Source organism: Pelistega suis, from assembly GCF_013133795.1.
Lineage (GTDB): Bacteria > Pseudomonadota > Gammaproteobacteria > Burkholderiales > Burkholderiaceae_B > Taylorella > Taylorella suis.
The window spans coordinates 1-43,118 of sequence record NZ_JABGBN010000010.1 but is presented as its reverse complement, the minus strand read 5'-3'; the positions used below and the strand labels follow the sequence as shown (position 1 = coordinate 43,118).

General features: G+C 39.9%; 38 protein-coding genes and 1 tRNA gene. 32 read left to right on the top strand and 7 right to left on the bottom strand.

The features are described from left to right. From HKX39_RS10090 to HKX39_RS09990, 21 genes are all read left to right on the top strand, one after another. Window positions 1-690, top strand: a 690-nt coding sequence (locus tag HKX39_RS10090; RefSeq protein WP_246225934.1) for an EF-Tu C-terminal domain-related protein, incomplete at its 5' end; no start/stop codon positions are given. Window positions 691-772: 82 nt separating this feature from the next. Continuing rightward, a tRNA-Trp gene (locus HKX39_RS10085) sits at window positions 773-848 on the top strand. 30 nt (window positions 849-878) lie between these two features. Continuing rightward, entirely contained in the window at window positions 879-1,262 is a 384-nt protein-coding gene (gene secE / locus HKX39_RS10080; RefSeq protein ID WP_171681201.1) for a preprotein translocase subunit SecE, read from the top strand. 9 nt (window positions 1,263-1,271) lie between these two features. Continuing rightward, window positions 1,272-1,811 (top strand): transcription termination/antitermination protein NusG, encoded by a 540-nt coding sequence (gene nusG / locus HKX39_RS10075; protein ID WP_171681200.1) that lies wholly within the window; start codon window positions 1,272-1,274, stop codon window positions 1,809-1,811. A 64-nt stretch (window positions 1,812-1,875) separates the two neighbouring features. Continuing rightward, on the top strand, window positions 1,876-2,307 hold the full coding sequence (gene rplK, locus HKX39_RS10070) for a 50S ribosomal protein L11 (protein ID WP_171681199.1): 432 nt from the start codon (window positions 1,876-1,878) through the stop codon (window positions 2,305-2,307). 2 nt (window positions 2,308-2,309) lie between these two features. Beyond that, window positions 2,310-3,008 (top strand): 50S ribosomal protein L1, encoded by a 699-nt coding sequence (gene rplA / locus HKX39_RS10065; RefSeq protein ID WP_171681198.1) that lies wholly within the window; start codon window positions 2,310-2,312, stop codon window positions 3,006-3,008. Between the two features lie 227 nt (window positions 3,009-3,235). Further along, complete coding sequence (rplJ, locus tag HKX39_RS10060) at window positions 3,236-3,736, top strand: 50S ribosomal protein L10 (protein WP_171681197.1); 501 nt, start codon at window positions 3,236-3,238, stop codon at window positions 3,734-3,736. Window positions 3,737-3,793: 57 nt separating this feature from the next. Continuing rightward, complete coding sequence (gene rplL, locus HKX39_RS10055; RefSeq protein ID WP_171681196.1) at window positions 3,794-4,165, top strand: 50S ribosomal protein L7/L12; 372 nt, start codon at window positions 3,794-3,796, stop codon at window positions 4,163-4,165. Window positions 4,166-4,361: 196 nt separating this feature from the next. Next, on the top strand, window positions 4,362-8,477 hold the full coding sequence (rpoB, locus tag HKX39_RS10050) for a DNA-directed RNA polymerase subunit beta (RefSeq protein WP_171681195.1): 4,116 nt from the start codon (window positions 4,362-4,364) through the stop codon (window positions 8,475-8,477). Then, window positions 8,477-12,739 carry a DNA-directed RNA polymerase subunit beta' gene (gene rpoC / locus HKX39_RS10045; protein WP_171681194.1) on the top strand — a complete coding sequence of 1,421 codons (4,263 nt, stop codon included), beginning with the start codon at window positions 8,477-8,479 and terminating at the stop codon, window positions 12,737-12,739. Before rpoB ends, rpoC begins: the two co-directional genes overlap by 1 nt. 197 nt (window positions 12,740-12,936) lie before the next feature. Then, complete coding sequence (locus HKX39_RS10040) at window positions 12,937-13,437, top strand: TRAP transporter small permease subunit (RefSeq protein WP_171681193.1); 501 nt, start codon at window positions 12,937-12,939, stop codon at window positions 13,435-13,437. Further along, a complete protein-coding gene (locus tag HKX39_RS10035) occupies window positions 13,427-14,755 on the top strand; it encodes a TRAP transporter large permease (protein ID WP_171681192.1) in 1,329 nt (442 codons plus the stop codon). The genes HKX39_RS10040 and HKX39_RS10035 overlap by 11 nt, the downstream gene beginning before the upstream one ends. Window positions 14,756-14,782: 27 nt before the next feature. Further along, window positions 14,783-15,883, top strand: coding sequence for a TRAP transporter substrate-binding protein DctP (gene dctP / locus HKX39_RS10030; RefSeq protein ID WP_171681191.1), 1,101 nt, complete (start codon window positions 14,783-14,785; stop codon window positions 15,881-15,883). A gap of 170 nt (window positions 15,884-16,053) precedes the next feature. Beyond that, window positions 16,054-16,620 carry a restriction endonuclease subunit S domain-containing protein gene (locus tag HKX39_RS10025; RefSeq protein ID WP_171681190.1) on the top strand — a complete coding sequence of 189 codons (567 nt, stop codon included), beginning with the start codon at window positions 16,054-16,056 and terminating at the stop codon, window positions 16,618-16,620. Further along, complete coding sequence (locus HKX39_RS10020; protein ID WP_171681189.1) at window positions 16,617-19,826, top strand: type I restriction endonuclease subunit R; 3,210 nt, start codon at window positions 16,617-16,619, stop codon at window positions 19,824-19,826. The genes HKX39_RS10025 and HKX39_RS10020 overlap by 4 nt, the downstream gene beginning before the upstream one ends. Further along, complete coding sequence (locus tag HKX39_RS10015) at window positions 19,826-20,581, top strand: DUF3800 domain-containing protein (RefSeq protein WP_171681188.1); 756 nt, start codon at window positions 19,826-19,828, stop codon at window positions 20,579-20,581. The genes HKX39_RS10020 and HKX39_RS10015 overlap by 1 nt, the downstream gene beginning before the upstream one ends. 162 nt (window positions 20,582-20,743) lie before the next feature. Continuing rightward, window positions 20,744-21,868 carry a restriction endonuclease subunit S gene (locus tag HKX39_RS10010; RefSeq protein ID WP_171681187.1) on the top strand — a complete coding sequence of 375 codons (1,125 nt, stop codon included), beginning with the start codon at window positions 20,744-20,746 and terminating at the stop codon, window positions 21,866-21,868. A 12-nt stretch (window positions 21,869-21,880) separates the two neighbouring features. After that, window positions 21,881-22,441 (top strand): protein adenylyltransferase Fic, encoded by a 561-nt coding sequence (gene fic, locus HKX39_RS10005; RefSeq protein WP_171681186.1) that lies wholly within the window; start codon window positions 21,881-21,883, stop codon window positions 22,439-22,441. Between the two features lie 9 nt (window positions 22,442-22,450). After that, window positions 22,451-24,067, top strand: a complete 1,617-nt coding sequence (locus tag HKX39_RS10000) for a type I restriction-modification system subunit M (protein WP_171681185.1) — start codon at window positions 22,451-22,453, stop codon at window positions 24,065-24,067. A 429-nt stretch (window positions 24,068-24,496) separates the two neighbouring features. After that, a complete protein-coding gene (locus HKX39_RS09995) occupies window positions 24,497-24,724 on the top strand; it encodes a hypothetical protein (protein WP_171681184.1) in 228 nt (75 codons plus the stop codon). A gap of 41 nt (window positions 24,725-24,765) precedes the next feature. Continuing rightward, window positions 24,766-25,242 carry a restriction endonuclease subunit S gene (locus tag HKX39_RS09990; RefSeq protein ID WP_171681203.1) on the top strand — a complete coding sequence of 159 codons (477 nt, stop codon included), beginning with the start codon at window positions 24,766-24,768 and terminating at the stop codon, window positions 25,240-25,242. 18 nt (window positions 25,243-25,260) lie between these two features. Here the strand turns inward: HKX39_RS09990 and HKX39_RS09985 are convergent, their stop codons facing one another. Then, the gene (locus HKX39_RS09985; RefSeq protein WP_171681183.1) at window positions 25,261-26,187 is read right to left on the bottom strand and encodes a site-specific integrase; all 927 of its coding nucleotides are present in this window, start codon (window positions 26,185-26,187) and stop codon (window positions 25,261-25,263) included. A gap of 43 nt (window positions 26,188-26,230) precedes the next feature. Then, window positions 26,231-26,713: a restriction endonuclease subunit S gene (locus HKX39_RS09980; protein ID WP_171681182.1), complete on the bottom strand. Its 483-nt coding sequence runs from the start codon at window positions 26,711-26,713 to the stop codon at window positions 26,231-26,233. A gap of 168 nt (window positions 26,714-26,881) precedes the next feature. On the opposite strand from HKX39_RS09980, the gene serA reads away from it, so the two are divergent. Beyond that, complete coding sequence (gene serA, locus HKX39_RS09975) at window positions 26,882-28,111, top strand: phosphoglycerate dehydrogenase (RefSeq protein ID WP_171681181.1); 1,230 nt, start codon at window positions 26,882-26,884, stop codon at window positions 28,109-28,111. Between the two features lie 97 nt (window positions 28,112-28,208). Here serA and HKX39_RS09970 read toward each other — a convergent pair whose 3' ends face one another. Continuing rightward, window positions 28,209-29,186 carry a TRAP transporter substrate-binding protein gene (locus HKX39_RS09970; protein ID WP_171681180.1) on the bottom strand — a complete coding sequence of 326 codons (978 nt, stop codon included), beginning with the start codon at window positions 29,184-29,186 and terminating at the stop codon, window positions 28,209-28,211. Window positions 29,187-29,368: 182 nt separating this feature from the next. Here HKX39_RS09970 and rocF point away from each other — a divergent pair, with 182 nt between their 5' ends. The 3 genes from rocF to HKX39_RS09955 are packed head-to-tail and all read left to right on the top strand — an operon-like array spanning window position 29,369 to window position 30,971. After that, on the top strand, window positions 29,369-30,283 hold the full coding sequence (gene rocF / locus HKX39_RS09965; RefSeq protein WP_171681179.1) for an arginase: 915 nt from the start codon (window positions 29,369-29,371) through the stop codon (window positions 30,281-30,283). Then, window positions 30,283-30,720: a PACE efflux transporter gene (locus HKX39_RS09960; protein WP_171681178.1), complete on the top strand. Its 438-nt coding sequence runs from the start codon at window positions 30,283-30,285 to the stop codon at window positions 30,718-30,720. The genes rocF and HKX39_RS09960 overlap by 1 nt, the downstream gene beginning before the upstream one ends. Before the next feature lie 5 nt (window positions 30,721-30,725). After that, window positions 30,726-30,971 (top strand): DUF1289 domain-containing protein, encoded by a 246-nt coding sequence (locus tag HKX39_RS09955; protein ID WP_216605091.1) that lies wholly within the window; start codon window positions 30,726-30,728, stop codon window positions 30,969-30,971. Here the strand turns inward: HKX39_RS09955 and HKX39_RS09950 are convergent. Then, window positions 30,968-32,128 carry an acyl-CoA dehydrogenase family protein gene (locus HKX39_RS09950; protein ID WP_171681177.1) on the bottom strand — a complete coding sequence of 387 codons (1,161 nt, stop codon included), beginning with the start codon at window positions 32,126-32,128 and terminating at the stop codon, window positions 30,968-30,970. The genes HKX39_RS09955 and HKX39_RS09950 overlap by 4 nt on opposite strands. A gap of 114 nt (window positions 32,129-32,242) precedes the next feature. Between HKX39_RS09950 and HKX39_RS09945 the strand changes: the two genes are divergently transcribed. From HKX39_RS09945 to HKX39_RS09935, 3 genes are read left to right on the top strand one after another with little or no spacing between them, the layout of a single operon-like run. After that, the gene (locus HKX39_RS09945; RefSeq protein WP_425500278.1) at window positions 32,243-33,070 is read left to right on the top strand and encodes an HTD2 family dehydratase; all 828 of its coding nucleotides are present in this window, start codon (window positions 32,243-32,245) and stop codon (window positions 33,068-33,070) included. Between the two features lie 11 nt (window positions 33,071-33,081). Further along, complete coding sequence (locus HKX39_RS09940; protein WP_171681175.1) at window positions 33,082-34,269, top strand: CaiB/BaiF CoA transferase family protein; 1,188 nt, start codon at window positions 33,082-33,084, stop codon at window positions 34,267-34,269. Then, window positions 34,269-35,081, top strand: coding sequence for an HpcH/HpaI aldolase/citrate lyase family protein (locus tag HKX39_RS09935; protein ID WP_171681174.1), 813 nt, complete (start codon window positions 34,269-34,271; stop codon window positions 35,079-35,081). Before HKX39_RS09940 ends, HKX39_RS09935 begins: the two co-directional genes overlap by 1 nt. On the opposite strand, the gene HKX39_RS09930 is transcribed toward HKX39_RS09935, so the two are convergent. The 3 genes from HKX39_RS09930 to HKX39_RS09920 are packed head-to-tail and all read right to left on the bottom strand — an operon-like array spanning window position 35,053 to window position 39,201. Further along, window positions 35,053-37,374, bottom strand: coding sequence for a CHASE2 domain-containing protein (locus HKX39_RS09930; RefSeq protein ID WP_171681173.1), 2,322 nt, complete (start codon window positions 37,372-37,374; stop codon window positions 35,053-35,055). The two genes, HKX39_RS09935 and HKX39_RS09930, sit on opposite strands and share 29 nt — an antisense overlap. A gap of 31 nt (window positions 37,375-37,405) precedes the next feature. Beyond that, window positions 37,406-38,500 (bottom strand): FecR family protein, encoded by a 1,095-nt coding sequence (locus tag HKX39_RS09925; protein ID WP_171681172.1) that lies wholly within the window; start codon window positions 38,498-38,500, stop codon window positions 37,406-37,408. An 8-nt stretch (window positions 38,501-38,508) separates the two neighbouring features. Further along, window positions 38,509-39,201 (bottom strand): response regulator transcription factor, encoded by a 693-nt coding sequence (locus HKX39_RS09920; RefSeq protein WP_171681171.1) that lies wholly within the window; start codon window positions 39,199-39,201, stop codon window positions 38,509-38,511. Window positions 39,202-39,610: 409 nt separating this feature from the next. Between HKX39_RS09920 and rpsL the strand changes: the two genes are divergently transcribed. The 4 genes from rpsL to HKX39_RS09900 all read left to right on the top strand — a co-directional run. After that, window positions 39,611-39,988, top strand: coding sequence for a 30S ribosomal protein S12 (gene rpsL, locus HKX39_RS09915; RefSeq protein ID WP_023950745.1), 378 nt, complete (start codon window positions 39,611-39,613; stop codon window positions 39,986-39,988). Window positions 39,989-40,159: 171 nt separating this feature from the next. Then, entirely contained in the window at window positions 40,160-40,630 is a 471-nt protein-coding gene (gene rpsG / locus HKX39_RS09910; protein WP_171681170.1) for a 30S ribosomal protein S7, read from the top strand. Window positions 40,631-40,645: 15 nt separating this feature from the next. Beyond that, window positions 40,646-42,751: an elongation factor G gene (fusA, locus tag HKX39_RS09905; protein ID WP_171681169.1), complete on the top strand. Its 2,106-nt coding sequence runs from the start codon at window positions 40,646-40,648 to the stop codon at window positions 42,749-42,751. A gap of 86 nt (window positions 42,752-42,837) precedes the next feature. After that, window positions 42,838-43,118: GTP-binding protein (locus HKX39_RS09900; RefSeq protein ID WP_246226131.1), on the top strand; the 281-nt coding region annotated here is incomplete at its 3' end.

The following is a 43,118-nucleotide window of genomic DNA, read 5'->3' as shown; positions in this document are numbered from 1 at the left end:
ACACCAATCGTTAAAGGTTCTGCTAAATTAGCGTTAGAGGGCGACGAAGGTCCTTTAGGTAAGCAAGCGATTTTAGCGTTAGCTGAAGCGTTAGACTCATACATTCCAACACCAGAGCGTGCAGTTGATGGTACATTCTTGATGCCAGTAGAGGACGTATTCTCTATTTCTGGTCGTGGTACAGTGGTAACAGGCCGTATTGAGCGTGGTATCATTAAAGTGGGTGAAGAGATTGAAATCGTAGGTATCCGCGAAACAGCAAAAACAACGTGTACAGGCGTTGAGATGTTCCGTAAGTTACTAGACGAAGGTCAAGCGGGTGATAACGTAGGTTTATTACTACGTGGTACGAAGCGTGAAGACGTAGAGCGTGGTCAAGTATTAGCGAAACCAGGTTCAATCAAGCCACACACAAACTTCTCAGCAGAGGTGTATATCCTTTCGAAAGAAGAGGGTGGTCGTCACACACCATTCTTCCAAGGTTACCGTCCACAGTTCTACTTCCGTACAACGGACGTAACAGGTACAATTACATTACCAGCGGACAAAGAGATGGTATTACCAGGCGATAACGTAGCGATGGAAGTTGAATTAATCGCTCCAATCGCGATGGAAGAAGGTCTACGTTTTGCGATTCGTGAAGGCGGTCGTACAGTAGGCGCTGGCGTTGTATCTAAAATCACAAAATAATTTAAAAATTTTTAAATTATTCTTGTAAAAAGTCGAGTAGTCGTGTAGACTACTCGGACGCTTGTAAATCAGGCGTCACGATAGGGGTATAGCTCAATTGGCAGAGCGTCGGTCTCCAAAACCGAAGGTTGTAGGTTCGATTCCTACTGCCCCTGCCACATAAAGCGGTCTTTACCGCATAAAAGAATATGTCAAACAGTAGCCAAGTCGAAACCGTTTCAAATTCAGGTGATAAAGTTAAAGTAGTTCTAGCAATTGTTATGTTGATTGCTGGAATTTTTGCTTATTCATTCTTCACTGATTATAATATCTACGCTCGTTTAGGAATGTTCGTTGCTGGACTGGTTCTGGCTGTTGCTTTATTTGCAATGAGCGAGACAGGTAAGCGTGCATTTGGTTTTGCGACAGGTTCGTACAACGAAATGAAGCGTGTTGTATGGCCTACACGTAAAGAAACCATTCAAATGACCGGCATTGTATTTGCCTTTGTATCGGTCATGGCTATTTTACTTTGGGTGATTGATAAGCTCATCACTTGGATCGTGTATGGCGTCGTTCTAGGTTGGAACTAAGGACAACTTATGAGTATGCGTTGGTATGTAGTACACGTTTTCTCTGGTATGGAGAAAAAAGTTCATAGTTCTTTATTAGAGCGTATTGAACAACAGGGTTTAAGCAATTCTTTTGGTCGTATTCTTGTACCAACAGAAGAGGTGGTAGAGAGCCGTGGAGGCACTCGCGCAGTTAGTGAACGTCGAATTTTCCCAGGTTATGTTCTGGTTGAGATGGAGTTCTCTGACGAAGCGTGGCATCTTGTAAAGAGTACGCCTCGTGTAACAGGGTTCTTGGGTGGTGGTGCGAATTCGCGCCCAACACCAATTCCTAAGCATGAAGTAGAGCGTTTGTTATCACAAATCGAGGAAGGTGGCGAGAAACCACGTCCTAAGGTACTATTTGAAGTGGGTGAGTCTCTTCGTATTAAAGAAGGTCCGTTCGCTGACTTTAATGGTGTCGTTGAAGAAGTTAACTACGAGAAAAATAAGGTTCGTGTGAACGTTATGATTTTCGGTCGTAGTACACCGGTAGAATTAGATTTTAGCCAAGTTGAAAAAACTATTTGATTTTTAACTTGATTTTTTTAACCCCGGGGAGCCAATAGGCGTATAACCCGTAAGGAGCATAAATATGGCGAAGAAAATCGTCGGCTTCATCAAGCTGCAAGTACCAGCTGGTAAAGCAAACCCATCACCACCGATTGGTCCTGCATTAGGTCAACGTGGTCTAAACATTATGGAATTCTGTAAAGCGTTCAATGCTAAAACACAAGGCATGGAACCAGGTTTACCAATTCCAGTTGTTATTACTGCTTACGCAGATAAATCATTCACATTCGTGATGAAAACCCCTCCAGCAAGTATTCTTATTAAGAAAGCTGCTGGTATTCAATCTGGTTCTGCACGTCCTCACTTAGATAAAGTAGGTAAATTAACTCGTGCACAAGCAGAAGAAATTGCAAAAACTAAATCTCCAGACTTAACTGCAGCTGACTTAGACGCAGCAGTTCGTACTATCGCTGGTAGTGCGCGTAGTATGGGTGTTACTGTTGAGGGCGTATAATCATGGCGAAATTATCTAAACGTGCTGCAGCTATTGCAGCGAAAATTGATCGCACTAAATTATACCCAGTTGCTGAAGCTTTAGCTTTAGTCAAAGAAACTGCAACAGCTAAGTTCGATGAGTCTATTGACGTTGCTGTTCAACTAGGTATCGATCCTAAGAAATCTGACCAATTAGTACGTGGTTCAGTAGTTCTACCAGCAGGTACTGGTAAATCAGTGCGTGTTGCTGTATTTGCTCAAGGTGAAAAAGCTGAACAAGCAAAAGCAGCTGGTGCAGATATCGTAGGAATGGAAGATTTAGCTGACCAAGTTAAAGCAGGTAACATCGATTTTGATATCGTTATTGCTTCTCCAGACACTATGCGTGTTGTGGGTACTTTAGGTACAGTATTAGGCCCACGTGGTTTAATGCCTAACCCAAAAGTTGGTACTGTAACTCCTGACGTAGCGACAGCTGTTAAAAATGCAAAAGCGGGTCAAGTTCAATATCGTACTGATAAAGCAGGTATCATCCACGCAACAATCGGTCGTGCATCTTTCGGTGTAGAGCAATTACAGCAAAACTTATTAGCTTTAGTTGACGCACTAAATAAAGCTCGTCCAGCTGCAGCAAAAGGCGTGTATCTACGTAAATTAGCCGTATCATCTACAATGGGTGGTGGTGCTAAAGTTGATACAGCTTCTGTAGCAACAAACTAATTCTTTAGGTGGTATAATTCGTTATACCACCTAAATAATGGACTACTTAAATATTAATTAAGTAGATGTCCAAGACCGTAGGGATCCCTGATTTAATCCATTTTGGCCCTACGCAGACGGTAGTCCTGAAAGAATATAAACAAGTTTACTTGTAAATGTCTTTTTAGGTTGCCGCGCTGGTGGGAATACAATCCTGTATTTCTTTTATTAACAGTCGGAGGTAGACCTTGAGTCTCAATATTGAAGCCAAGAAAGCTGCTGTAGAAGAGGTTAGCGCTGCTATTGCTAATGCTCAAACTATGGTTGTAGCTGAATACCGCGGTATTAGTGTTGCCAGTATGACTGAATTACGTGTTAATGCTCGTAAAGAAGGTGTTTATTTACGCGTTCTTAAAAACACATTAGCTCGTCGTGCAGTAGAAGGTACTCCTTTTGCAAACTTAGCGGATCAAATGGTTGGTCCTCTAGTATATGCTGCATCTGAAGATGCGGTAGCTGCTGCAAAAGTATTACACCAATTCGCGAAACAAGAAGATAAAATCGTCTTGAAAGCTGGTTCTTACAATGGTGAATTATTAAACGCTGCTCAAGTTACAGAGTTAGCGTCTATTCCTAGCCGTGAAGAACTATTGTCAAAACTACTATTTGTTATGCAAGCTCCATTGTCTGGCATGGCTCGTGGTTTGGCCGCTTTGGCAGAGAAAAAAGCAGGCGAAGAAGCCGCTTAATTAACGATTTTATTCAATTTAATAGATTAGATTATCAATATTTAGGAGTTTAATAGCATGGCTATTACTAAAGAAGACATTTTAGAAGCAGTTGGTTCATTAACTGTAATGGAACTAAACGACTTAGTTAAAGCATTTGAAGAGAAATTTGGTGTATCGGCTGCTGCTGTTGCCGTTGCTGCAGGTCCTGCTGCTGGTGGCGCTGCTGCTGCAGAACAAACTGAATTTACTCTAGTTCTAGCTGATGCTGGTTCTTCAAAAGTGAACGTAATTAAAGTTGTACGTGAAATCACTGGTTTAGGCTTAAAAGAAGCTAAAGACTTAGTTGATGGTGCTCCAAAACCATTGAAAGAAGGTCTAGCTAAAGCTGAAGCTGAAGAAGCTAAGAAGAAACTAGAAGAAGCTGGTGCTAAAGTAGAATTGAAATAATTCTATTTTTAGAATCACCCCCCGGAGAGAGCTTTTTAGCCCTCTTCGGGTTTTTGCGTCTTTCGAAAAAAACATTTCAATCAGCTTAAAAATCCCCTTGTTGATAAGGGTCAGAGAGTGGTTTTTTCTGAAGTCGTAAATCCCTAGAATTATGGACTGGCCATAATTCCTACAACCATCTCGAGTCGGAGTGCTCATGCCTTACTCGTATACAGAAATAAAACGTATCCGTAAAAGCTTTGCTAAACGCGAAGAAGTTCAGGATGTTCCATACCTGTTAGAGACACAGCTACATTCATATCGTGCATTTTTGCAACAAAATATAAGTGCGCAAAAACGCAAGAACGAAGGTTTGCAAGCTGCTTTTAATTCAATTTTTCCAATCGTGAGTGCGAATGGCAACGCTCGTTTAGAGTTTGTTGGCTACACTTTACGCGATCCTGTATTTGACGTGAAAGAATGTCAATTACGTGGTTTGACGTATCACTCTTCACTATACGCTAAAGTGCGTCTAGAGTTGCTTGACCGTGAGGCAAGTAAACCTACCGTTAAAGAAGTGAAAGAAGAAGAAGTCTATATGGGCGATATGCCTCTAATGACGGATACTGGTTCTTTCATTATTAATGGTACCGAACGTGTAATCGTATCGCAATTACACCGTTCTCCAGGGGTGTTCTTTGAACATGACCGTGGTAAGAACCATAGCTCAAGTAAATTATTATTCTCTGCACGCGTTATTCCTTACCGTGGTTCTTGGCTAGACTTTGAGTTCGATCCGAAGGATTTCTTATACTTCCGTATCGACCGTCGTCGTAAAATGCCAGTGACTACACTACTAAAAGCAATTGGTCTGAATAATGATCAAATTTTAGCGACATTCTTTGAAAATGATCACTTTGATCTTCGTGATGACGGTGCTGTATTGGCATTTGTACCTTCTCGTTGGAAAGGTGAGGTTGCTCGTTTTGATATTACTGATAAAAAAGGTAATGTTCTTATTGAGAAAGATAAGCGTATCAATGCAAAAAATTTACGTGATATTGCGAATGCAAAATTAGAGCAAATCTCTGTTCCTGATGAGTTCCTATTAGGTCGTGTGATTGCAAAAACGATTACTGATCCTGATACAGGTGAAGTCTTAGCACACGCTAATGCAGAAATCACAGAAGCTTTATTGATTTCATTACGCACAGCAGGTGTGAAGAAGTTCGAAACCATCTATACGCATGAGTTAGAACATGGTGCATATATTTCAGCAACCTTAGCTACTGATGATACGCCAGACCAAATGGCTGCACGTGTAGCGATTTACCGTATGATGCGTCCTGGTGAGCCTCCAACCGAAGAAGCTGTTGAAGCATTGTTCCAACGTTTATTCTACAGCGAAGAGTCTTATGATCTTTCTGCGGTTGGTCGTATGAAAGTGAATAGTCGTTTAGGTCGTGGTGCTAATACAGAAGGTCCATTGACATTAACAGACGAAGATATCCTAGATACTATTAAAGTGCTTGTTGATTTGCGCAATGGTCGTGGTGAGATTGATGATATCGACCACTTAGGTAACCGTCGTGTACGTTGTGTAGGTGAGCTTGCTGAGAATCAATTCCGTGCTGGTTTAGTGCGTGTTGAACGTGCAGTTAAGGATCGTTTAGGTCAAGCTGAATCAGAAAATCTTTTACCAAATGATTTGATTAACTCTAAACCTATTTCTGCGGCTATTAAAGAGTTCTTTGGTTCTAACCAATTATCTCAGTTCATGGATCAAACCAACCCATTGTCTGAAATTACACATAAACGTCGTGTATCAGCATTAGGTCAGGGGGGCTTGACTCGTGAACGTGCAGGTTTCGAGGTACGTGACGTACATCCAACGCATTACGGTCGTGTGTGTCCAATTGAAACACCAGAGGGTCCAAACATTGGTTTGATTAACTCTATGGCATTGTTCGCTCGCTTAAATGAGTATGGTTTCTTAGAGACACCATATCGTAAAGTAGTGGATGGTAAAGTTACACAAATTATTGAATACTTATCGGCTATCGAAGAGAGTAAATATGTGATTGCTCAGGCGAATGCGCAGTTAGATGAAGAAGGTCATTTTGTAGATGACTTAATTGCGTGTCGTGAAGCTGGTGAGACAATGTTAATGTCTCCTGAGAAAGTTCAATACATGGACGTTGCTCCTTCGCAAATCGTGTCGGTAGCGGCTTCATTGATTCCTTTCCTTGAGCATGATGACGCGAACCGTGCATTGATGGGTGCCAACATGCAACGTCAAGCGGTTCCTTGCTTACGTCCTGAAAAACCATTAGTAGGTACAGGTATTGAGCGTACTGTAGCAGTAGACTCTGGTACTGCGGTTCAAGCTACTCGTGGTGGTATCGTTGATTATGTGGATGCGGATCGTGTTGTAATCCGTGTGAACGATAGCGAAAATACATCGGGTGGTGTGGGCGTAGATATCTATAATCTAACTAAGTACACACGTTCTAACCAAAATACGAACATTAACCAACGTCCAATTGTGAATATTGGTGACCATGTTGCTCGTGGTGACGTATTAGCTGACGGTGCTTCGACTGACTTAGGTGAGTTAGCATTAGGTCAAAATATGTTAATCGCCTTTATGCCTTGGAATGGTTATAACTTTGAGGACTCGATTCTAATTTCTGAAAAAGTGGTGGCGGATGACCGCTATACATCAATTCATATCGAAGAATTGACTGTTCAGGCTCGAGAAACCAAGTTAGGTGATGAAGAAATCACTCGCGATATTTCAAATTTACCTGAAGCACAATTAAATCGTTTAGATGAGTCTGGTATCGTATATATCGGTGCAGAAGTGCGTGCTGACGACGTATTGGTGGGTAAAGTAACACCTAAAGGCGAAACGCAATTAACACCAGAAGAAAAGCTTTTACGTGCGATTTTCGGTGAGAAAGCCTCTGACGTAAAAGATACTTCTCTACGTGTACCGTCAGGTATGGTAGGTACAGTTATTGACGTACAAGTATTGACGGGTAAAGGTGTTGAGCGTGATAAACGTGCTCAGTCTATTATTGATGATGAGTTACGTCGCTACCGTCAAGACTTGAATTCGCAATTATCGATTGTTGAAGCGGATATGTTTGATCGCTTACGCAAAGTATTAATTGGTAAGAAAGCAAACGGTGGTCCAAATCAATTAGCTAAGGGTACTGTGATTACAGCAGACTACCTAGAGAAAGTAACGCCATGGCATTGGTTTGATATTCGTCTAGCGGACGAGGACGCAGCGGTTGTTCTTGAACAGGCTAAAGAGTCTATTGAGAACAAACGTCATGAGTTTGACTTAAACTTCGAAGAAAAACGTAAGAAGTTGACGCAAGGTGATGAACTCCCTCCGGGTGTTCGCAAGATGGTTAAAGTGTTTATCGCTGTTAAACGTCGCTTACAACCTGGTGATAAGATGGCAGGTCGTCATGGTAATAAGGGTGTGGTTTCTCGCATTCTACCAGTCGAAGATATGCCTCATATGGCTGACGGTACACCAGCGGACATCGTATTGAACCCATTAGGCGTACCATCACGTATGAACGTGGGTCAGGTATTAGAGGTTCATTTAGGTTGGGCTGCTAAAGGTGTAGGTCAACGTATTGCGGATATGTTGGCAGATGAGCGTAATGTTCAAATTGCTGAAGTACGTAAGTTCTTAGATACCGTGTATAACTCTACAGGTAAGAAAGAGGCTTTAGATAAATTAACGGATGAGCAAATTCTTGCCATGGCTCATAATCTGAAGAAAGGTCTTCCATTAGCAACACCAGTATTTGATGGTGCAACTGAGGAAGAAATTACGCAGATGTTAGAGTTAGCGTACCCAGCAGAAGTAAAAGAACGTTTGAATTTAACGGATTCTCGTACACAAGCTTACTTAATTGATGGTCGTACGGGTGAACCATTTGAACGTCCAGTAACGATTGGTTATATGCACTACCTCAAACTTCATCACTTAGTAGATGATAAGATGCATGCTCGTTCTACAGGTCCATACTCATTAGTAACGCAACAACCATTAGGCGGTAAAGCGCAAAACGGTGGTCAACGTTTTGGTGAGATGGAGGTGTGGGCACTTGAGGCATATGGTGCGTCTTATACACTACAAGAGATGTTAACGGTGAAATCTGACGATATTACAGGTCGTACCAAAGTCTACGAAAATATCGTAGAAGGCGATCATATGATTGATGCAGGTATGCCAGAATCATTTAATGTATTAGTCAAAGAGATTCGCTCGTTGGCATTAGATATGGAATTGGAGGGTAAAAAATAATGAACGGATTACTTAACCTCTACAAACAAATTTCTACGGATGAACAGTTTGATGCCATTAAGATTGGCATCGCGTCTCCGGATAAAATTCGCTCTTGGTCTTACGGTGAAGTCCGTAAGCCAGAGACAATTAACTATCGTACGTTCAAACCTGAACGTGATGGTTTATTCTGCGCGAAAATCTTTGGTCCAACTAAAGATTATGAGTGTTTATGCGGTAAGTATAAACGCTTGAAACATCGTGGTGTGATTTGTGAAAAATGCGGTGTTGAAGTAACGGTTACTAAAGTTCGTCGTGAACGTATGGGTCATATCGAACTGGCAAGTCCAGTAGCGCATATTTGGTTCTTAAAGAGCTTACCTTCTCGTTTAGGTATGGTTCTTGATATGACATTACGCGATATCGAGCGTGTATTGTATTTTGAAGCATGGTGCGTTATTGATCCTGGTATGACTCCGTTAAAACGTGGTCAAATCATGAGCGATGATGAGTACTTTGCTAAGACCGAAGAATATGGTGATGATTTTGTTGCATTGATGGGCGCAGAAGCGATTCGTGAATTGCTACGTACCATTGATATTGATAAAGAGGCGGAATTATTACGCTCTTCATTAGATACAACAAAGTCAGATGCTAAAGTTAAGAAAATTTCTAAGCGTCTTAAAGTTATTGAAGGTTTCCAGAAGTCCGGCTTAAAACCAGAATGGATGATTATGGAAGTACTTCCTGTGCTTCCTCCTGATTTACGTCCATTGGTTCCGCTAGACGGCGGTCGTTTTGCGACATCTGATCTTAACGATTTATATCGTCGCGTGATTAACCGTAATAACCGTCTAAAACGCTTAATCGAATTAAAAGCCCCTGAAATCATTCTTCGCAACGAAAAACGTATGTTGCAAGAGGCCGTTGATTCATTATTAGATAACGGTCGTCGTGGTAAAGCGATGACAGGACCTAATAAGCGTCAATTAAAATCACTGGCTGATATGATTAAAGGTAAGGGTGGTCGTTTCCGTCAAAACCTATTAGGTAAGCGTGTAGACTACTCTGGTCGTTCGGTAATTACAGTAGGCCCACAACTTAAACTTCATCAATGTGGTTTACCAAAATTGATGGCATTAGAGTTGTTTAAACCATTTATTTTCAATCGTTTAAAAGCCTTAGGTTTAGCATCAACATTCCGTGCTGCTAAGAAAATGGTAGAAACGCAAGAAGCAGTGGTATGGGATATTCTTGAAGAGGTTATTCGTGAACACCCTGTGATGCTTAACCGTGCGCCAACGCTACACCGTTTAGGTATTCAAGCGTTTGAGCCACAATTAATTGAAGGTAAAGCGATTCAGTTACACCCACTCGTGTGTGCGGCGTTTAACGCGGACTTTGACGGTGACCAAATGGCGGTACACGTGCCTTTATCATTAGAGGCACAAATGGAAGTGCGTACATTGATGTTGGCATCAAATAACGTATTGTTCCCAGCGTCTGGTGAACCATCTATCGTACCATCACAGGATACGGTATTGGGTCTTTACTATACAACGCGTGAACGTATCAATGGTAAAGGCGAAGGCATGTTCTTTGCTGATATCCAAGAGATGTTACGTGCGTATAACAGCGGTGAAGTAGGTTTACAAAGCCGTGTTACCGTACGTTTAAATGAATATGAAAAAGACGCTAATGGCGAATTCCAACCTGTCTTACGCCGTTTCGAAACGACAGTAGGTCGTGCGTTACTTTCAGAAATTTTACCGAAAGGTCTTCCATTTAGCGTATTGAATAAAGCGCTGAAGAAGAAAGAAATTTCGCGTTTAATTAACCAATCATTCCGTCGTTGCGGTTTACGTGACACAGTGATTTTTGCCGATAAGTTATTACAAGCAGGTTTCCGTTTGGCGACTCGTGCGGGTATCTCTATCGCTATGGGTGATATGGTTATTCCAAAAGCGAAAGATGAAATTTTAGCAGAAGCAAGTGCAGAAGTTAAAGAGATTGACAGTCAATACTCTTCTGGTCTTGTAACTAAGCAAGAGCGCTACAACAACGTAGTGGATATTTGGGGTAAAGCTGGTGATAAGGTTGCTAAAGTGATGATGGAGCAACTTTCTACAGAGCCTGTTATTAATCGTTTTGGTGAAGAAACTCGTCAAGAGTCATTTAACTCGATTTATATGATGGCGGACTCTGGTGCCCGTGGTTCGGTCGCTCAGATTCGTCAGTTAGCGGGTATGCGTGGTTTGATGGCAAAACCAGACGGTTCGATTATTGAAACGCCAATTACAGCGAACTTCCGTGAAGGTCTAAACGTACTTCAGTACTTCATTTCAACTCACGGTGCACGTAAAGGTCTTGCTGATACTGCGTTAAAAACAGCGAACTCAGGTTACTTAACACGTCGTCTAGTAGACGTGACACAAGACTTAGTGATTACAGAGCAAGATTGCGGTACACGAAATGGCTATGTGATGAAAGCGCTTGTTGAGGGTGGTGAAGTTATCGAACCATTGCGTGAGCGTGTATTAGGTCGTGTGACTGCTGCGGATATCGTTAATCCAGATACACAAGAAACTGTTATCTTTGCTAATACATTATTAGATGAGGATAAGGTTGAGCTTATCGATAAATTAGGTATCGATGAGGTGAAAATCCGCACACCGTTAACGTGTGAAACACGTCGTGGTTTATGTGCTCATTGTTATGGTCGTGATTTAGGTCGTGGTTACTTAGTGAACACAGGTGAGGCAGTCGGTGTTATCGCTGCACAATCTATCGGTGAGCCAGGTACACAGTTAACCATGCGTACTTTCCACATTGGTGGTGCGGCTTCTCGTGCATCATTGGCATCTGCTGTAGAAACAAAGTCAGCAGGCCACGTTGGTTTCACAGGGAGCATGCGTTATGTGACCAATGCAAAAGGCGAGCGTATTGCGATTTCCCGTTCAGGTGAGATTGTTGTTTATGACGATCAAAACCGTGAACGTGAGCGTCATAAGATTCCTTATGGTGCGACAGTACTTGTAGGTGATGGTAACCAAGTTAAGGCAGGTGCTCAGTTAGCGACATGGGATCCATTAACTCGTCCTATCGTTTCTGAGTACAAAGGTAAAGTTCGCTTCGAGAATATTGAAGAAGGTGTAACGGTTGCTAAACAAGTGGATGAGGTAACAGGTTTATCGACACTTGTGGTAATTACACCGAAATCACGTTCTGGTAAATCAGCACTTCGCCCACAAATCAAGCTTTTAAATGAGCAAGGTGAAGAGGTGAAAATCGTTGGTTCTGACCACTCAGTAAACATTACATTCCCTGTGGGTGCATTGATTACTGTGCGTGACGGTCAAGACGTGGATGTAGGTGAAGTACTTGCACGTATTCCTCAAGAATCACAAAAAACACGTGATATTACCGGTGGTCTTCCACGAGTGGTTGAGTTATTCGAAGCACGTTCACCAAAAGAGGCGGGTATTCTTGCAGATGTGACTGGTACGGTATCATTCGGTAAAGATACTAAAGGTAAACAGCGCTTAATCATCACAAAAGTTGATGGTACAACGCATGAATTGTTGATTCCTAAGGAAAAACAAGTACTCGTACATGACGGTCAAGTAGTGAACCAAGGTGAGCTTATCGTTGACGGTCCAGCCGACCCACATGATATCCTTCGCTTAAAAGGTATTGAAGCACTTGCACAATACATCGTGAACGAAGTACAAGACGTTTACCGTTTACAAGGCGTGAAAATTAATGACAAACACATTGAAGTGATTGTTCGTCAAATGCTACGTCGTGTAAATATCGTTGACTCTGGTGATACATCGTTTATCCCAGGTGAACAAGTTGAGCGCTCAGCTATGCTGAACGAAAATGATCTTGTTCGTGCTGAAGATAAGCGTGAAGCTACTTACGAGAATGTTCTACTAGGCATTACGAAAGCTTCTTTATCGACTGATTCGTTTATTTCTGCGGCATCGTTCCAAGAAACGACTCGCGTATTAACTGAAGCAGCGATTATGGGTAAACGTGATGACTTACGTGGACTAAAAGAAAACGTTATCGTAGGTCGTTTAATCCCAGCGGGTACAGGTCTGTCTTACCATAATGCACGTCGTGCAAAAGAAGAGGCTGAATACCAAGATCGTATGGCTCAACGTGCTCAAGAGAATCCTTTTGAGGAAACTCAAGCGGCACCAGTTTCATTAGAAAGTGCAATGGCATCGTTATTTGCTATGCCAAGCACATCTTCTGATGAGAGTGATGCAGAATAGGATAGTGAATTAAATTTTAATCACTGACCGAACAAATCCCCTAGAGAGAGTTCTCTAGGGGATTTTTTATGTCTATTTCATCAGCAAGAGTCATGATTAGCTTAGGGATTCTACTGTATCTAAGGGTAACCCCGATTGTAAGCAAGCGTACAAATAGTATATTTTTATTACGGTTTATTTCTCTTTTAATATCAATCATGCTTTTACGAACTCTTGATTCCATCAATGAAATCATCGGTAAACTGATATCGCTTTTTGCAATCGTGTTTGCTGGTGTGATTATTTACGAAGTGTTTATGCGTTATGCACTTCATCAGCCTACTCGTTGGTCTTTTGATGTGACCAAACAGCTATATGGATTTTACTTTATTATGCTAGGAGCGTATGCTCTCAAGCACCAAGCCCATGTGCGCGTAGATTTGCTTATTCAACGTTTCTCACCTGCGGTACAACGATGGGTAGAGGTTGTAGGGTATTTGGTATTCTTTTTCCCTTTTGTGTGGATTTTTTTGACACGTAGCTATGCTTTTGCTGAGCGTTCTTTTGCTCAAGGAGAGACCACCTACGGCGCAGTACAAATCCCCGTGTATCCATTAAAAATGGCGATGGTTGTCGCTGCTGCATTATTGCTTATTCAGGGCATTGTGACAGTAATTCGTTTAATTTTCCATAAGGAAGCAGAGCATCATGGCAGCTGAGTATATTGCAATATTAATGAGTGTCCTACTCTTAGTAGGTTTATTTATGGGACACCCTCTGGCCTTTGTGTTGGGAGGGACAGCTGTTATCGGTGCATTTGCTGCAGGTAAACCGATGGTGCTTGGTATTGTTGTCAATCGCATTTATGGTGATGTGATTGATAATTACACCTTAATTGCGATTCCCCTATTTATTTTGATGGCGAGGTTTTTATCTGACTCCGAAGTAACGGATAAGATGTTTGAAACCTTACGTCTTTTGATGTCACGTGTACGCGGTGGTCTTGCATTGGCGGTGGTATTTTTGTCGATTTTATTAGCAGCAACGACAGGTATCATCGGCGCATCTATTACCGTAACAGGTATGATGGCATTGCGACCTATGTTGAAGTATGGGTATTGCCCAAGACTGACGACAGGGGTGATTGCTGCTTCGGGATGTTTAGGTATTTTAATCCCTCCTTCAATCATGCTGATTTTGATGTCTAGTTATTCGCCGTTATCTATTGGTGAGTTATTTGCTGGGGCATTAATTCCAGGTGTGGCATTAGGTCTACTCTATGCAGTTTGGGTGGTTTATGTGGCATGGCGTCACCCTGAGCGTGCACCGTCAGTTGATCCAGAAGACAAAATTCCACAAGCACAATTGATTAAGATGTTGCTTATTGAGGCGGTACCTCCGATTCTTTTAATCTTAGGTATTCTAGGCTCGATGTTAGCAGGTATTGCGACAGCCACCGAAGCTTCAGCTTTAGGTTGTTTACTGTCATTACTTATCGTTATTGCTCGAGGTAAGTTTAAATTAAATATTTTCTTGAGTGCCTTATACGAAACAGGTCGTACGTCAGCGATGATTCTCTTTATTGTGGTAGGTGCCACAGCGTTTACTGGTGTATTTAATATTACGGGTGGCTTGGGTGCTGTACAAGACGTTATGCGTAGTCTAGACATGGCTCCATGGATGTTAATAACAGTAATGCTATTAATTGTCTTTATTTTGGGATGTTTCCTAGATTGGACGGGTATCGTTTTATTATCATTCCCTATCCTATTACCGATTGTGCAAGATATGGGAATTGGTTTGTTGTGGTTCGTGGTCTTGGTGGCTGTTGTATTACAAACATCTTTCCTCACGCCGCCATTTGGTTATGCGCTTTTCTATTTACGTGCCATTACGCCGCCTTCTATTGCTACTATGGAAATTGTCAAAGGGGTAATGCCTTTTATTTTCCTCATTATTTTAATGTGTGTATTAATGGCAATTTTCCCTGGTTTAGTGACATGGCTACCAGAGACTTTATATGGTAGTGTTAAATAATTCAGATTAGATTCTTAGGAGACAAAGATGAAATTAACTAAAAAACTATTAAATATTGCATTAGGGGCAGCATTAATGAGTGCATCAGCACTTGCGCAAGCTGCGCCACAAAAATGGACCATGACAAGTACATGGCCTGCCTCACTTGAGTTGATTGAAATCGACAAAAAGTGGGTGGAGATGGTGAATAAGATTGCAGGTGACGAAGTTAAGATTGAGTTCTTTGAGGGAGGGTCTTTAGTACCATCTGGCGAGGTTTTTGGTGCTGTGGAGTCAGGGACTATTCAAGCGGGTGCTGACTGGCCAGGCTATTGGGCTGGACGTAATCCAGCATTCTCACCATTGGCAACGCATACAAGCCTTTTTAATGCAGCAGATTATGTGAACTGGATTAAAGGGTGGGGTGGTGCTGATCTTTATAATGAAATCTATGGCAAATATGGCATGGTCTACCTACCTTATGGTGTAACGAATAACGAAGCGGGTTTCCATTCAAGTAAACCTATTCGTAATTTAGATGAAATCAAAGGGATGCGTTTACGTTTATCTGGTTTAGAGCAGGGTCAAGTACTTGGCAAGATTGGTGGTATTCAGGTATCTATGGCTGGTCAAGAACTTTATCAATCATTAGAGCGTGGGGTGATTGACGGCGCAGAATTCTCTACGCCAAGCGTCAATGTATCTGCAGGTATTCATCAAGTGACAAAGCATTGGGCTACACCGGGTTGGCATCAATCAGCATCTGTTTTTGGAGTGATGATTAATAAGCAAGCTTGGGATGCATTAAGTGACACAGCAAAAGAGAAGTTAAAGGTTGCTGCAGATGCGACAATGGTATGGTCGCTTGCGCATACTGAAAAGCGTGCGACCAAAGGATTAGAAACCTTCAAAAAAGCTGGTATCGAAATTCACCGTATGGATGATGAGGGCTTGAAGAAAATCCAAGAAGTGACGAATGAAGTGATGGTTGATGTAGCGTGCAGTAATCCTGATGCGGCTAAAGTGTATGCAAGTCAGCTTGAGTACTTACAAGAGTATAAAGATTGGCGTGAGACATCAGTGCCATTTAATTTAGGTCGTTCTGTAGAGGGTCCTGATTTAGCTAAGATTAAGGCTTGCGTGAAATAATTAGTTGAATTGAATTTTACGGAACGTTATTTTACATACTTTTAAAAATTACCCCCGTTATTGGAGATAATCCATAGCGGGGGTAAGTTTTTTATGTGTTGCTTGAAATAATACTTTACATTTATGTAAGCTTTATATAGAATTATTTTGTAATTTATTTAAGGCACAAAATGAACTTATTCGATGTTGTGAAATTCTATAGTGGACAGCCACAGTTTAGGGTAAAGGAAGCAGAAGTCGCTCCGCTCTATTACTTATACTCTCAAGTCAATCTTGAAGATGATTTATGTCAGTCGGATCAGCAGAATCTTTCTAAATGGGTGAGAACCTCAGATGAGATTAATAGCTTGACGTCGACAGGGGATATATTGTTTAGTCTTATTTCTGGTCAAGCGGTGAGAGTAGGTAGGCAGCATCAAGGTTTTTTTTATACACAGAACTACGTTAAATTAGTCGTAGAGCCCCAGATAGATTCTCAGTTTTTAGTGTATTTACTTAATGAACATCCTGATATTAGAAAACAATTAAAAAATAGTTTGCAGGGATCTCAAGTGCTGAAATATTCGATACAACAGCTTAGAAGCTTAGTTTTACCGAGGATACCAAACTTATCCATGCAAAAAATAATAGGTGAAATTTACTTTAAACAACAAAAACTAAGGTATTTAAAGCAGCGCTGTGCAGATGCTGAACAATTAATAATATTAGAACAATTACGCAAGGTGAGTGTGTTATGAGAGGCAATAAAAAATCAGAAGCAACGTTTGAAAAAGAACTTATTGAGTATCTATGTACTGGTGTTATTACACCTGAAAGCTTGCTTATGGAGAGTCATGGAGATTACATTGTACGTACGAAGCTTTGGCAATATGAGCCCGACATTAAGACAACAGAAGCTTTATGGGATAATTTTAAAAAGATTTTAGAAAAGCTTAATCAGAAGACCTTGGGTAGAACATTAAGTGTTGTGGAGTTTGAGCAAGTCAAACGAATTATTTCAAACCTATCAACCCCCTATGCTGCTGGTCAGTTTTTGTATGGCGTTAATGGTGTTTCTCAAATTGAAATTGATTTAGATGATGATCGTCATGTTTTTTTGACTGTTTTTGATCAAAAACAAATCGGTGCGGGTGATACAGTTTATCAAATTGTTAATCAAGTGAAGCGCCCAGCGGTTATTGCGGGGAAAGAGAATCGATGTTTTGATACAACCTTGCTTATTAATGGTTTACCTATTATTCAAATCGAAGAAAAAAAAGAAACAAGGGATATTAATGAAGCGTTAAATCAAATGCATCAATATATTGCTGAAAATCAATATAGCGATATTTATTCTACAGTGCAGATTCTGGTTGCGATTACGCCAAATAATGTAAAGTATATGGCTAATACGACAGCAGATCGATTTAATAAAGATTTTGCCTTTAATTGGCAACGCCCGCACGATAATAAACCTATCTATAAATGGCAAGAGTTTGCTGATGCGATGCTTAGTATCCCTATGGCACATCAAATGGCCACAAGTTATATGATTCTAGATGGGACAGAGAATAAGCAAGCTTTAAAAGTGATGCGTCCTTATCAAGTGTATGCCACTCAAAGGGCGATGTATAAATTAAAGTATACTGACTTTTCACATGCACTTAATAAATTAGGATATATCTGGCATACCACGGGCTCTGGTAAGACGATTACGAGCTTTAAAACTGCGTGGTTAGCAAGTCGATTACCCAATGTGGACAAGGTGGTTTTTCTGGTTGACCGTATTGCCTTAAGTACGCAGACTAATGAGAATTATCGTGCTTATGATCCTGATGGAATAAAAAAAGATGACGGTAGTGTAGAAGATACTGCTAATACAAGTGATTTAAAACGGAAATTAAATAGTAAGGGCAGTAAGATTATTATTACGTCCGTACAGAAACTGGATACGCTTGTTAAGAGAGCCTCATTTAAAGCACCTAATAAAAATATCGTATTTATTGTAGATGAGGCACATCGCTCGACAGGTAGTGATAATTTCCAAGCTATTCAGAAAGCATTTAAACATTCCGCCTGGATTGGTTACACAGGGACACCAATGTTTGATGAAACCACTAAAGGCTTACGGACAGAAGATATTTTTGGTGAGTTACTTCATGCATATACTATTCGAGAGGCAATTGCTGATCGTAATGTATTAGGTTTTAAGGTCGACTTTCAAACTACTATTAATGAACAAAGCATGAGAGAGGATTATTTACCTAAGTTCTATCGTCAAAAATATCCGAATTGGACGGATGAACAGATTGAACACAAAATTGCCAATCTGACTCAGCAAGATATGGATGACAGTGTAGAGCCTAGTTTTTATGATGAGAATCCTGAGCATGTTAGATTAGTCGTTGAGGATATCTTTAAGCATTGGAAAAACCGTTCCAATTGGGATCATAAGCGTAATTGTGCTCGATATAATGCATTACTAACGACGCATGTCGGAGGTGGTAAGGCTAGTACACCTATGGCGATGATGTACTTTCGAGAGTTTCAGCGAGTTAACCAATTGCGCGCAGCTAATGGCGAATTTACGTTAAAAGTAGCGGTAACTTTTAGTCAAAATACAAGCAATAGCGACAGTATGTTAGCTACTAATCAAGGGTTGTTTGAAGCAATACAACATCACAATGGATTGTTTAATACTACTTTTGATATGTCGGATGTTGCTGCTTATACACAAGATGTTGCCAGCCGTTTGAACCGCACAGCGCAAGATAAACAATTTTTAGATATTGTTATTGTGGTTGACCAGTTGTTGACAGGTTTTGATGCTCCAGAACTCAATACCTTATACGTTGATCGTACCTTGAAAGGCGCTGGACTTATTCAGGCATATTCACGTACAAATCGTGTGGCTGATATGCGCGAAAAACCATGGGGACGAGTTGTTAATTATCGTTGGCCGGCACATAATGAAGAATTAATGAATCAGGCACTTGCGATTTATGCCAATAAAGATTCTGCAAAACTTTCTAATGAGGAAAGGCGAGCAAATAATATTCAAAATCATATTACCGCACCTAACTACATTGAACTATTAGAACAGACTAAGGCTGTTGTTGAAGATTTACGCAATATGACCGATGATTTTTCTCGATTGCCACCTTCGGAGGCTAAAAAATGGGAAATGTTTGAACAATTGCGTGTTTATGCGACCAATATTGCCAAATTAAAACAATACTCTTCGGTAGATGAAAATGGTGATTCTGTTGGATACGACTATGACAATCCAGACAAATTGATTCACGAATTAGGTATGAGCAGCGAAGAAGAAAGTATGCTGAGCAATACCTTGACCAATGAGCTTAAGGTGCATCTAGCAAATACTAAGCATGTCACTGTCGCACAGATTGAGCTAAAAATGACGCATGTCAAAGATGTTGAAGTCAATTATGATTATCTAACTGAATTGATTAATACATTATTAGAACAAATTGAGGCAGGAGAAACTGAGAAAGCAAAAGTCACAGAGAAAGAAATTGAGAAATTTGCTAATGGTCTGGAAGATAGAGGCTTTGCGAAGCGTATTGTCAATGCGTCAAAAGCAATTATGACAGGTGAGTTCGGTATTAAAAACTTAGAAAACCAAAAGAGAGATGGTGTTTCTATTGTTGAGCAAGCAAATAAAGTTGGCCAAAAAACAGAGCTGATTAACTTCAGTTTATATTGGGGGCTTATTGATATTGTGACTACTACACAGCTACAACAGTTATTTAGTCAACATCAATTTCAGCAGAAAGACCTTGATGACAATGATCAGTTAACGAGCTTGATTAAAGAGGCTGGTAGTGTTTATACAGAGATGTCACAAAGTGAAGAAGTAAGAACTTTGCCTAAGATGAAATATCGCAATCAATTACGCAGTGCTATATATGAATTAGCGGATAAGTTTGTAAGGGAAGAGTAATGGGTCAAGAATTTAGTGATTTTATTGTTTATGTAGATGAAAGCGGAGATCATAGTCTTACATCCATAGATGCTAATTATCCCATTTTTGTATTGGCATTTTGTATTTTCTATAAGAATCATTACCGTACTAGAATAGTACCTGCAACGCAAAAATTGAAATTTGATTATTTTGGGCATGATTCAGTTATTTTACATGAAAGAGATATTAGAAAAGGGTTGGGTGCATTCAATATCCTTACTTCACAAGAGATAAAGGAAACATTCATGGGAAGATTATCCGAAATTATTGAACAAAATAATTTTATTCTTGCTACCTGTGTGATTGAAAAGCAAAAACTGGATAATAAACAGAAAGAAATTCATCCATATCATTTTTCGCTAACGCATTGCTTAGAAACGTTATACGAATTTGTAAAAGAAAAGGAGCAAGAGGATAAATTAACTTTTGTTGTAGTAGAAAGTCGGGGTAAAAAAGAAGATAAAGAATTAGAAATAGAGTTCCGACGAATTTGCGCTGGAGAGAATAAGTTTAAAAAGATACTTCCATTTAATATTAAAATTATTTCTAAACAAGAAAATTCAATAGGATTGCAAATAGCGGATTTGGTAGCTAGGCCTATAGGCAATCACATTCTATTTCCTACGACAGGAAATAGGGCATTTGAGCTACTAAAACCGAAATTATATTGTGAGGGTGGTAGAGAAAAAGTAGGTGAAGGCTTCGATCAGAAAGGATTAAAACATTTTCCTTAGCCCTAAAAAGCGAAAAGCCTCGATGAAAATCACCAAGGCTATAACGCCGACCGGGAACCCCCAATCCATTTATTTCTTTAATATAGCATATTTTTGAAGAATAGATGAGACTTTTAAAAAATTGAAATTATGTTTTGAAAATCTTTTAAGGAAAGAATAATAATGAATGAAAAAAAAATGCTTGTGCCCAAACTTCGATTTCCTGAATTTACTGATGCTTGGGAACAGCGAAAGTTGGGGGAGGTTTTTAAGTATGAACAACCCACAAAGTATATTGTAAAGAGTACAGATTATGATAATAACTATAAAACTCCTGTTTTAACAGCTGGGCAATCTTTCATTCTAGGTTACACAAACGAAACAGAAGGAATAAAAGATGCAACAGCAAAACATCCAGTCGTAATTTTTGATGACTTCACCACTTCATCGCATTACGTTGATTTTTCATTCAAAATTAAGAGTTCAGCAATGAAACTTTTGAGCGTAATAAATGAAAATTTTAATACCATATACGCTTTTTATTTATTAAAAAACATTGCTTATGTTCCTTCTAATCACGAACGGCATTGGATTTCTATTTTCTCAAATTTTGATGTAAAAATAGCATCCCTACAAGAACAACAAAAAATTGGATCCTTTTTCGCCTTATTTGAGCGTTACATCACCATTCATCAGCGTAAGTTAGAAAATTTGAAAAAATTGAAAACTGGATTGTTACAAAAAATGTTTTCAAAAAATAACCAGCAATTCCCTGATCTTCGATTTCCCGAATTTACTGACGCTTGGGAACAGCGAAAGTTGGGGGAGGTTGGAGATTTTTCAGCAGGAGGAGATGTCGATAAAGAAAAACTGACTCCTTTAGGAAAGTATCCTGTTATTGCTAATGCTTTAACTAATGATGGAATTATTGGATATTATGATTATTTTAAATTTACAGCACCAGCGGTAACTATTACTGGTCGAGGAGAAGTAGGTATAGCAAAAGCTAGATATACGAATTTTACAGCGGTAGTAAGATTGTTAGTGCTTCAACCTAAGTCTAAGTACGATATTAAGTTTTTGGAAGAGGCAATTAATTTGAAAAATATTTATGTGGAGTCTACAGGTGTCCCTCAATTAACCGTTCCACAGATAAGAATATATGAAATTACAATCCCAGTTTTAAAAGAACAACAAAAAATTGGTGACTTTTTCGCCCAGCTTGACCGTTACATCACCATTCATCAGCGTAAGTTGGAAAATCTGAAAACATTAAAAAAATCACTCTTACAACAGATGTTTGTTTAACAAGGCTTAATAATGACTTATTCCATTGAATATACAAAAGAAATTGACAGAAAGAGTAAGGAAAATGCCTATCGACTTTATGATTCTGGCGATATTCACCGCTTAGAGGTTGGAACTGTAAAAGGGTTACAAGATATTCATCGTTATTTATTTCAAGATTTATATGATTTTGCGGGAGAGGTGAGAAACTTAAATGTTTCGAAAGGAAAATTTCGTTTTGCTAATGTACTTTATTTAGAGGCAGCATTAAATACAGTTGAAAAAATTCCTGAGCCAACCTTTGAACAGATTATTGAAAAATATGTAGAAATGAATATTATTCATCCATTTTTAGAGGGAAATGGGCACTCTACTAGAATTTGGTTAGATTTAATTTTTAAGAAAAATCTTAAAAAAGTTGTGGATTGGCGTAAAGTTGATAAGAAATTGTATTTACAGGCTATGGAGCGCAGTCCAGTTAATGATTTAGAACTTCGGTTTTTATTAAAAAATGCCTTAACCAATCAGATTGATGATAGAGATATTTTTTTGAAGGGTATTGATCAATCTTATTATTACGAACAAGCAGAATAGGAAATAACAATGAGTAATGTACAAACAATCACCAGCAAACTCTGGGCTATGGCTAATGAATTACGAGGCACAATGGATGCATCAGAATATAAAAACTATATTCTTGCTTTTATGTTTTATCGTTATTTATCAAAACATCAAGAGCAATACTTGGTGGATAACCATATTCTTGATATTGCACCAGGTCAAACAGTTAATGATGCTTACCTTGCTCAAGCGATGGGTGAGGAACTAAAGGACTATTTGGAGGATATTTCTGCTGCGTTGGGTTATGCGATTAATCCAGAGGATACATGGGATTCTCTAATGCAGAAGATTCACAACGCCGAAGTTATGCCAAGTGATTATCAAGCATTATTTGATAACTTTAATCAAAATGCGAACTTAAATGAGAATGCATTGGCTGATTTTCGAGGAGTATTTAATGATCTTAACTTAGGCGATTCTCGCCTGGGTAATTCAACTAATGAGCGTGCAAAATCTTTGGGTAATATCGTGAAATTGGTAGATGATATTGAATACAAAGATGATAATGGCAGGGATATTCTTGGTGAAATTTATGAATACTTGATTGGACAATTTGCCGCTAATGCAGGTAAAAAAGGAGGAGAGTTTTATACTCCTCATCAAGTGTCTAAGATTTTGGCAAAATTAGTGACCCTTGATGTGCCAGATAATCGAGATAACTTTTTTGTATATGACCCTACAATGGGTTCGGGCTCTTTATTGTTGACAGTGGGTAATGAGTTACCTAAATCGAAACCCATCAAATATTATGGACAAGAGCTTAATACAACGACCTATAACTTAGCTCGGATGAATTTAATGATGCATGGGGTCTCTTATAAAAATATGACCCTTTCGAATGCGGATACGTTAGAGGCAGATTGGCCAGACGGAATAGATGCTCAAGGAGTAGACCAACCATTATGTCGTTTTGATGCGGTAGTAGCGAATCCTCCTTATTCAGCAAATTGGGATAATCACGAGCGAAAACTAAAAGATGCACGCTTTCAACCATTTGGAGCATTGGCACCAGCTTCCAAGGCAGATTATGCTTTTATTTTGCATAGTTTGTACCATTTGGGTGAACAAGGAACAATGGCGATTGTATTGCCTCATGGAGTGTTGTTCCGTGGAGCGGCGGAAGGTAAAATCCGTAAAGCATTAATTGGTGATACTTCAACAAATGCACAAGGTAATTATCTAGATGCAGTAATTGGTTTGCCTGCTAACTTGTTCTATGGGACAAGTATTCCAACTACGATTTTAGTTTTTAAGAAGAATCGTAAAACTAGAGATATTCTCTTTATTGACGCAAGTCAGCATTTTGAAAAAGGCAAAAATCAAAATCGTTTGACGGATGAACATGTAAAACGCATTATAGATACCTATCGCAAGAGGGAAAATGTAGAAAAATATGCATATGTCGCTTCTCTTGAAGAAATTATTGAGAATGACTACAACCTTAATATTCCGCGTTATGTAGATACTTTTGAGGAAGAGCAGGTCATTGATATTGATGAGGTGTTAAAACAGCTTCAACAAAATCAGCAAGAAATCGAGCAATTAGAAAAAGAGCTGAATGAGCAATTTAAACAGTTGGGGATTAGCTTACCGGAGTAATGGTTATCATAGAATAGTGTGAAATAGTCACTAATTATACTCATAATGCATAATTAGCTATTTTATTAGCTAATTATTTATCTTGAGTATAATTTGTGGCTAATTGCTTTGGGGAGGTATTAAGCGAGTGGATGTATTGGAAGTAGGAGTGTGCTGAGACAAAGGTAGATTTGATACCCAAAGTCAGAGATTTAATGCATCAAATCGCAATGGATAACCTATCAAGTCTATTACTTCTTGATGAGATTCAAGAGCTGATTCGAATTTAGGAGATGGAGGGATTAGTGCGTTCTTTACGCACAGGCCTCGATATGTATCAACCGAAAATAAAGACTATTTTTACCGGAAGTAGTGCTAATGACTTACGCATGATGTTTAACAATAGCAAGGCACTTTTTTCATTTTGCTCATGAAATCGACTTTCCCGTTATGGGGAGAGATTTCTCTGATTTCTTGGCAGATATTTATCATCAAAGAACCAGTAAAGAATTAGATAAAGAGGCACTCTATCAGATTTTTGAAAAAGTACATCATACCCCATTGTATCTACGTACTAGTCAAATACAAGTCAGTGTGCGTAAATTAGAACGTAAGAATTTACTAGCCAGTTATGGTCATGGCGGATGGTATATCAACCCACCGATGTTTACGACTTAGTTAAAAAGCCAGGCGCTATAAGAGGCATTTAGTTATCTAATCTGACGGACGCTTGGGAACAGCGAAAGTTGGGGGAGGTTTTTAAGTATGAACAACCCACAAAGTATATTGTAAAGAGTACAGATTATGATAATAACTATAAAACTCCTGTTTTAACAGCTGGGCAATCTTTCATTCTAGGTTACACAAACGAAACAGAAGGAATAAAAGATGCAACAGCAAAACATCCAGTCGTAATTTTTGATGACTTCACCACTTCATCGCATTACGTTGATTTTTCATTCAAAATTAAGAGTTCAGCAATGAAACTTTTGAGCGTAATAAATGAAAATTTTAATACCATATACGCTTTTTATTTATTAAAAAACATTGCTTATGTTCCTTCTAATCACGAACGGCATTGGATTTCTATTTTCTCAAATTTTGATGTAAAAATAGCATCCCTACAAGAACAACAAAAAATTGGATCCTTTTTCGCCTTATTTGAGCGTTACATCACCATTCATCAGCGTAAGTGAATGAGAAGATATTAATAATTAGCTTAAATTAGATAATGAACGCATCACAATATCAATATCTCTATTTTCTAACTCTTGAATAATATGCAAATAAGTTTTTTGTGTTGTGGTCATATTAGAGTGTCCTAGACGTCTTGCCACGCTTGCTATAGATACGCCTGCAAACAAAAGAAGAGAAGCATGTGTATGTCTTAATCCATGCAGTGAAATGATAGGGATATTGGCTTTCTTGCAATGTCTAGTAAGAACACTATTAACTGTTGAATTAAAAATCTTCTTTTTGGCAAAAATAGGTTCATCTTCAATTTTATTTTTAACCAGCTCTGAAAACTGAACAATAGTTTGCCAATCAAGAGGGATTTTTCTCACTGAAGAGCGATTTTTTGTCGGTTGAAACCCTCCCCCCTCTTTGTAATTCCACGTTTTATTAATTGAAAGTGTTTGATGAGAGAAATCAAAATCTTTTGGAGTTACTGCTAATGCCTCTGAAAAACGCATTCCTGTTTTTGCAATTAATAAAATAAACCAATCCCAGTTAAGCTCTCCTTTGAGATTAAGTTTTGTAATTAATGTTTGTAACTCAAATTGATTTAAATATTTAGGTTTTTTGATTCGAGGTGGACGCCCTTTTATGACAGCCTTTCTAGTGGGGTCTCTTGATAAAAGACCCTCATCAACAGCGTCTAAAATAGCTCCTTTAAGTTGGTGATGAAAGTCCATTGTCGTTTGTTTTTCATGATGATGCGCATATTCATTAAGGAGTTGCTGATAAGTAATGCGATTAAGGTCGCACAATAGGAGATTGGGACTCAGTTTCTTAATCCACTCCAAGGTAAGTAAGTATTTTGCCATAGTGACTTTTCTAATAGCTCCTTCTTTATAAACATGAATCCAGCGTGAATAGTATTGATGAAAAAGTTCTTGATTTACTTCAGTTTTTGACATGATTATTTATTCCTATGAAATATAGTTTGCAAAACTATGTGTTTCACTTACGCTGATGAATGGTGATGTAACGGTCAAGCTGGGCGAAAAAGTCACCGATTTTTTGTTGTTCTTCTAAGTTATCTGTAAATGAAATATCTTGTTCAGATAAGATAGAAAAATATCTTTTATACCCTTCACTACTCGGTTTATATTTTTCTAATAATGTATAAAGATAATATCCGTTAGTGCTATTTATACCTTTTAAAATTCTTACGCCGTCAGTAGCTACAAAAAATGGCTTATTAGGTTTATATAACGATAATGTGTGATCACCAAAAATAACAACACTCTCAAAATTTTTATAAGGTTCTCCGTTTGCAAAACCAACTACTGGATCACTTCCTTGTTGGATAATTTCATATATCCCTTTTGGTTCATCTTTTTTCAAATATTTTTTAAATGGTATAGCCTCTAGAATTCCTCCCAACTTTCGCTGTTCCCAAGCGTTGGGTAATATAGCAACCTCAAATTTCCCGATTGTCATCTAAAGAGTAAAAATTTTTAAATAAACTTATCCTTAAAAGGTAGTTATATAACAGATAAGCATAAAAAGTTTCCATCACAAGCGTTAACTATTTATCTCCCTAATGTAACCTGATATGATAAGAGCTCTTAGGTTTTGATTTTTCACCACAACAACGTAGGTTTTAGCATGGAAAAACTATCTTTAGATAAAAGCAAAATTAAAATCGTCTTATTAGAAGGCGTACACCCTAATGCACTCGATGTGCTTAGTGCTAATGGTTATACCAATATTGAATTTCATAAAAAGGCGTTAGAAGGTCAAGCATTAATTGATGCAATTTCTGAGGCACATTTTATTGGTATTCGTTCTCGTACACAGCTTACTGAAGAAGTTTTATCCCATGCTAAAAAACTTATCGGTATTTCGTGTTTTTGTATCGGTACCAATCAAGTTGACCTAGATGCGGCGGCTAAGCGAGGTATTCCTGTCTTTAATGCACCTTTCTCAAACACACGGTCAGTAGCGGAGCTTGTGTTAGGAGAGATGATTTTACTCATGCGTAAAATTCCAGAGGCAAATGCACAGGTTCACCGTGGTGAATGGAATAAATCTGCGGATGGTTGCCATGAAGTACGCGGTAAGAAACTTGGGATCGTGGGTTATGGTCATATCGGGACTCAAGTGAGCGTATTGGCTGAAGCATTGGGCATGGAAGTATTATTCTATGATATTGAGACAAAATTACCGCTTGGTAATGCACGACCAGTTGCTAATTTAAGCGAATTATTGGCGCAGAGTGACATCGTGACACTGCATGTACCAGAAGATGACGGTACTAAGAACTTGATGAGTGCGGAGCGTATCGCTCAGATGAAGCAAGGCGCGATTTTAATCAATGCATCGCGTGGTACAGTGGTGGATATTGATGCATTAGCGCAAGCACTTGAGGATAAACGTCTTAATGGTGCAGCAATTGACGTATTCCCTGTAGAGCCTAAATCAAATCAAGAGGAGTTCTTATCGCCTTTACGTAAGTTTGATAATGTTATCCTGACACCGCATATTGGTGGTTCAACAGTAGAAGCACAAGGTAATATCGGTATCGAAGTGGCGAGCAAGATTGTCCGTTACTCAGACAATGGTTCAACATTATCTGCGGTGAATTTCCCTGAGGTATCTCTACCAGAAAACAAAGGGGCCAGCCGTTATATGCATATCCACGTTAATAAGCCAGGTGTATTAACGAGTCTGAATAAGGTATTCACTCAAGACGGTGTTAATATCGTGGGTCAATACTTACAAACGAACGCAAATATTGGTTATGTTGTAATCGATGTTGAGAAAAATGATAAAACGGATATTCTTGATCAGTTAAAAGCTATTGAGGGTACGATTAAGACACGCGTGTTGTACTAATTAGCACGATTTTCTATTTATAAGCGTAAGAGCTCCTAAGTGATTTTTGCTTAGGAGCTTTTTCTTTTAAATAACTCTTTGAGGTGAGCGAAATTATTTACTGAGCAACAATTTGCTCAATTAAGTCCTTAGAGTAGCGTTTATAGTATTCTGGGTAAATTTCTTTAACGATATTCGCAAACGCTTGTTTATCTACGTCTTCAGTTACTATCATGCCAGCTTCTTTAAGGCTTGCAATGCCAGATTGCTCAATCTCATCAACAAACTTTCTCATTGCTTTAGCAGCATCTTGGCTTGCTATTTTAAGTGTATTTTTCTCTGCCGAAGTAAGGGAATTATAAAAAGAAGGTGAAAATATAACGAGAGCAGGTGAATAGACATGACCAGTAAGGGCAAGATGTTTTTGTACTTGATTGAGTTTCATTGATGCAATCACAGAGATTGGATTTTCTTGACCATCTACGGTGCCTTGTTGTAGCGCTGGCTGTACTTCTGGCCATGCCATTGGTGTTGCTAGAATACCTAGGTGTTTAAATGCCATAATATGTACAGGATTTTCTGTTGTACGAATTTTAAGGCTCTTGGTATCGGTAGGTGTTTTAATCACTAATTTATTGTTAGTGATATGACGAAATCCTTGATCCCCCCAAGCTAGTGCAATAATATTGCGTTTAGGAAATTCCTCCAGCATTTGCTGCCCAATCTTACCGTCTAAAATACTTCGTGCATGGGCTAGATCTTTAAATAAGAAAGGGATATCTAAAACACCGACTTGTGGAACAAAATTTAGAACCGCACCCGTAGATAGGATAGCAGCATCAATAGTGCCTAGCTGAACTCCCTCAATAACTTCACGTTCTCCTCCCAAAGCACTATTGGCAAAATGCTCAACTTTAAATTTTTCGGGTAGTGCCTGCTTGAGCGACTCCTCAAGTGCAGTTGCAGCTACACCATAATGCGATTCCTTAGATAAGGCATTGGCTAGCTTTATAGACTTTTCTGCTAAGGCGGGGGTGAGAAAGGTACTACTTATAAGACAGCTAAGTAATAATTTGCGTAACCATGTGTTTTTCATTATGTTTCCATCTCAGGAGCATTAATTGTCATAATATAAGGCTAAAGGTATGATGTGTAAACAGTCTATATGCCTCTAATGATTCGCGTATGAAATATTTAACATTATGTTTAAAAAGTAGTCATTTTCAATCGCTTAGGCTATGATGAGGGAATTAATAACATCACAAATCGAGTGGGAAAATGCTAAAAAAGATTAGTTTAATTGGCGTACCAACAGATGTTGGGGCGGGTCATCGTGGTTCTAGTATGGGACCGGAAGCACTACGTGTAGCAGGCATTACGCAAATGTTGGAACGTATGGGACTTGAGGTGCATGATATGGGTAATCTGCATGGACCTGCTAATCCTTTTACTAAGCCTGTTGATGGTTATCGTCATTTGGAGCAGGTGATTGAGTGGAATCAATTAGCACATGACGCCATTTATGCTGAGTTAAAACGTGGTCATATGCCGATTATGCTTGGTGGAGATCACTGTCTAGGTGCAGGGTCAATTAGTGCGGTGGCGCGTCATTGTCGTGAACAAAATAAAGAGCTGCGTATTATCTGGTTAGATGCCCATACTGATTTTAATACGGCAGAAATTACGCCTTCCGGAAATATGCACGGCATGCCAGTGGCTTGTTTGTTTGGTCATGGACCTAAAGCCTTGGTTGAGATGTCAGGACATGTGCCAACCTTAGAAGCAAAAAACATTTATCAAATCGGTATTCGTAGCGTGGATGAGGGGGAAAAACACTTTATCCATGAGGCGGGTATCCGTGTTTTTGATATGCGTTATATTGATGAAGTGGGTATGCGTCATACAATGGAAAAAGCCCTAGAAGGCTTAAATGATAATATCCATTTGCATGTAAGCTTTGATGTGGATTTCTTAGATCCTGAAATAGCACCAGGTGTTGGTACAACGGTGCGCGGTGGTCCTAATTATCGTGAGGCTCAACTGTGCATGGAGATGATTGCCGATACAGGACGTATGGCCTCTTTAGATATTGTTGAATTAAATCCCGCATTAGATGTGCGTAATTTAACAGCGAATATTGCGGTTGAATTAGTAGAAAGCTTGTTTGGTAAAAATACCTTAGTGAGACCTTAATGAGTAGTGTTAATGAGGTTTACCATAAAAGTGTGGGAGAACGATTTTTTTATGCCTTGCTTTTTGAAGTCTTAGGGATTGGCATGTCGACAGCACTAGGTATCTGGCTTTTTGATCATAGTGCTTTGGATATGGGTGTTGTCACGGTTGTGATTGCTATCATGGCACTACTTTTAAATATGAGTTACAACGCACTTTTTGATCATATCCTACGAAAACGAGGTCTAACCAAAACAACTATCGTACGTACTTTGCATGCGATAGGTTTTGAGACGACCCTTTTTATGATGACCATCCCTTTTATTATGTGGTACCTTGGGATTGGTTTATGGGAGGCGATTGTTTTAGATATCGTCTTTATTCTCTTTTATCTTCCTTATACGTATGTATTTAATTTGGCTTACGATATTATTCGTAGCAAGCTGATAAAAGGTTAGTGCTGATGGAACAGCTTGAGTTTTTTGATATTCCAAGTCCTTGTGTTAACGTTTGTCAATCTAATGAAAAGGGATATTGCTTAGGCTGTTACCGCACGCGAGATGAGCGGTTTTATTGGCAACAATTATCCGCTACTCAAAAAAGAACTGTCTTAAAAGCTTGTCGGTTTCGTCGTTTTAAGGCTTATAAAGAGCAATTGAATTCGCTACAAGAAACCATTCTCGAAAATGAGAATCTAACGCTTTTTTAGAAACTACGAGGTAAACCAAGAACGTGCTCAGCCACATAGGAATAAATAAGGTTGGTGGATATAGGTGCTACTTGATAAAGACGAGTTTCTCTAAATTTGCGTTCAATATCGTATTCATTGGCAAAGCCAAATCCTCCATGAAATTGTAAGCATGCATTGGCCGCTTCCCAAGATGCTTCTGAGGCCAGTAGTTTAGCCATATTCGCTTGCGTGCCCATCGGTAGATGTGCATCAAAACGACGACTTGCCTCGTAACGCATAAGACTGGCGGCCTCAATATTAATAAAAGCTTTTGCGATAGGAAATTGAACGCCTTGGTTTTGACCGATGGGGCGACCAAAAACTTTTCGTTCTTTTGCGTATTGCGTGACCTTATCGATAAACCAATAACCATCACCAATACATTCAGCAGCGATTAATGTTCGTTCAGCATTCAGTCCGTCTAGAATATACTTAAAGCCTTTACCTTCTTCACCAATAAGATTTTCCTCGGGGATCTCTAAATTATCAAAAAATAGCTCATTGGTTTCGTGGTTAACCATATTGGGTATGGGGTGAACGGTCATTCCTTGTTGGATGGCTTGAGCAATATCGACTAGGAAAATGGACATTCCTTCTGATTTTTTCTTTACTTGATCTAAAGGTGTGGTACGAGCTAGAAGAATCATAAGGTCACTGTGTTGAACACGAGAAATCCATACTTTTTGACCATTAATCACATAACGACCATCTTTTTTGATGGCCGTAGTTTTAATTTTTGTTGTATCTGTACCAGTGGTCGGTTCTGTGACGGCCATGGATTGTAAGCGTAGTGATCCGTCTGCAATGAGAGGAAGGTAGCGTTCTTTTTGTGCTTTAGACCCATGGCGTAAGATAGTCCCCATATTGTACATTTGACCATGACAAGCTCCAGAGTTACCACCATTGCGATTAATTTCTTCCATAATCACCGTTGCCTCTGTCAAACTCAGACCTGAACCACCATATTCTTGAGGAATGAGTGCCGCTAACCAACCTGCTTTTGTGAGCGCTTCAACAAAAGCTTCAGGATAGGCTTTCTCTTCATCAATTTTGCGAAAGTATTCGGCGGGGAATTGCTGCATTAAATCACGGATAGCATCGCGGATATCGTTATAATTATTTTCAGTATCAGGCATGATAATTCTTCTCTTTGACTACAAAATAAATAGTTTGACTATGATGATAAGAAAATAGTCTACAAGCGATTAGATTGTATATATTATATAGAAATGACATATAAATAAGGGTGCATAATGCGTACAGATTGGTCACTATGGTTAGGTAAACAAGAGGTATATGAAGAGTTTATTAATCCCAGCCATATTAAAAAGATAGCTTTGAGTTTAAATGCAAACATTCCTCAGGATGGAGATGATTTGCCAGAATTGTGGCATTGGGCTTTATTTATTGATCCCCTAAGTCTGTCAGAATTAGGGGCTGATGGTCACCCTAAACGAGGTGGTTTTTTGCCCCCAGCAGATAATCGTAATCGTATGTGGGCAGGAGGGCGATTGCAATTTATTCGCCCTCTAGTGATTGGTCAGTTTGGTCGACGAGTATCTACTATCCAAGCGATTAAGGAAAAAGAAGGTAGTACAGGCAAATTATTGTTTGTTACTGTCAAGCATGAGTATTATCAGCATGATGAGCTTTGTATTTCTGAAGAACAAGATATTGTCTATCGTGAGCCGAGCCCACCTAAATTGACCGGCACAGAGCAAGCCACTGGAGCGGAGTGGTCAGAATACATTGAGCCTAGTAGTGTGATGTTATTTCGATATTCAGCGGTTACATTTAATGGTCATCGTATCCACTATGACTATCCTTATGCGACAGAACAAGAGGGTTATCCTGGTTTAGTGGTACATGGTCCGATGATTGCTACCTATGTTTTACATGGTTTCCGGCATGCACATCCAAACAAAAAGGTCACTTCTTTTTCTTTCCGTGGATTACGCCCCTTGATATGCCCTACGCCTTTTAGAGTAGAGGGTCGTATTACAGAAGAGGGTAAGGCAAGTGCATGGGCGCAACAAGAGGGTACTATCGCTCAGCAAGCAGAAGTATCGTTTGAATAGAAGGAAATAGCATGCAAACCAAAATGCCTTTGGAAGGAATAACCGTACTAAGCTTTGAGCATGCGATTGCCGCGCCTTTTTGCTCAAGGCAATTAGCGGATTTAGGGGCTCGTGTTATTAAAGTAGAACGTCCGGGAGAGGGGGATTTTGCACGTGCTTACGATACGCGAGTACAAGGCATGGCATCACATTTTGTGTGGACTAATCGTTCAAAAGAGAGCTTAACGTTAGATTTAAAAAGTGAAGAAGCCAAAGAGATTTTGCAGAGATTATTGCCTGAAGTTGATGTTGTTATCCAAAATCTCGCACCTGGTGCAGCCAAGCGATTAGGATTATCCTATGAGGATTTACATCAACAATATCCACGACTGATTGTTTGTGATATTTCGGGCTATGGTATTGGTGGATTGTATGAAAAGAAAAAGGCTTATGACTTATTAATTCAAAGTGAGTCTGGTTTTATTTCCGTCACAGGCACAAAAGAGAATATGGCAAAAGCAGGATGTTCTATTGCGGATATTGCCGCAGGCATGTATGCCTATAGTAATATTTTGTCAGCTTTACTGTTACGTGAGAAAACGGGAGAGGGTAGTCATATCGATTTATCGATGTTAGAGAGCATGGTGGAGTGGATGAGTTTTCCGCTGTATTATGCATTTGACGGAGCATCGCCTCCCGAAAGAGCGGGTGCTGCTCACGCGGCGATTTATCCCTATGGGCCTTTCGAAGTGGCGAATAAACAAACGGTGATGCTAGGTCTACAAAATGAGAGAGAGTGGAAGTCATTTTGTGAGTTAGTATTAGAAAAAGCAGAATTAAGTACACACCCGCTTTATCTAAATAATAGTTTGCGCCATCAAAATCGAGATAAATTAAAAGCAATTATCGACTCTGTATTGATGTCCTTATCAAAAGAGGAGATTATCAATCGATTAGAGAGAGCAGGTATTGCCAATGCGAGTGTTAATGATATGCATGGGGTATGGCAACATCCACAATTACAAGCGAGAAATCGTTGGACAACAGTCGATAGTCCTGTTGGTGAATTACCCGCACTTTTGCCACCAGGCAAGAACAATCAGTTTCATTATCGTATGGGGGCAATTCCTGCGCTTGGTGAGCATACATGGCAAATTCTAAAAAACTTAGAATTTAATGAAGAGCAGATTCAAAAAATGCAAGAAAAAGGAGTAATTTGATGTCGTTGATTCGTACCGCTTTATTTGTACCTGGGACTCGGATTGATAGGATTAGCAAAGCATTAGCAAGTGGTGCAGATGCCATTATTGTCGATTTAGAAGATGCGGTGGCAGCTGATGTTAAGGAGCAGGCACGCCAAGCCTTAGCGACTTTCTTACATGCGAATACGGACATATCGCTATGGGTACGTATCAATGGTGTTGATACCCCATGGTTTAACGATGATGTACAGTTTTGCAAAACCTATGCGCAAATTAGTGCGGTGATGTTACCTAAAACGACTGAAGCAGAGGATGTGGAGCGTGTTACCTCAATAGGAAAGCCGGTTTATCCGATTATTGAAAGTGCAAAAGGGATTGTGAATATTCCAAGTATTGTGAAAGTTAGCGGTGTTGCTAGACTTTCTTTTGGGGCATTAGATTTAGGGGTAGATTTGGGTCTAGATGATGAGAGTGAGGGCGCTAAATTATTACTGAATCAAATGCGTGCACAGATGGTTGTTCAAAGTCGTGCCGCAGGTATTGCGGCTCCCTTGGATGGTGTCTATCCTGATTTTAAAAATCCAGAAGGATTACGTCAAGCGATGCACTTTGCCAAAGGTATGGGTTTTGCGGGTGCTTTATGTATCCATCCTACACAAGTTGATATTATTCATCAGGTGATGCAGCCAACAGAACAAGAGCTAGTATGGGCTAAAGCTGTATTGGCAAAGGCAGAAGAAACGGGGCTTGCTGCCTTTGCTTTTGAGGGCAAGATGGTGGATTTACCTGTTTTTGAAAAAGCTAGACAGATTCTTCATCGTGCAGGATAGGTAGTCGAACGAAGAAGGTTGTTCCTACACCTTCTTCACTTTCTAAGGTGATATCGCCGTTGTGTCCATTAATAACAGTATGAACAAACGCCAATCCTAATCCCAAACCTGAAATACGTTTAACAACTTCCATTTGAGGGACGCGAGAGAATACTTGGAAAATACGAGAAAAATCCTCTTTTGCAATGCCGATACCCTGATCTGTAATACTGATTTTCCAGTAATCCTCATCTTGAGCGATATCAATGGTAATTTTCATCCCATCTTTACCATATTTAATGGCATTATCGATAAGGTTATTAAAGGCACGACTTAATAATGTACCGTCTGCCATCACATAACAGATTGGTATATCATGTGATAGCTGAATGGACATCTGACGTGATTTTGCCATTGACCAAAAATTATCAATGACGTTTTGCAAAAGATCATTCAGATTGATAGGGACAAGTTGATACGATGTATTTTTTGCACGAGCAAGGTATAAGAAGTTATCTACCAAGTTCAAGGTTGTGCGAGATAGCTGATTCACTTGCTGTAAAAAATCTTCTTTCGAAAGCTCTGTCTCCGGGTTTTGCTGCATTTTAATTAATGCTTGAATCGCACTTTGGGGTGCTCGCATATCGTGAGTAAGGAAGTGAATGGTTTGCTCTCGTTGGCGTTCTTCTTCACGGATACGACTTAAGTCAATGAGGGTGAGGATAAAGCCAGATACTGAACCATCTGACATATACGTATTAGTGAATTTTAAAAGAATATCGCGATTCTGTTTGTCTTTGAACTCTAGCTCTTCGCGTGCAAAGGTGCTGGGTTCAACCATATTTTGAGATGACCAACGGCGAATTTGTGCCAGAATTTCAGAGGTGCGCTCTTCATTATTAATGATTTGATTGAGAAAAGCAGGGAGTGCCTCTTGAGGAATAATTGTGGTACCTAACTCTGCAAAGTACCTTTCAGTAATGGCCGTAGTCAGTAAGAGCCGTTCTTGATAATCGAATACAGCAGAAGCATAAGGCATGCCGTCGAGACTATCGGTAATAAATTGACGTAAGTTACGTACGCGTGTGATGGCGGAGCGTAAGCGATTAATATGAGCATCAAAAGTATTTAGTCCGCCCGTTGAGGATGCGGGACTAGTAATATGAACATGCTCCATTGAGAGTAGAGAGCGCTCATTATCTAGCTCAGTAATCTCTCTATGCATTTGCTTGAGCACAAGTTCTTGCATTCTCCAGTTCCAGAGAGGGTAGACAAGGAGAATGACGATGAGACTCGGGTCTAGGCGAATCCATAGGTTACAGTATTTGAGGATAGCAAGATGGGTAGCTAGTAAAATAGCAACTAATGCTAAGCTTGCAAAAATAACATTGCGAGGAGAAAGCATTAGGACGATGATACAGTAACTAAGTACCCAAAATAGCGAAACAAGAAAAATGATGGTTGTATCAGCTTCTGTAATCCAGCGATTTTCAATCTCTGCTTGTAAACCATTAGCGAGGATTTCAACCCCTGACATATTAATACTTTCAGTAGAGGTAGGAGTAGGAAACTTATCCCCTAGACCTGTTGCCCACGCACCAATTAAGACGTACTTATCTTTAAACATATCTTCAGGTGCGCGTAAGTTGAGTACATCGGTATATGATACAGTTTGATAATGATTAGGGGGGCCTGCGTAGGGGATAGATACTCGAGAAGGCAGCTGCACTTTATCTAGCGTTTCAGGAGGTATTCCAGCAGCGAGTAACATAGCTAAACTGAAATGGTAGTTCGTATCAAAACCGTCAGAAGCCCAACGGTCTAATTTTCGTACAAGCCCGTCACTGGCAATGGGTACATTAATAAACCCGATTTGATTGGTTTCTTTTAATAATGGTGTGTCTGGTAGACTAGGTGGCTGACCTTCATTAAAAAAACTCGCTAAGACGACTCGACCATGTTCTTTAATTGCCTGAGCAAATTCCTTATCATCTTCTGGATGGTAAGACTCTCCTAGGAAGGAGATGTCATATCCTACAGCTTTGGCCTTTGTCAGCTGTCGTAATAGCTGAGCATGAAGAATGCGTCGCCAAGGCCAAGTACCAAGCTGTTCTAAGCTCTGGTCATCGATGGCAATGATGATAATATCTTTGCTTGCAGGACGATAATGAGAGTGACGTAGAGAAACGTCATATAAAAATCGATCCGCTGAGTAAACAGGGACTAAGTAGGTAATGAGAGCTGTGAGGATACTCACAAATAACGCTACTCCCAAGAACTCTCGGCGATAGCGGGAACTAAGGGAGTTATTCATAAAAATCAGCGTTATTTAAAGCCAGAAATGATTATTGTTGAGGAGGTTTTACTAATAGCGTAGAACCACCTGCAGCAGAATCACTTTCACTTGTGGTTGGCACAATGATTTGTTGGGTATTATCGGTACCAGACAAACCATCCTGATTTACAGCACGTACTTGAACATAGAACATAGATAAACTAGGTAGAGGTAGTGTTGCTGAAGATTTGTTTGGAAGATGGTGGCGTGTTAGCTCGATTAGACCTCGCTCATCTGCGGTATAACGCACGATATAACCTTGCATATCAGCACGTGTAGAAATATCAATGGCTAACGACGTGCCATCTAATTTGGCCGTATATTGAGGAGCTTCAGGGAGAGAGGATTGAATAATTTTTCCTGAAGATGAAATGATAGCCCCCTTGTTCGCAGGTAGGGCAGTTTCTTTTTTAGATTTAGCATTGGCGACAGCAGCCTTACCTGATAATAGCTCAACGATAGTATTACCATCTTGGTCAACACGACTACGTAAAGATGTACCACGAACGCCAGTAATGCTAACAGGTGTGCGGATTTCAAAACGGCCTACACCACCGTTATTGCTATCCACTTTTGCCGAAAACTCACCTTGTTCCGTTTTGAAAATAGCATCAATAAGTCCCGTACCTGAGAATTGGCGTAAACGCTGTACATATACAATACTCTCAGGAGCGATTGAAATGACATTGTCATTGCTTAATTTGAATGTTAGTGTACTATCAGCACCTGTTTTAATGCGTGATGCTTCAGTGATAGAAATATTTTTGTCTGCTGGTGAGTTATTAATGGTGACGTCACCGACGATGCTCGTAATGACACCTGAATCTGGATAAGTATCAATTAGAGAAAACGGAACTAGAATTTCTTTGCCGACAGGGACTTTATTATCTTGGCTAATTTTATTTACTGTTTTAATCTTACGCCAGTTACCCGGTTTACTGGTGAAGCGTTCTGCGACATCGCCAATAGTATCACCTGCTTGCATAATGTAAACAAAGTTCTCTCCTTTTGCTCCTGCTGGTTGTGCTTGTGCAGGAGAAAGAGATAAGGCAAAAGCAATGGAAGTACTTACCAACGCAAGAAATTTTTTAGTGAACAATTTCATAATTAAAATTAGTCTTGAACAAGCTCTAAGCGGTATCCCAGAGCGTAAGAAGCAACAATCTGTACACCATTTTCTGGATGAATTTTTAATTTTTGTCGTACATTGGATAAGTGTGTATCCAAGGTTCGTGAAGTCGCAGGGATTTCACGATTCCAGATGGTTGTACTCAAAGCGTCGCGCGAAAATAGGCGACCAATGTTACGGAAAAACAAGCTGGCTAACTCAAACTCTTTGGGAGCTAGGACGATTTGTTCTCCGTGTAAATAGACCTTACGCGCATTATTGTCGAAACGATATGGCCCTACAATAACTTCTGAAGGAACTTGAGTTGTCGGAGTATTGCGACGCAAGTTGGCATTTACACGAGCAGCCAGAATAGCAGGACTAAAAGGCTTGTGAATATAATCATCTGCACCTAGTTGGAATGCTTGTAATAAATCAGAATCTTCGGTGCGGTTTGTTAGGAAAATAACAGGAATCTGCGAACCGAGATTATTACGCACCCAGACTAGAATCTCAACACCAGTAACATCAGGAAGTTCCCAGTCTAAAATAAAAAGGTCGTAACGATTTGATTTGCTGAGTGCCGCAAGACATTCGCGACCACTGCTGAAGTGATGAACCTCATGCCCAGCCTGAGTGAGTGTTTGTTTAATCAAGCTAGCTTGAATTGGATCATCTTCTACGGAAGCAATAAGCATAATGTATCTACCAAGTTAAAAGTATAAAAGAACATGGAACGTATAAAAAACGCACTGCTCAGCCGCAAATTTTACAATTAGCAACCTTTAAACAGTGATTCTAACATAAATTCTTGAAAAACAAGAGAAATAAAGTACGACAACACATTGTTTTATAAGAAAGAAAAACCACAGTTTCATTGACGAAAGACTAAAAAAATGCTAAGGTGTCTGATTGCTAGTAAAAGGTTAGCGGATTTTTGCTACTTTTTGTTAGCGATATGGTGTATAGACTTAACCCATTTATACGCTTATTTGGTTGTTTTTCGAATTTTGTATTTGAAAAATTTTGAAATTTAGCTGAATACGTGCATTAAAGTCAGCACGTTAAACAGACATTAGATAAACAAATAATAGGACAAGTAAGGTCATGCCTACCATTAGTCAACTCGTGCGTAAGCCGCGCGAAACTAGCCGCGTAAGCAGCAAGAGCCCTGCTCTAGAAAACTGCCCGCAACGCCGTGGTGTTTGCACTCGTGTATACACTACTACTCCTAAAAAACCTAACTCAGCAATGCGTAAGGTTGCCAAAGTACGTCTAACTAACGGTTTTGAAGTAATTTCATATATCGGTGGTGAAGGCCATAACCTACAAGAGCACAGTGTTGTTCTCGTACGTGGCGGTCGTGTAAAAGACTTACCAGGTGTACGTTACCATATCGTACGTGGTTCTTTAGACCTTCAAGGTGTTAAAGACCGTAAACAAGCCCGTTCTAAATACGGTGCTAAACGTCCGAAGAAAGCTTAATTTAGTTAGAGTTTTTTTCATCAGCTTCCTGCCCGTGGGTGGTGAGCGTGCAGCCGCAGCTGCGTTACGAAATTTTTATACTGCGGTATGTAAGGGGCTGTTCTCGTTATTAGGCAGCCGTGGCCACGAAAGTGGTTCAACTGAAATAGTCACATAGAAAAGGAAGTAAAGATGCCTCGTCGTCGCGAAGTTCCCAAACGTGAGATTCTACCTGATCCAAAATTCGGTAGCGTAGAACTTGCTAAATTCATGAACGTTGTTATGCTATCTGGTAAAAAAGCAGTTGCAGAGCGTATCGTATACGGTGCGTTAGAACAAGTTGCTCAGAAAACTGGCAAAGAGCCTTTAGAAGTTTTCAACTTAGCCATCAACAACGTTAAACCAATCGTTGAAGTTAAAAGCCGCCGTGTTGGTGGTGCTAACTATCAAGTACCTGTAGAAGTACGTCCAGTTCGTCGTTTAGCATTAGCTATGCGCTGGGTACGTGAAGCTGCTAAAAAACGTGGCGAAAAATCAATGGATTTACGTCTAGCAGGTGAATTAATTGATGCATCAGAAGGTCGTGGTGCGGCAATGAAAAAACGTGAAGATACTCATAAAATGGCAGAAGCTAACAAAGCCTTCTCTCATTTCCGTTGGTAATCAAAGGATATTACAATGGCTCGTAAAACCCCAATTAGTCGCTACCGTAACATCGGTATTTCTGCGCACATTGACGCTGGTAAAACAACAACGTCAGAGCGTATTTTGTTCTACACAGGTGTAAACCACAAAATTGGTGAGGTACATGACGGTGCTGCAACCATGGACTGGATGGAACAAGAACAAGAGCGCGGTATTACGATTACGTCAGCGGCAACGACCGCTTTCTGGCGTGGTATGGGAAATAACTTCCCAGAACACCGCATCAACGTAATTGATACCCCAGGACACGTTGACTTCACGATTGAAGTTGAACGTTCTATGCGTGTACTTGACGGTGCGTGCATGGTATATTGTGCGGTAGGTGGTGTACAACCTCAATCTGAGACTGTATGGCGCCAAGCTAACAAATACCAAGTACCACGTTTAGCGTTCGTTAACAAAATGGACCGTACTGGTGCAAACTTCTTCAAAGTATACGATCAATTAAAGACTCGTTTACGTGCTAACCCAGTACCTATCGTAATCCCAATCGGTGCAGAAGACACATTCTCTGGTGTTGTTGATCTCATCAAAATGAAAGCGATTGTTTGGGATGAGGCTAGCCAAGGTACTAAATTCACTTACGAAGATATTCCAGCTGACTTAGTTGCTTCAGCAGAAGAGTGGCGTGAGAAATTAGTAGAAACAGCAGCGGAAGCTTCTGAAGATTTAATGAACAAATACTTAGAAGAAGGTTCATTATCAGAAGAGGATATCGTTAAAGCATTACGTCAACGTACGATTGCTTGCGAAATCCAACCAATGCTTTGCGGTACAGCGTTCAAAAACAAAGGTGTACAACGTATGTTGGACGCGGTTGTTGAGTTCTTACCAGCACCTACTGATATTCCTCCAGTACAAGGTGAAGACGAAGACGGTAACAAGATTGAACGTAAAGCAGATGACAAAGAGAAATTCTCTGCATTAGCGTTCAAATTGATGACTGACCCATTCGTAGGTCAATTAACGTTTATCCGTGTTTACTCTGGCGTGTTAAATTCTGGTGAAACAGTACTTAACTCAGTAAAAGGTAAAAAAGAGCGTATCGGTCGTATTTTACAGATGCACGCAAACAACCGTGAGGAAATTAAAGAAGTTCTTGCGGGTGACATTGCTGCTGTTGTGGGCTTAAAAGAAGTTACAACAGGTGAGACATTGTGTGATGTAGACGCTCCTATCGTTCTTGAGCGTATGGAATTCCCTGAGCCAGTAATTTCTCAAGCGGTTGAGCCAAAATCTAAGGCTGACCAAGAGAAAATGGGCTTAGCTCTTTCTCGTCTAGCACAAGAAGACCCTTCTTTCCGCGTTCGTTCAGACGAAGAATCTGGTCAAACCATCATCTCTGGTATGGGTGAGTTACACTTAGAGATTATCGTTGACCGTATGAAACGTGAGTTCAACGTTGAAGCTAACGTAGGTAAACCACAAGTTGCTTACCGTGAGACAATCCGCAAAACAGTGGAAGATGTTGAAGGTAAATTCGTTAAACAATCTGGTGGTCGCGGTCAATATGGTCACGTAGTTCTTAAATTAGAACCACTAGAGCCAGGTGGCGACGGTTACCAATTCGTTGACGAAATTAAAGGTGGTGTGGTTCCTCGTGAGTACATCCCTGCAGTAGACAAAGGTGTTCAAGAAACACTATCTGCGGGTGTGGTTGCAGGTTACCCAGTTGTTGACGTTAAAGTAACATTAACATTCGGTTCGTACCATGACGTGGACTCTAACGAGAATGCGTTCCGTATGGCTGCTTCTATGGCGTTCAAAGAGGGTATGCGTAAAGCTAGCCCAGTTCTTCTAGAGCCAATGATGGCTGTTGAAGTTGAAACACCAGAAGACTATGCGGGTACTGTGATGGGTGACTTATCATCTCGTCGTGGTATCGTTCAAGGTATGGACGACATGGTTGGTGGCGGTAAGATCATTAAAGCAGAGGTTCCTCTTGCTGAAATGTTCGGTTACGCAACTAACTTACGTTCACTAACACAAGGTCGTGCTACTTATACAATGGAATTCAAGCACTATGCTGAAGCACCTAAGAACGTAGCTGACGAAGTAATTAGTGCTCGTAGCAAATAATTAAAAAAGCGTGTGCCTTCTTCTATGTTATAATCGAAGGCACACATCATCATTTTTTCATACATAATTTATTGGATTTATAAATCATGGCAAAAGGTAAGTTTGAACGTACCAAACCGCACGTAAACGTAGGTACAATTGGTCACGTTGACCACGGTAAAACAACATTAACGGCAGCGATCACTACAGTATTAGCGAAAGAGTTCGGTGGTGAAGCGAAAGACTACTCACAAATTGACGCGGCTCCGGAAGAGCGTGCACGTGGTATTACGATTAATACAGCACACGTAGAGTACGAAACAGCAAACCGTCACTACGCACACGTAGACTGCCCAGGCCACGCTGACTATGTTAAGAACATGATTAC

What these genes read in the sequence shown, in the direction of transcription:
- secE (WP_171681201.1), top strand. Translation starts at nt 879, where the DNA reads ATGTCAAACAGTAGCCAAGTCGAAACCGTTTCAAATTCAGGTGATAAA.
- nusG (WP_171681200.1), top strand. Translation starts at nt 1,272, where the DNA reads ATGAGTATGCGTTGGTATGTAGTACACGTTTTCTCTGGTATGGAGAAA.
- rplK (WP_171681199.1), top strand. Translation starts at nt 1,876, where the DNA reads ATGGCGAAGAAAATCGTCGGCTTCATCAAGCTGCAAGTACCAGCTGGT.
- rplA (WP_171681198.1), top strand. Translation starts at nt 2,310, where the DNA reads ATGGCGAAATTATCTAAACGTGCTGCAGCTATTGCAGCGAAAATTGAT.
- rplL (WP_171681196.1), top strand. Translation starts at nt 3,794, where the DNA reads ATGGCTATTACTAAAGAAGACATTTTAGAAGCAGTTGGTTCATTAACT.
- rpoB (WP_171681195.1), top strand. Translation starts at nt 4,362, where the DNA reads ATGCCTTACTCGTATACAGAAATAAAACGTATCCGTAAAAGCTTTGCT.
- rpoC (WP_171681194.1), top strand. Translation starts at nt 8,477, where the DNA reads ATGAACGGATTACTTAACCTCTACAAACAAATTTCTACGGATGAACAG.
- HKX39_RS10040 (WP_171681193.1), top strand. Translation starts at nt 12,937, where the DNA reads ATGCTTTTACGAACTCTTGATTCCATCAATGAAATCATCGGTAAACTG.
- HKX39_RS10035 (WP_171681192.1), top strand. Translation starts at nt 13,427, where the DNA reads ATGGCAGCTGAGTATATTGCAATATTAATGAGTGTCCTACTCTTAGTA.
- dctP (WP_171681191.1), top strand. Translation starts at nt 14,783, where the DNA reads ATGAAATTAACTAAAAAACTATTAAATATTGCATTAGGGGCAGCATTA.
- HKX39_RS10025 (WP_171681190.1), top strand. Translation starts at nt 16,054, where the DNA reads ATGAACTTATTCGATGTTGTGAAATTCTATAGTGGACAGCCACAGTTT.
- HKX39_RS10020 (WP_171681189.1), top strand. Translation starts at nt 16,617, where the DNA reads ATGAGAGGCAATAAAAAATCAGAAGCAACGTTTGAAAAAGAACTTATT.
- HKX39_RS10015 (WP_171681188.1), top strand. Translation starts at nt 19,826, where the DNA reads ATGGGTCAAGAATTTAGTGATTTTATTGTTTATGTAGATGAAAGCGGA.
- HKX39_RS10010 (WP_171681187.1), top strand. Translation starts at nt 20,744, where the DNA reads ATGAATGAAAAAAAAATGCTTGTGCCCAAACTTCGATTTCCTGAATTT.
- fic (WP_171681186.1), top strand. Translation starts at nt 21,881, where the DNA reads ATGACTTATTCCATTGAATATACAAAAGAAATTGACAGAAAGAGTAAG.
- HKX39_RS10000 (WP_171681185.1), top strand. Translation starts at nt 22,451, where the DNA reads ATGAGTAATGTACAAACAATCACCAGCAAACTCTGGGCTATGGCTAAT.
- HKX39_RS09995 (WP_171681184.1), top strand. Translation starts at nt 24,497, where the DNA reads ATGGGGAGAGATTTCTCTGATTTCTTGGCAGATATTTATCATCAAAGA.
- HKX39_RS09985 (WP_171681183.1), bottom strand. Translation starts at nt 26,187, where the DNA reads ATGTCAAAAACTGAAGTAAATCAAGAACTTTTTCATCAATACTATTCA.
- HKX39_RS09980 (WP_171681182.1), bottom strand. Translation starts at nt 26,713, where the DNA reads ATGACAATCGGGAAATTTGAGGTTGCTATATTACCCAACGCTTGGGAA.
- serA (WP_171681181.1), top strand. Translation starts at nt 26,882, where the DNA reads ATGGAAAAACTATCTTTAGATAAAAGCAAAATTAAAATCGTCTTATTA.
- HKX39_RS09970 (WP_171681180.1), bottom strand. Translation starts at nt 29,186, where the DNA reads ATGAAAAACACATGGTTACGCAAATTATTACTTAGCTGTCTTATAAGT.
- rocF (WP_171681179.1), top strand. Translation starts at nt 29,369, where the DNA reads ATGCTAAAAAAGATTAGTTTAATTGGCGTACCAACAGATGTTGGGGCG.
- HKX39_RS09960 (WP_171681178.1), top strand. Translation starts at nt 30,283, where the DNA reads ATGAGTAGTGTTAATGAGGTTTACCATAAAAGTGTGGGAGAACGATTT.
- HKX39_RS09955 (WP_216605091.1), top strand. Translation starts at nt 30,726, where the DNA reads ATGGAACAGCTTGAGTTTTTTGATATTCCAAGTCCTTGTGTTAACGTT.
- HKX39_RS09950 (WP_171681177.1), bottom strand. Translation starts at nt 32,128, where the DNA reads ATGCCTGATACTGAAAATAATTATAACGATATCCGCGATGCTATCCGT.
- HKX39_RS09940 (WP_171681175.1), top strand. Translation starts at nt 33,082, where the DNA reads ATGCAAACCAAAATGCCTTTGGAAGGAATAACCGTACTAAGCTTTGAG.
- HKX39_RS09935 (WP_171681174.1), top strand. Translation starts at nt 34,269, where the DNA reads ATGTCGTTGATTCGTACCGCTTTATTTGTACCTGGGACTCGGATTGAT.
- HKX39_RS09930 (WP_171681173.1), bottom strand. Translation starts at nt 37,374, where the DNA reads ATGAATAACTCCCTTAGTTCCCGCTATCGCCGAGAGTTCTTGGGAGTA.
- HKX39_RS09925 (WP_171681172.1), bottom strand. Translation starts at nt 38,500, where the DNA reads ATGAAATTGTTCACTAAAAAATTTCTTGCGTTGGTAAGTACTTCCATT.
- HKX39_RS09920 (WP_171681171.1), bottom strand. Translation starts at nt 39,201, where the DNA reads ATGCTTATTGCTTCCGTAGAAGATGATCCAATTCAAGCTAGCTTGATT.
- rpsL (WP_023950745.1), top strand. Translation starts at nt 39,611, where the DNA reads ATGCCTACCATTAGTCAACTCGTGCGTAAGCCGCGCGAAACTAGCCGC.
- rpsG (WP_171681170.1), top strand. Translation starts at nt 40,160, where the DNA reads ATGCCTCGTCGTCGCGAAGTTCCCAAACGTGAGATTCTACCTGATCCA.
- fusA (WP_171681169.1), top strand. Translation starts at nt 40,646, where the DNA reads ATGGCTCGTAAAACCCCAATTAGTCGCTACCGTAACATCGGTATTTCT.